Below are 55,991 nucleotides of genomic sequence, written 5' to 3' on the forward strand. Positions count from 1 at the left end.
AGTCGTTCCAACGTCCCCTGGTAGGGCGAGTGATAAAGGCGCTCGAACAAACGCCCGACGATACGACAGCCGTGCAGTTCTGAAAAGTGCATGCCATCGTCGAGTAGCCTGGCCAGCGATTGGAGTGACGGGTCTTCTTCGGCCAATTCGCGTAGATAGTCGCCGCCGATGCGCAGCCCGGCCATGCGCGCACGGCTGCCGGCAGGCATCTGGTCCATGGCTTCCATGCTTTCGCTCAAGCCCAGCACATGAGGCGCGCCGAGCGTGTATTCATTTAGCCGACCGTCTACCCGATGCTGCCATTGCCCACCCAGTACCTGCACGATGCACATGCTGTCGGGCAGCACCTTGTGGATGCGTAACGGTTCAGGGAACTGCAAATCGCAGTCGAAATACTGCAGGTGTGACCGCACCGTCTGCGCGCGGTAATGGCCGATCGCGCTGCCCATGACCTGCCGCGCGCTGGCATCGAATACACCGGCCTGGTCCAGGGCCTCCGGGTGATCGAAGCAGAAGTGGGTGTCCATATAGGGGTTGCGGCGATGCATTGGCAAAAGCGTCCGTCAGAGCTGGTGGGCAGCGTTGCATGATATCGACATCGGGCGGCCCGATCAGTTGTTGTGAGTCACGGCCTTATTGTTGTGCGCCACGGCCGGACCGCTTGGCAGGCGCCGCAGCTTTGATTTCAATGGTTGGCTTTGAACTGTCGAGGAAGCCATAAATGTTGATGTATCGCAAGTGGGCAGCGCTGCTGGGCTTGGTTCTGGCCGTGATCGCGGGAGTCGCCCATGCTGACAACCGCCCGGAAGTCGCGGAAAAAGTGCTGGCCTATACCGGCGAAAGCGGCGTGAAAGTCTGGACCCTGCGCATCGGCGCGCGCGGTGACAATCAGGCGCTGGTGCAAGTAGAGGGCGTGGACCATGACTGGAACATGAAGATCCAGAAGATGGCCGTGGAAAAGACCAGCAAAGACACCCGCTATTCCACCACCGTGGACGGCCAAAAATTCGTGGTGCTGGTGCTGCAACAAGGTTGGGGCGAGCTATACCTGCCTGGCGAATCGCAGGCGCTGAACGTCGGCTATGACGAGTTCCTGTCCAGCCAAGGCAATGCACAGGCTTTTTTGACCGATTATTTGCAGGCCAACTGAGCCATGGGCCGATTCGCGCGGTGGTCGTGGCCGCTGACGATGTGGCTGCTGCCGCTGGTACTGATGGGCTGGGCCAGTGTGCAAAGCGGGCGCGTCGATGACGTGCTGCGCCAAGCACAGAGTATCGGCAGCGACTACGCCTGGCTCCGCGTGCGTCAGGTGCTGGCTGGGTTGGCCTACTGGCTGGCCCTTGCCGCGTTGGTGGCCGGGCCTGCGACATGGCTCAAGCTGAGGCTGGATGCTTGGCGCGCGCTGAAGTCCAGGGATTTTCTCTACGACCGCCTATTCCTCTGCTGGCACGCCTTGGGGCATTGGCTGGTGGCGTATACCGGATTGTTGATGGGCGCGTTGGCCCTGAGCCTGTTGTATGAACTGAACTGGGGCTGGAGCCACTTCAAGACCGGTGGCTGGTCCATGCTGCTGGTGGCGGTGCCGCTGGTTGCCGTGCTGTGGGCGGGATGCTTGTTGATCGGGCGTCTGCGCCAGCAATGGGATGCCATGGGCAGCCCGTCCTCGACGCTTCTGGGGCAAAGGATCGGGCGTGACAAGGCCCCGGCCTTGTGGGCATGGATTGAACAACTGGCCACAGCCACCTGCGCGCCGGTACCCGACCATATAGTGGTGGGCATCGACCAATCGTTTTTCGTCACCAGCGTCGATGTGGTCCTGCAACCGGCCTGCGACTTGCTCTGCGGGCGTACCCTTTACCTGCCGCTGACCTACCTCTCGACCCTGAGCCAGGCCGAGACCGCGTCGATCATCGGTCATGAGCTGGGCCATTTCAGCCGCCGCGACACCGAGCGGGGCAGCGAGATAAGTGCGCAGTTCAGCCTGATGTGCCTGCACTTTGCGTTTATCCGTACTGAGGATGCCGACCCGGCCTGGATCGAGCGCCCGGCGATCTGGATGACGCAACGTTTCCTGCATTACTTTCAACTGGCGGTGCATCACTGGGGCCGCGCTCAGGAATTGGTCGCGGATCGGGTGGGTGGCAACATCGGCGGTGAGCGCCTGTTCTGCCAGGCGCTGTTACGGGTGATCGCGTTGGACGGTGAAATCAACACGCTGCTCGCCGAGCGTCACTCCAACCTGATCCAGGCCTTGGCCGACCACCTGAGCCACACGCCGCTGCGCTTGAACGAGGCGGCACTGGACTACGCCATCGCGCACCCTTTCGATACACACCCGCCGACGGCATTACGGCTCCAGCAACTGGGCGTAACCCTGGATCAGACGCTGCTGGCCGAGGCCACCCGTGTGCCCACCGAACACGACCGGCACTGGTTCAGCCAACTCACCCGTACGGCGTCGCCGGCTGCCACGCAGTCCGAATCACCGCCAATACCAACCGTCCAAGGAGAATGACCCATGACCCAACCCTTCGATCCGCTATCGGATCTCGCCAGCACACTCAGCCAAGAATATGCCGACTCCCGCGACGCCCAGCGCGAGCGTGCGATCGCCGAACTCGAGCAAGTTATCCAGCGCGTACCCGAGCAGACCGAATTCACCAACTCGCGCCGGTACAAGGTGCGCGGCCCGCTGTTTTTTCTGATTGCCCTGGGTTTGCTGGGGCTCGCCTTGAATCGCGGGGGCACCGGCCTGACCGTCTGTGCGGCGGTGATAGCGGTGGTGTGTGGATTGATCACTTGGCAGCACCGCAACGCCGGGCAACACGCGTTTATGCGCTTGACCCGCCGCCAGCTGTTTGCGGACACCCTGAGCGCACCCTTGGATCTGGTGGACATTGTCGACGTCTCCGTCAGTGAGGAAGGCTGGCTGACGGTGCAGAAACTGATGTTGCGTCCCGATGCGCCCCTGCCTGTTCATCGCTCCGCGCGACAGCTGTTCGGCAACCAGGCCCTGGCCCTGAAAAAGCCCCAGCCGCAGATCCGCATCCAATCTGCCGGCCTGATGCATGAGGGCGTTACCCTGGATTGCGACCAGATCGCAGACATCCTCAACGCCTATTGCAAAGCAGCCCACGCACAACAACATCTCGATGCGCTGCGCCAGTAAAAAACGGGGTCAGACCACGATGGAAAATCGGCTTTTACTTGTTCAAAGGCGTCGCCTGATGATACGAAGCACTTTCATATTCCTTTTGGCTGCAGGCATTGGCTGCGTGCACGCTGCCGAGAAGGTCCCGTTGGCGCGCGAAATCAAGGACTGGATTATCGGCTGCGATAACACACGAACATGCACGGCCATCAGTGCCGTGCAGCAGCGCGATGACACTGGCTTTTCAACCTTCAGCGTACGAGTCACACGTGAAGCCGGCCCTCAGGGCGCCTTGCATGTCGGGGTGTTCAGCTATACAAAACCCCGCGGCCAGCCAACACTTGATGACAAACCGCTGAAGTCTCAATTTGAGCCTGGCGAACTGAAAGAAGGCGATACCCCCGAGGTGTTTGCGCTGAACGGTAAGTCTGCCCAAGCCCTGATCACCGAGTTGCGCGACGGGAACTACCTGGTGCTGCCGCTCGAGGAGGGCAAGTCGTACGCATCGCTAAGCGGGATGAGTGCGGCGCTGTTGCTGATGGACTCGGTTCAGGGCCGGGTCGGCACCCAGGGCGCACTGATCGCCAAGGGGCCGGCGCCCGCTAGCAGCGTGCCGCAAGCCTCTGCCGCTGCGATAGCGCCCAGTTGGCAGGCACCTGCCGCGCTCACTCTGGACAAAGCAAAAGAGATCACGGATGCCGTGGTGGTTGCCACGCGTAGGGCATGGCAAGAAGATCTAGATGAAGGAGCCGCGCCAAAAACCAAAGCGTACGCATTGAGTTCAGATCAAGCGCTAGTGATCATCGAAACCGGCTGTGGGGCCTACAACTGTTTCTACAATATTTACCAAGCGCCTCTGGACCACCCGGAGCAGGCGCGTGCAGCGCTGATCGCCGAAGTGCCAAACCTGCCGGAAAGAGACCCCCAGGGCTTCGTAGAGTTTGATCCGGCCACGGGTGAACTTAGCAGTCAGGTAAGGGCGATGAGTATGGGTAATTGTGGCACTGCGCTGCGTTGGCGTTACGATGGTAAGGGTTTCACGCTGACGCATGCGGCTGAAATGATCCCGTGCATGGGGCTGGATCAGCTGTATTGGCCTGTGCTGTGGCGTACCCAAGCAAGCAGCTGATACTGTCGGATATCCCACCATGCTGACGTTCCTGATTGATCCGTGCAGTGACACATTAGTTGCTTTGGACTGATCAGGCCGTCGAAAGAGCAATCGCTTTTTCTAAAACGGCTTGTAACATTTTCTCCGGTGATTGTGCCTTGTTGAAGACGCTCGATGACAATTCATCAGAGTCTTTTTCAGTCGATTGCCTGAGAAGGGCGAGCGGCCCCGATTGTTCTAACTGCTCTTGGTAAAGACTTTTTATACTGTCCCTGAAGCCATCAGGGTATGCCGCTTTCTCGACCGCTGGAAGATCATCGAAATAGTCCATGATGCCTTTGAATATTTCACTGTTGTCACCGCCGTTCGTTATATTGGCGTATAACTTGGAAAAATAGGTTTCATCCTGCTTACTAAGCTCCCCATAGGCGGCATATCGTTCTGCATCCGTATAGGTTCCTGACTCATCATAAACAATATCGCTTAGCCCGTTTCGGGCCATACCTTCAAATGGGTTTGGAAGTTTTTCCGGGGGGAGTTTAGAAAGCCCAATTGCATAATCCAGTGACTGCTGACCTAGCGCCAAACGGGCAGGGTCGTCTGTTTTGGGAAGTAGATCCTCATTATTAAAATTCCCGCCAGCAATCCGCTGCCCGAAACTGTACATATCGCTCTGACCTTTTGCATATTGTCCTTTTAAATCCCTAGTGGACATAGAGGCTTGTTTATCATCAGCGCTACTTAATGCGTACAGTGCCCGTGCAGAATCGGAGATTGTGACGGTCTCCGTCGTCTTGAGGGCGGCATCCCCTGAAGGTAAATTTGCAGGGTTGGACGAAGCAAGCTTCTCTTGTGTCGAAACCTTTGCCTGTGTGCTCGCTTGATACGATTTAATCGAAATATCCATGGTGATACTCCATACGCTGGCGATACATCGAGAGCTATCTCCAGCTAGGGTGCCTATACAAATGTCGGATTATTTGATTTCAAATTCGACAGTGTAGTTATAGGGAGGCGCCGATTGAATTGCTGTGATATTGGCATTGCAAGTAGCCTTATCGGAACCAGTGCTAGTGCCCATTTTAGTCCAGCTAGGGGTTTTAGTCGTTGGATTGACTTGGTGGCTTGCTGCAAAACGACATTTCTTACTACCTGACGTATAGACGAACCGCATTCCTGAAACCGTATCCGCGACACTGGTCAGGGCAAATGTTGTCGTTGCAGACGGCAGAATCGTACTGGGGGAGGGGGCTACACTCCCTGAAAAGTACTCGAAAGTGTAGGCGGCTGGACCGGTCGTAGAGTTCTTCACCTTCACGGTGACGATTATGCCTGCCTGGGCAGATGCAATCATAGAGACGAATAAAGTTGCTGCCCCGAACAGTTTAGCGAATCTCATAAATATCCCTTTAATTTGATAATCACTATGACTCTTGTCCTTGCGCGTTGTCTTGTGTAGAACAGACAGCAAGACTCAACCTCTATAGCGGCAGGTAACCAGAATTCTTTAAGCCAAGGGTTGTTGTTTTTGACACATCGGATGAATAACCATTTCACAACCTGCAGAAACTAACACATATCCAGCCTGCAACCCTTCAATTTCAATAACTTGCGCAGTGGTCCTGATTGCCGCTACCGGCTATCACCACAGTGGCGAGGAACTGCGCAGCGAGAGTCTTTACCACTGCCGCTAACCCTGCCACCAAACCTTCCGCTTCACCCCAAAGGCGGTTCAGCACTATGAACAGCTTCTGTTGAGCGGTGGCCAGTGCCTGGTCGCGTTGTAGCGCTTGAACCCGGCTGGCCAAGCTGAAAACGAGCCTGTTGAAAAGTCAGAGCTTTGCGTACGTCGAGGCGCATCATATCCAGCTAGCAAGCTGGGCCAATCGCCGGAACATTCTGACGAACATAATAATTATCGAATTCACTGCTTTCGATGAATTGGAAGCCATGGCGGGTATAAAAGCGATTGGAAGCGCTTTCTTTGAGAGCGCCCACTTTAATAGGAAGCGCAGCTGCATCCGCCTCTTTGAAAATCTGCGTGAGAACAGCAGACCCTACCCCTGATCCCTGCGCGCTCGGCCTTACATACAAGTGGTCTAGCAAGAGTTCATTGTGGTGATGTTTGACCACTACGAAACCCACCCTCTCTCCAGCCGCCTCGATGTAGCGTGTGTTGCGAGCTTCAAAGCCGCTAAGAAACCGCTCCCGCGCACGGACCGGATCAAACCGCCCAACACGCTCCAGACTCTCGCGCATGGCCTCAATTCGAATGGCTACAAGATTATCCAAGTCGCTCTGTTGAGCGGGGATCAAAATGATGGGGGAATTTTGGTTGGGTGCGACGGGCATATGGTGTGCTCCAACTACCATCCTGGGGGCCCAGTATAGAGAGCCTGATACTGATGAAGCGACCCGCATGGTATGTTCACGGCATAAATGGAGTAACGGCCCCCCCAGGAAGGAAATTGCAATGCCAGTAGACACCCACCCAATCCGCATTCTCTCGCAACGCCTTAGCATTGAGCCCTTCTGCGAGCGGGACGCTGCTGAGTCCTTCCCTTGTATCACTGCGTCTCTGACGCGCTACATGTCTTGGGAGCCGCCTGCCTCGCTAGAAGAGTACGCGCAAGTCTGGCGGCAATGGCTGCCTGCGATAGCGGATGGCAGCGACATCGTGTTCACGGTCAGGGAGCTGGTGAATGCCCGTTTTACCGGATTGGTCGGGCTGCACCATACTGGCAGTGAAACACCGGAGTTGGGTATCTGGATCCGTGAAGATAAACATGGGTTGGGGTTTGGTGGTGAAGCGGTGCGGGCGGTTGTTCAGTGGGCTAGCCAGTGGGTGGCGGCAGAGAGCTTCATCTATCCTGTTGCGACGCAGAACCATGCTAGTCGACGTATTGCCGAAGCTTTGGGGGGAGTGGTCATCGAGAGGCGGATGGCGGAGAAATATGATTCGGTTGTGTACCGGATACCGGGGGTTTAACTCTGGGAATCAGGTTTGCGATTGCTGCCCTTCACGAGCGGCAGAAATCGGCCAAATGCAGCCATCCGGGATGATTGCTGAGATAATCGAGCATCCTTCACTCCCCTGGTAGGCCTAAAGCTATGAGGAAAGTGAAGGAGTCAAGACCGCAGAACTCACGAGGATTCAACGAGGCAAGGTTTTCGTGCATAGAACAACCGGGCCATGATGCTGGTGTGTGCGACCGCAAACGGTCTTCTATGTGCGTGATGCATCTCGCTCAATATACTTCCTGACTGACCTTAGCGTCTAGCTCTTTAGAAAAGTCGAATTCGCCCCATTTGGTGAACCAATATTCGCTATACTTTTGAATTCTTAGCAGGTTGTTTGCAGGCACGCCGTACAACTGTGAAACTCTAATCTTGGTCTCGTTACTCACGAAGGGGCATGCGATAAGATCTAACGCTAAATGAATCATTTCAGAGTCACCGACCAATGAGTCCTGCTTCAGCCTAAATTTCTCCAATATATGTTTTTCCAAAGCGTTTCTAAGCAATGAATAACGAGTTTTATTTTCTATATAAAAAAGAAGAGTTATTATGGAGAAATAATTCAAGCTGGATTTCGCTTGATAATGTCCGTCTAAAAGTTCAAAGCCGAAGCTATGGCCAAGCACTTTTTCATCTATACGATAGTTTTTACCAAGCTGGCGCATTAAAACCAGAAGATACATGACCTCAATTTTCGCGCTTTTGCCATCTGAATTATGATCCATAACACTCCGGCATCTTTCGTATATCACTTGCGAGATTGATGCTTCATAGCTGAGCCCTATGTTCTCAAACTTATAAAAAGAAAGAACGCGCTGACATATTCGACAAAGCTTAATCGTTGTATTGACTTTTGGCGATACTGCATAGATAAAAAATACAAAACCTAGAAGGGCTTCCATTGATTTTGAAAAACTTTTATCGACACCGCTAACTTTCTCTATTTTTTTGTAAGATTCAATCAAAGAGCCAATTTTTCGCTCGACTACTGAAAGAGAATAATTAAGAATTTCGCCATAGTTGACTCCAGAGGTTGCAAGAATGGACTTAAAGTCAGTTATAAGTGAAGACCTTCCAATATAAATCTGACCCCTTGGAAATGTTTCACCTTCCTTAACTTCTGAAGCGACCTCATAAGCTAGCGCACGATCAAAAAGATCAGAGATACGCTTTTTTGCGATAGATATCGGCGTGATTATAGGGCGCCCTAGGGTTTCCTCCTTCCCCTTATTTAATGATAACTTATATAGTTTTAAGCTTTCCTGGAGTGTCATTTTTATCTGGTGACAGACTTCATCACTGTTGTAAAAGACGAAGTAATCATCTACGTAGCGATAAATCTTAAAGTCTGAGTTATGTACATATCCCTTTTCAAGCAATTTGCCTGCGATATCAATATCAACTGCCTGGAGGATTATTTCAGCGAAAATTCTTGAAACCTCCGGGCCGATTAGTATTCCATTCGTTTCGTTATGGTTCAACTTTTGCATCAATGAGTCAAACTTACCCGCAAATGACCCTAATATAGCTTTAAGATTCTGCTTTGCAAAATCTTTTCCGTATATCGCCCATGCTAGCGAGTGAGTATATATGCTATCAAAACACCCTGAAACATCAAATTTAGTAAGGGTTCTGAAATCGCGCTCGCTAAGGAGGTGCTCTCTCGACTCGTAAAATTTGAAAACATTACTGAATCGTTCATATACAAAAAAAGATTTTAAATTCTCATAATTTTCGCCATCTACTTCTACCAAAGTGTCAGATTTATCCTGCCGCTCAATTTGCGAGCGAAAGTCAATATACGTACACCCAGCAACTCGCCTTGGTGATCGAAGGCTGAATTCACTTCGACCAGTATAATAAATCATCAGATCTTTAAATTGGTCATAGAAATCTACCACCAGCAACTGACCCTTTGGATGCATTAGCGACAACTGGCGCAACTGATCCTGCTTATGCGTAGTCGAGAAAATGAAAGGAACAGTATGGACAAGGTCTGATTTGTCTAGTTCTATTATGGATACAGGTCTGCCGTTATCGGTTGCATGTCGAACAGCCGTAGTAGGTTGAACACCTAGAACCATTTTTACAAGGTTGTCTAGCACTTCATCCCTGTAGCGCCATGAAATTCTGTTTCCGTTAAACTTTATATAGTGCTCACATAGGAATCTATAAAAATATCTATTCGAAAAAACTATCGGAACTTCATATGGAAGCACGTCAGACAATACTACCCGCTCTACAGGAAAGTTTATGGATAATGCTTTTTTTCTAGACATGCTTCCAACCTCGCGAAAGTTCTGAAAGCTGCTTGGAATCAAAATTTCTAAATAGTTTTTCTTTGAAACCTTTTTCAAAAGATAGCTTCGAGAGCTTTCTCGTCAATGATGGACTAACTACGCCTTTGATTTTATTGCGAAAGTAGTGATCTAACCCGGAAAGCTGACTAGTATCAGTTATATACTTATTGCTGAAGTAAACACCGATGAATGCGTTGCTTTTCCTATTGAATAAGCGCATATTTCCGGTTAGGAAGAGGCACCTAAGCACCAACTCCTCTTCAGACTTCTTTGGAATGAATGTAAACTTTGAGTCGTAATCTGAGAAAGCTCTGTCGATACGCGATCTATATTTATTGATTTTTCTTTGGCTCAGTTGCACGCCGGAAGAGCTACTAGATACGTCAAATGTATATCCCAGGTAATCAAATTTACCTTTGAACTCTTCTAGCAAATCAATGGGTTTCGTTTTGTCGTTGAATTTAAGCCCCTTTCCATGAAGTATCTCGCTGAGAGTCTCTAAGTATTTCGCTGCAAGCTCCTTTCGCTGGGGGGCATACATAAGCACCATGTCATCAACGTATCTGGCGTAATAAAATAAGTTATCCTGTCGTCTAATTTCAGTGTCAATACTCGACAGATATATCTCAGATAGATAAGCACTTATTCCTATGCCGCGCGGCAATCCGTTTTCGTCCCCAGAAACGACGACGTAATCTTTCATAAGTCGCGTTAAAATCCTTTTAATCAGTACCGATAGCTCTGGAGCCTGGTGAATTCCATCAAGCAATTCCTTGTGTCTGACTGACTCATAAAACGACTCGACATCCGACCTTATTATATATTTGGGCACGCCATCTAAAGCTAATGACTTTATTTGACTAACTAGTATATCGCGTGGCGGCATGCGGATCTCGTACAGGACCTTCAGTGCTCTCTGAACAAATCTAATTGCAAGAACCTGCTCTAAACTATTTCCGACTCCGTAAACTTTTTTTCCTCCAACCAGAGCAGGAAGGAGAGCTACATTTATTCTGAATTCTTTTCCACTAATTATCCTAGAGACCCTTTCAAGCTCAAAGTCAACTAAACGTCCGTGCTGAATTTTGCGCTTATCTATAACCATGGTCAGGCGCGACATACGCTTCTCATAGAACGCTGGCGTAATTTTTCCAGTGCGGAATCGGTACCTCGAAAATGATTTAAGTTTGTTCAGTTCGTAGAGTTTGACTCTTATATCGAAGGCAGCAGGAATATATCGTTCTTCAAGATCCCCTCCTTTCTCCCTATCGCCTTTAAGCAAATCATTAAGATTTTTTATTGAAAAAGACTGATCCATAGGCAAGATGACCCTTCCATAAGTTATTCTCACTAACTGTTTATTTCGATATGCTCACTAACGGACTGTACCCGATTTGCGAGTCACAATACCGGTTTTAAGAAAGATTTAGCTAGGCAGCACTCGTTAGAGAAGCTCACCCTCCTCATGCTAAATTTTGAACGAGTCCGCGATTGGTTGAAGAGTCTCTGACTTTCTAGTAATCCGATGGGGCGCTTTTGGCCGAAAGTAGTCGCCGCTCTCGTCATCGCAGAGGGCTTTGTGCCTGGGCTGAATCCACCAAGGCCATCAAGCGCCAACTCGCCGAGTCGTTGTACGTGGCTTATGACGACGCGGCGAGTTATCGAGCTATTGAATTGAAGGGTTAACCATCAGCCTGGGCAGGGCACTTCGCGGTCGAGCAGTCTGGCAGTGAGGAGTACGCCCAGTTCGCTCAGTTGGTGAATAGCCAAGGCGATGTCGCGGTGTTTGCCGTTGAGGTCTTCGGACAGGTCGAGCACCAGGGTGCTGACGCTGGTGAAGGTTTCGTAGCTGTTGGTGATGAGGCTTTCGTTGCTGGCGTTGGGGGCAACGTTGAAGAGGGCACTTGAATCTGCTTTTGACATGAGTAGACATCCTGAGTGATGCCACCACCTTTCCGCTACTAAACAGTGGGTGGCAGCTGTACGCAGGTTAGTAGACCGGTGGATATCTAAAGCCGGCGCGCCCGAAGGCGCCCTACGCACAGCCACCATCAAGCACAGACGCACTGTCTGACTGATGAAACTCATGCACTAATAGATACCCAAACTCAGGCTACTAAACCCGATCACTGAACAATTCAGCGACCGAGCCACCTTAGAGACGGCCACCCCAGCGCACAAGCCGGCGGATTCTGACGCACGCGTAGGCAATGGAGCAAGCCGTGGCGAGGGAATCGGATTTTGCCTTCAGGCGCTGCGTTATCGTTTGGGTTTTTCGCGAGCAAGCTCGCTCCTACAGGAGTGGGTCAAGCGTGGGTTGTTATCAAGGTGCGGGTAGCTGGACAATAGATGCCGACGAGCCAACAACGAAGCACCAGGCGTGCGAACGTATGGTTCGCTCAGCTGGGCTCTACAAACTGCAAAATTACTGATCGGAAAAAAAGACCAATGCTAGGGAAAGTCAGCAGTAAATATCTCGTCTGGGCTGCAGTCGCACTTTGCGCGACGCTTCTGTCCGGGTGCGCGGCGTCACGCTACGACGGCAAGCACGCGCCGGACCCGAGTAAGGCGATCATCGTGGGTTCGATTGGTGAGAGCTTTCCGATGATGCAGGCCCATGGACTGGTGGTTGAAATCGACCAACAGGGAGCACCCGGCACCGCAATACGGCTGACGACCTTGGGCAATGAAGATGATCAGCCGTCACCCTCTGTGCTGGGCCATTACTTCATGTATGAAGTGCCGCCGGGTGAGTATGAGTACACGCAGTGGCATTACGTGTATTACGCGGGTAAGTCGATGGCGCGCCCTGTGCCTGCGGTTTTCTCGGTGAAGGCCGGGGAAACCCTCTATATCGGCGATCTGCGCGCCGATGCCCTGCGTTTTTGCTTGTCCAACGTGAACAATGCCGAGGACACGGTGCAGGCGCTCAAGCGCAAGTACCCGATGCTCAAGGACCGCAACATCGTGAATCTGACGCCGAAGAGTGGTTTTGCGCCTTGGCCGAGTTCTGATGCCACTGACTTCGGTAAAGGGCTGTGCACGATCTGAACCCGGTAACGGTGACAGTCATCAAACCCGACGCCCATTGATTCACGTTCAAGGAATTCATGCATGAAGCGCTCTACGCTACTCTGGGTCGGCCTGTTCGCAGCCCTGGCCTCACTGACCGGCTGCATCAGCGGTCCGGACCTAAAAGGCCAACCGTTCTTCACATCACCGGCAGAGCCCCGTGCGGATGAGGCCACGGTGTATTTCTATCGCACGGCGGCCAGCATCGGTGACGGGGTGGCCCCGACCATTCAGGTCGATGGCCGCGCTGTCGGCAGCTTGCCTTCCGGTAGTTTTTTCAAGGCCGGCATGCCCGCCGGCAAGCACAGCATCGCCTCCACCTCGCCACCGATCATCAGCGGTATGGTGAACAAGCGTTTCGATATCAACGTCGAGAATGGAAAGGTGTATTACATCGCCGACCAACTCAGCATCTCCGTCTACAAGGACGGGCAGACCTTGGGTGAAGTCGACGAGGGTAGTTTCGGTGGAACAATGTTTTACTCGCGCTACGCGCTTGTGCCTGCCGAGGAAGCGCTGCGTTCTATCAAGTGGTGCCAGGAGCTGCCGGCAACCGCACGGTAACCGGGCGTCCCACTTCATCAGAAGCCAACTTGCCGACAGAAAGCAACCCCACAATACCGCAGCACTGTGGGGTTGCTATGCCAGCGCTTACACCGTGCCGAAACGCACCTCCACCGTCAGGCTGCCCCTGTTATCGCTCAGGCCAGCCCCGTAGCGCCCGGTCAGGTCGTCATTGATGCACAGTTGCAACTCCCCCTGCTGGCCACGCGGCAATTGCGCCTGGTTGCCGACCAGGAACGGCGCGCCGCTGTTGCCGATACGCCCGATCAACGCGCCTTCCGCTTGACCGGGCAAGGTATAGCCGGGCTTGGCGGTCAACCTTGAGTTGCCCGCCGCGCCGACCATCCCGGTGCCCGGGTTGGCCGTCCACTGCCCACCGGTGCACACCGCCAGTTGCCAGCTATGCCCGTTGACCTGCACGCCGGTGCCTTGCCAGGCCTGGTTGGCCTGCACCTGCACAGTACGCTTGAGCAGGTCGCTGGCGACCACGTCGGCGGCCTGGAAGGTCAGCGCGGTGATGGTCAAGGTCGGGTTGGCAGTGCCGGTGGTGGGGAACACGCCGTCGCCGACCAGGAACAGGTTGGGGTGGTCCCAGCTGCGCTGGTCCTTGTCTACCACTGACTTGGTGCGGTCCGAGCCCATGCGGTAGGTGCCCATCAGGTGGCCAGCGCCGAAGAACGCGTAGTTCTGGCCGTCGTACTTGAACACCGTTTGCGAGCCGGGCTTGAGTTCAGGGTTCAGGTCGGTCAGCTCGGTGGCGCCCATCAGCTTGGTGATGATATGCGTGGCGGCCAGGCGCGCCTGCTTGAAACCCTCCTTGGTGTAGTCGGATAGTTCGTAGGTGATCTGTGGCCTGATCAGGCCCAAACCGTCGGTGAACCCCTCGGCCCTCTCTACCCGGCACAGCGCTTTGTCGGGGTCTTTCTCGACCTGCTCGATCAAGAAGCCCAAGCGGAATTGGCGGGTCAGCACGCTGTTGAGCTGCTGCACCAGCGCCACGCCGGACAACGCCTGGTTATTGGGGTTGGCGCCGCCATGGTTGGTGCCGTCGATGAAATCGCAGACCGAGGTGTAGGGGTCGTTTACCGACCAGTTCCAACCCTCGTTGCCGATCTCGATACGCCAGGCGGCACGCTGGCTGCGGAACGGGCCATCGCGCATGTCCTCGATCCCCGAGCTGGACAACGGCCCGCGGAACGGGAACAGCGGCTTGCCTTCGGGCATCAGGCCCCAGGCCAGGTACACCGGGTGATCGGCCAACGCCTGGCCGACCTGGCCGCTGCTGTTGGCGACCCCTTTGGCGCTGTGCGGGCCGATGGAGTTGAGCAGCAGCTTCGGCGTTTCGATCGCGTGGGCGGCGATCACGTAGCGCTTGCCCTGGGCCGTGCCGTTCTGGTGCGTGCCGTTGTTCTGGTACTGGATGAAATCGATACCCGTGACCCCGTTGGCATCGACCTGCACCTGGCTCGCCACGGCCTGGTAGAGGATACGCACATTGCCGGTATCCAGTGCCTTGGCCATGGTCACGGTGGCATCGTACTTGGCCTGGATCGGGCAGATCGGCGTGCAGCTGGTGTTGCCGGCGCACACCCGGCGGCCGTTGTCGCTCTGCGAGTTGCGCCCGGCCGGGGTTTGCCGCACTTTGAGGGTGATGCCCTGGTACTGGGTGCCATCGATGGCTTTGCCCAGGCCCTGGTCGACCAACGACGGCGGGATGCCGTGCATGCTGTATTGATAGCCCTGGGGGAAGGTCACGCCCAGGTAGGTCTGCGACGCGACATCGGCGGAGACGCCTATCTCTTGCTCGGCGCGGCAGTAGGCGGTTTGCAGGTCGTCGTAGCTGATCGGCCAGTCGACCCCGACGTTGTACGCAGTGCGCATGCGAAAGTCGTTGGGCAGCAGGCGCAGGGCCGTGCCCATCCAGTGCCACATGGTGCCGCCGCCTACCCGCTCGTAGGTGCTGGCGAACAGGTGCGGCCCCTTTTGTACCAGGTAGCTCTTCTGCACCTTGTCCGGGTCGTCGCTGCCGGCAGTGATCAAGTCCTGAATAGTCGCCCGCGGGGCGAACTGTTTGGCCGGGGTCTGCTCGGTCTGCTCCGGTGGGTATGGCGACTCGGGCGACTTGAACACGGCAGTGTAGAAACGCTCCAGGTACTCGCTGCGGTTAGGCGGGATCGCCGGGCCCGACTCGAGCACCAGCACTTTCAAGCCGGCCAGGCCCAACTGATAGGCCATGACGCTGCCGGCCATGCCGGCGCCCACGACGATCACATCGGCGGTTTCGATGTTCTGGGTGTGTAGAGTGCTCATGGTTGCTGCCCTTCCTTGGCGTCGACACCGGTGAATTGCTTGAGGGTCGGTGGCTGCTCGGCCCAGTAGCCGAAGTGGTACTGGCTGTAGCCCATGGGGTGGGATTGGGCGATTTTCCACGCCCAGCTTTCCTTGTAGGCCTGGTCGGAGACCACGCGGGTGTCACCCGTGCGGGCGGTGCCTTGGTTATAAGGCTGGTACCAGCTGCCAAGCAGCCACAGCTTCATGATCGAGCGGGCGCCCTGGGCGATCTGCGGGTCCGAGTTGCCGAGCACCGCGCTGGCGATTTGCGCAGGCGGTTGGTTCTTGATGCTGGCGTACAGCCCCAGCAGGTTGCTGAACGCAGCAGTGCCCATGCCTTGCTGGGCAGTGGCGAAGAACAGCGGCGGCAGTTTGATCGGGTCGGGGGAAGGCGCCAGCAGTTTGGCTGACAGGCCAGTGAGCACAGCGGACAGGTCGATGAAGTCTTGCAGGTTCGGGTCGCTCATGGCATCACTCCTTGGCACCGGTGGATTGGGCACGTTCAAGCAGGAAGGTGAAATCGGCGAAGCTGGTGCGCGGGGACTGGGTCACCCGGGTGGTCGCGTTGTTGTGGCACTCCATGCAACTGGACGAGGCCTGGGGTGTGGTGCCCTGGTTGTAGGTTTCCAGGGTCGCGTTGGCCAGGAAGGACGGGGCAGGTGTGCCCAGCGGGTTGGTTGGCGACGGCAGTTGGCAGTCATCGGCGGGGGCGGTCGGCCACTGGGTGCTGATCAGCTGGTAGTTGGCCCACACCGTGCCTTTCAGCGCGCCTTGCCACTGCGCGTTGAGCTGGTGGGTTGCGGCGGTGAGCGGTATTTCCCGCACGATCTGCGACGGCGTGGCTTTCTTCGACGGGTCCCACGGCCGCGCTGGCGGCTCGTTCACCGGGCGGTCGCTGGCCTGGGCGTCGTAGAACAGGTAGGGGCCCTTGCGCTCGTTCATCGGCGAGGTCTTTTCCGGCACGTTGCGCACGTGCTCGAAGCTCGACCACACCCACTGCGGCGCATCTTTGGTCTTGTGCACAATGTGCAGGCCCACCAGCCCGACTTTCTGCGCACTGCACGACTCGGGGATCACCGCGCCCGTGTTCGGGTCGGTGTTGCCCGGGGTGTAGACCAAGGCGTCGACGGCGTGGAATTCCTGCGGGTTGTCGTTGCCGCCGAGCACCTTCCAGGCCGACTTGACCATGATCGCGCCGACCTGCTGGGTCTCCTTCGTGCCGCAGGAGAAGGCAATGCGGTTGTCGGCCTTGCTCAGGAACGCTTGCTGGCCTTCCTTGCTGTAGAGACCCTTGTTGACGATGTCGTCGAACATCGGCTGGTTGACCATGATCGCGTTGCGCGTGTAGGTGCCGTTCTGGTCCACCAGCGGGCCGGTCTTGAACGGCTGGATGAATTCGTCGAGCACACCGGCGACCTTGCCCATCTGTTGCAGTACGGGCAGGTCACCCTTGCCTTGGCAGGCGGCGGGCGGCGGCGTGTGCTGGTCCCAGGCGAGCGGCTTCTGGCCTTGGGGCAGGAAAATCGCGTAGCTCTCCTTCCACGACTCCCAAACCGTCTGCCCCGGCGCGCCGATTTTCACCGAGGTGTCGGCGCTGCCGTCGGCCTTTGCGGGCCAGTTCAGGGCGACGAAGGTCTGCCACGAAAGCACGTCGAACTCGTGTTGCAGGTTGTCCAGGGTGAAGGGAGGGTTGGCAGTGACGTCGAAGGGGATCGCAGGGGACAGCACTGGCGGGCCGGCCGCATCGGCCATGGCGAGCGCGCTGGTGAAGCTTGCACCCAGGCACGCCAACCGTTTCAAGGTTATTTTCATTATCGTCTCCTCAGCAGATAAAGCGTCGGGACGACGAGGCGTACTGGCCCTTCATGGACCGAATGTTCAGCGTTATCCCTTACGCTAGGCTGAAGGCTAGCCGTTGCGTCAATACCCTCAGAAATATCCGACTAAAGGTAGGGATAAGCAGGATCGCCGCACGGCGTGGCTTGGGGTTTTCGCGAGCAAGCTCGCTCCTACAGGCGTGACATGTTGGAGTGGTATGGTTGCGCCAGACTATGGAGGACTGAACATGACATTGACTGTCGACACCTTGCTCGAATTGGCCATGGCTAACCCGCTCAATGCCCAAATCACGGCGCGCCTGCCGGACCTTGGGGTACAGCAGTGCCTGCTCACGGCGGGTTGCCTGTTCCAGGCGGTGTGGAATCATCAGGCGAATCTGCCGGCTGATCAGGGCGTGAAGGACTACGATGTTTTTTACTTCGACACAGACCTGTCCTACGAGGCGGAGGACGCGGTGATTCGTGCGGCGCAGGCGCTGTTCCAGGACCTGGGGGTGAATGTGGAGGTCAGGAATCAGGCGCGGGTGCACCTTTGGTACCCTGAGCGATTCGGCCGACCCTATCCGCAATTGCACTCGGCCACGCAGGGGGTTGATCGTTACCTGGTGGCGGGCACTTGCATCGCGTTGGATATCACCACCGGCGAGGTGTATGCACCCTATGGGCTAGAGGATGTGGAGCAGGGTGTGCTGCGCATCAACCCACTGCATCCCGAGCCGCAGCTGTTTTTGCACAAGGCCAGAAGTTATCAGGCGCGCTGGCCTTGGCTCAGGATCGTCGAGCCAGGCTTAGCCGAGTAAGCCGCCGAGCATGCCGCAACCTATCACCACCAGCCAGGGCGGCAGCTTCCAGACCATCAGCGCGACCAATGCGAGCACGGCCAGGGCAAAGTCATACCCGTTGAAAATCGCGCTGGTCCACACCGGCCGGTACAGCGCCGCCAGCAACAGCCCAACCACCGCCGCATTCACCCCGGCCAGTGCCGCCTGGGTGCGCGGGCTTGTGCGCAGGCTGGCCCAGAAGGGCAAGGCGCCGCAGATCAGCAGGAACGAAGGGGCGAAGATCGCCAGCAGGGCGATCACGCCGCCGAGCCAACCGCTGGGGGCGTGGGTCATCGAGGCGCCGAGGAAGGCGGCGAAGGTGAACAGCGGGCCGGGCACGGCTTGGGTGGCGCCGTAGCCGGCGAGGAATACGTCATTGCTCACCCACTGCGGCGGCACCACTTCAGCTTGCAGCAGCGGCAGCACCACGTGGCCGCCGCCGAACACCAGGGCGCCGGTGCGGTAGAAGGCGTCCACCAGGGCGAGGACTGGATTGGGCAGCCCTTCGGCCAGGATCGGCAAGCTCACCAATAGCACCACGAACAGCGCCAGCCATATGGCCCCGGCGCGGCGGCTGATGGCGATGGGCAGGCTGTCGGGCTCGGTATTGGGTTGGGGCTTGAACAGCAGCAGGCCGGCCACGCCTGCGGCGGCGATTACCCCGACCTGGCTCCAGGCGGATGGCGCCAGCAGCACGATGCATGCGGCGATCAGCATCAGCGTGAGCTTCACGGCACCTCGGCATAGGTTGCGCGCCATGCCCCACACGGCCTGGGCGACGACGGCCACGGCGACGACCTTGAGGCCATGCAAGGCGCCACCGGGGATGGCGGTGCCGTAGTGCGAGAGGCCGACGGCAAAGAGAATCAGGGCGATGGCCGACGGCAAGGTAAACCCGGCCCAGGCCGCTGCGGCGCCGCCGTAGCCTGCGCGGGACAAGCCCAGGGCAATGCCGACCTGGCTGCTGGCCGGGCCGGGGAGGAACTGGCACAAGGCGACCAGTTCGGCATAGCTGCGCTCGCTCAACCACTGCCGCCGAGTGACGAACGCCTCGCGGAAATAGCCCAGGTGCGCAATCGGCCCGCCGAAGGAGGTCAAGCCCAGGCGCAGGAAGATCAGGAACACCGACCAGGGGCTGTCAGGGCGATCGGTAGGTGAGTTGGCCAAGGTCGGGTGCTCTGCTGGTGGGGTAGGCGTAGCCGGTATTTTGCAGACCATACCCAATTTTCATGACGTGCAGAAGAGACGGCGTTTTTGACCTATTCATTGAATTTATCGGTGGTGGCTTGAGTCATTGAAGCATAGCGTTGCTTTCATCCACCCGACCTCAAGGACTGACCATGACCTTCTTTATCTTCCTCCTGGCCTGCGCCGCCGCCGCCAGTACCGGTGTGATCTTCAAGCCCGGCGCCTGGTACGAATCCCTGGTCAAGCCCAGCTTTACTCCGCCTAACTGGCTGTTTCCGGTGGCATGGACAATCATCTATCTGCTGCTGGCCTGGGCCGGTTACCGCTTGAGCCTGATCCCCGGCAGCCAAATGGTGCTGGCGCTGTGGGCGGCGCAGATTGCCCTGAATACCTTGTGGACACCGGTGTTCTTCGGCGCCCACCGACTGCTGGCCGGGATGGTGATTATCGTGCTGCTGTGGCTCACCGTGGCGGCGATGGTGGTGCTGGCCGTGCGCCTGGACCTGATCACCGGTTTGATCCTGTTCCCTTACCTCGCCTGGTTGTGTGTAGCCGCGGCGTTGAACTTCTCGATCTTGCGGAACAACCGCTGATGACGTACCAGCATTGGCCGGCCAGCGAGCCGGAACTGGCCCAGATGCGCCGCTTCAATCAGAAGCTTGGGTGGATGCCGCGCTTTAAAATCCGCAACCGCGTCACGCCGCGTCTGATCCAGGCGCTGTTGCGCGCCAGTCAAACGCTGAAGAAGGCGCCCGTGGCAGAACGCAAAAAGGTGGGCTCGGTGCCGGTGCGCATCCTGCGGCCCAGCGGCAAGCCCAAAGGCGTAGTGCTGGATATCCACGGTGGCGGCTGGGTGATCGGCAATGCGCAGATGGATGACGACCTCAACCTCGGCATGGTCAACGCCTGCGGCGTGGCGGTGGTGTCGGTGGATTATCGGCTGGCGGTGGACACGCCGATAGAAGGGCTGCTGGAAGACTGCCTGGTCGCTGCACGCTGGCTTCTGGGGGATTGCCCGGAGTTTGCCGACCTGCCGGTGTTCGTCGTCGGCGAGTCGGCCGGCGGGCACTTGGCGGCGGCCACGTTGCTGGCGCTCAAGCAATGGCCCGAGTTGCTCGAACGGGTAAGCGGCGCGGTGTTGTATTACGGAGTCTACGACTTGACCGGCACGCCGAGCGTGCGCACGGCAGGGCCGGATACCTTGTTGCTGGACGGGCCGGGCATGGTCGAGGCGCTACGCATGCTGACGCCGGGCATCACCGACGAGGCGCGCCGGCAGTCGCCGTTGTCGCCGTTGTACGGGGACTTCGCGGGGTTGCCGCCAGCGCTGATGTTTGTGGGCGAGTTGGACCCGCTCAAAGACGACACGCTGCTGATCGCCGAGCGCTGGGGCGGGGCAGAAGCGCATCTGCTGCCGGAGGCGGCCCATGGTTTCATCCATTTTCCGGTGGCGATGGCAGACAACGTGTTGGCGTACAGCCGCAAATGGATAACGCAGCACCTGCAACAAGTGGGAACTAAAAAGCTGATCGCTGAGTCAGGTTAATCAGTTGCGCCTTCTCTCCTTACAAGGATTTCCGCATGCGTGCCTATACCCTGAACTACCTGTTCAATGATGAACCTCGCACTCACAGCTTCGACCTCAAGCAGCTTGAATTGCCCAAGCATGAGGCGGCGATGCATTTGCTGGCATTGCATTTCGGCGATGCGGAAAACGGCCTGATCATGCCTGCCGCGGATGCAGCGCCGGAGGAGGTCCTGGAGCAGGCGCAGGTGGTGGGGATCACCCGGATCGAGGTGGTATGAGGCCGAAAATCCAGGTCGTCACCCTGGCTGATCTGCCCGAAGTCCTCAGCTTCGCGTTGCAGGCACGTGATGAACTGTTCCCAAAGCTCAGCGCAACCGGGATACCGGATGACCTGGCGCAGTTCGAAACTATTTACCTGCAGGGCGACGGGCAGTTTCTGATTGCTCGTGCCGAAGGCCAGATCGTTGCGGCGGTGGGTTACCTGCCGTACGACGGCCGCTTTGCACAGTTGAACTACCAGGGCTGCAAGACAGTGGAGGTGGTGCGCCTGTACGTACATCCGGCATTTCGTCGCTGCGGCCTGGCGGGTGAGCTATACCGTTCCCTGGAAGCGCTGGCGCGGGCGGACGGGGTGGAGGTGGTTTACCTGCATACCCACCCGTTTCTCCCCGGGGCGATTGATTTCTGGATCCGGCAAGGATTCGAGGTGGTGAATGTGGAAGCTGACCCGGTATGGCAGACCACCCATATGCACCGGTCTCTGTAGATCAAATGTGGGAAGGGCGGTACGCCGCCGCCGGCCTGACTGACACGCCTCGGTCAAATGTGGGAGGGGGCTTGCCCCCGATGGCGGTGGGTCAGCCCCAGGTGTATTCACTGACACTCCCTCATCGGGGGCAAGCCCCCTCCCACATTTGTCCCAGGTGTGTCAGGTAGGGCGTTGCTGCGGTCTGGCGGGTGAGCTATACCGTTCCCTGGAAGCGCTGGCGCGGGCGGACGGGGTGGAGGTGGTTTACCTGCATACCCACCCGTTTCTCCCCGGGGCGATTGATTTCTGGATCCGGCAAGGATTCGAGGTGGTGGATGTGGAAGCTGACCCGGTATGGCAGACCACCCATATGCACCGGTCTCTGTAGATCAAATGTGGCAGGGGCGATGCGACGATTACGGGTACGCCGCCGCCGGCCTGACTGACACGCCTCGGTCAAATGTGGGAGGGGGCTTGCCCCCGATGGCGGTGGGTCAGCCCCAGGTGTATTCACTGACACTCCCTCATCGGGGGCAAGCCCCCTCCCACATTTGTCCCAGGTGTGTCAGGTAGGGCGTCGCTGCGGTCTGGCGGGTGAGCTATACCGATCGCTGGAAGCGCGGGCGCGGGCGGACGGGGTGGAAGTGGTTTACCTGCATACCCACCCGTTTCTGCCCGGGGCGATTGATTTCTGGATCCGGCAAGGATTCGAGGTGGTGAATGCGGAAGCTGACCCGGTATGGCAGACCACCCATATGCACCGGTCTCTGTAGATCAAATGTGGCAGGGGCGATGCGACGATCACGGGTACGCCGCTGGCGGCATAACTGACACACCTCGGTCAAATGTGGGAGGGGGCTTGCCCCCGATGGTGGTGGGTCAGCCCCAGGTGTATTCACTGACACTCCCTCATCGGGAGCAAGCCCCCTCCCACATTTGTCCCAGGTGTGTCAGGTAGGGCGTCGCTGCGGTCTGGCGGGTGAGCTATACCGATCGCTGGAAGCGCGGGCGCGGGCGGACGGGGTGGAAGTGGTTTACCTGCATACCCACCCGTTTCTGCCCGGGGCGATTGATTTCTGGATCCGGCAAGGATTCGAGGTGGTGGATGTGGAAGCTGACCCGGTATGGCAGACCACCCATATGCACCGGTCTCTGTAGATCAAATGTGGCAGGGGCGATGCGACGATTACGGGTACGCCGCCGCCGGCCTGACTGACACGCCTCGGTCAAATGTGGGAGGGGGCTTGCCCCCGATGGTGGTGGGTCAGCCCCAGGTGTATTCACTGACACTCCCTCATCGGGGGCAAGCCCCCTCCAACATTTTTGACCGAGGTGTTTCAGGTCAGGTAGGGCGCAGGCGCAGGATTTGCGCGCCGTCGAACGGGTCTGTGAGGTAATGCCCCTGCACCCCGAATGTCTCTTGCAGGCGCTCTGGCGTCAGCACCTCCAACGGCGTACCCAGCGCCACCAATCGTCCGCGATCCAGCACGGCCAGGCGATTACAGGTCAGCGCCTGGTTCAGGTCATGCAGGGCAATCAAGGTGGTCACCGGCAAGCCTTGCACGCCTTTCAAGATCGCCAGTTGATGCTGGATATCCAGGTGATTGGTTGGCTCATCCAGCAACAGAATCCGCGGTCGTTGCGCCAGGGCTCGGGCGATGTGCACGCGTTGGCGTTCGCCGCCGGAGAGGCTGCGCCAGGCACGGTGGCTCAGGTGGGTGGCGTCTACGTCGTGCAGGGCCTGGCGGACGATGGCGTCGTCTTCGCTAGACCACGGGCTCAGCGCCGACAGCCATGGCGTGCGGCCCAGGGCCACGGCGTCGAACACGCGGATGGCATCGTCAGTGTCAGCCTGCTGTTCCACCACCGCCAGCTGTTGCGCGATGGCGCGGCGCGACAGCTCACCCAGGCGCTTGGCACCCAGGCGTACTTCACCACTGGCCGGGGCGCGCAAGCCGGCGAGCAATTTGAGCAGGGTGGATTTGCCCGAGCCGTTGGGCCCGACGATGCCGAGGGTTTCCCCTTGCTGCACGTCCAGGTGAACATCGCGCAGCAACTCAGCGTCTCGCACCTTGAAACCCAGGCCGGTGCAACTGAGCACACTCATCGCGCGTTCCTGCGGCCAATCAGGATCAGCGCAAACACCGGTGCGCCCACCAACGCCGTGACCACACCGACGGGAATCACCTGGCCCTTGATCAAGGTGCGCGACAGCACATCGGCCGCAATCAAGAACAACGCGCCGCCAAGAGCGCTCGCCGGCAGCAACCGCGAATGCCCGGTGCCCAGCAGCAGGCGCACCGCATGGGGAATCACCAGGCCGACAAAACCGATGGAGCCAACGATGGACACCATCACCGCCGTCACCAGCGCAGCGCAGGCCACCAGCACAAATTGCACGCGGCGCACCGGAATGCCCAGGGACGCCGCCGAGTCGCTGCCGAAGGTAAAGGCATCCAATGCGCGGCGATGCCACAGGCACACCGTCAGCCCAACGATCGCCACCGGCACCGCCAGCCACACCGACGGCCAGCGCACACCGCTGAGGTTGCCCAGCAGCCAGAACATAATGCCGCGGGCTTGCTCGGAGCTGGCCGACTTGGTGATTAGGAACGCGGTCAAGGCATTGAACAATTGCGAGCCGGCGATGCCCGCAAGGATGATTTGCCCGGTGCCGCTGGACGAGCCACTGGCCCGCGCCAGCAGGATCACCAGCGCAAACGCTGCCATTGCCCCTACAAATGCCCCCGCCGACAGCGACACCAGCCCGCCGCCCACACCAATCAAGGCGACCAGGACCGCGCCGGTCGACGCGCCGGCACTGATGCCGAGCAAGTAAGGATCAGCCAGCGGGTTACGCAGCAACGATTGCAGGATCACGCCACAGGTCGCCAACCCCGCACCGCAGGCAGCGGCCACCAGGGCGCGGGTCAGGCGATAGTTCCACACCACGCCTTCATCGATGGGGTCGAGCACGAAGCCCGCGGCCCACAGCTTGTTGGCGAGCACCTGGAGCACCACCTGTGGCGAGATGGCGGTCTCGCCGATGGCCACGCCGGCGAGCAGGGCGAGCAACAGCAGTGTGAGGGCGAGCAGGGTCCGTATCATTTCGGCAGGTCGTAGCCGTCGATGGCGGCGGCCAGTTGTTCCAGGCCATCGAAGGTGCGCAGGCTGGCCTGCAGCGCCAGGGCATCGAGGATGATGATGCGGTTGTTTTTCACCGCGTCCATGTTGCGGGTCACCGGGTCGTTGCGCAGGAAGGCGAGTTTCTTCTCGTGGTCGTCGGCGGGGTAGCGGCGCCGATCCATGCGTGCGATCACCAGGAACGTCGGGTTGGCCTTGGCAATGGTTTCCCAGCCGACGGCGGGCCATTCTTCATCGGACTGCACCACATTGCGCAGGCCGAGGGTTTGCAACATGAACTGCGGAATACCCTTGTGCCCGGCCACGTACGGATCGCTGGCCATTTCGGCGCTGGAGAACCACACCAGCGCGCTGGCTTGCTTCAAGCCTTTGCCTTGCGCGGTGGCGATGGACTTGGCCAGGCGCGCCTGTAGTTCGTCGTTGAGCTGCTGGCCGCGATCCTGGACGTCGAAAATCTGCGCCAGTTGGCGGATGCTTTTATAAATCGTGTCGATGCGGAACGGCTCCAGACGCGTGCCGTCGGCACCCACCAGGTTGTCCTTGCCTTCGCAGTCCGAGGGCAGCAGGTAGGTGGGGATCTGCAGTTCATGGAATTGCTCGCGGGTGCCGACCACGCCTTGTGGCCCCACCACCCATTCCAGCTCGGCGGCCACCAGTTGCGGGCGCTTGGCGATCACCGCTTCGAAGCTCGGCTCGTTGTTGGCCAGGCGCTCGATGGTGGCGTCCTGTGCCTTGTACTGCGCCAACACGTTGTTGAACCACAGCGAAGTGCCAACCACTTTATCGCCCACGCCCAAGGCGTAGAGCATCTCGGTGGCGGCCTGGCCGATGGTTACGCTGCGTGCAGGCGCGTGCTGGAAGGTCAGGGTACTGCCGCAGTTTTCCAGGGTCAGCGGGTAATGGGTGGGCGTGGCCTGGGCCATTGCACAGGCACCCAAGCCTGCGATCAGGGCGGTAACGCGTGGCAGCATGGGGTGATCTCCGAGTGCAGCAGGGGCGGTACGGCTCGGAAATACAGCCTCGAACGCTGCCGATCGGGCAGGCAAGGATGTCCTTCCCGGACACCCCGCCGGTTAGTGGTTTTGCTGGGCCGGCAGGTCTCCTGACTGATGCGTCGTCGCCTCGCTCCCGCCTTCCCGGACAGGGTCCAGTGGCAGTGGGGAGCAGGCTCGGCACCTACAGTTGCGGGGGCAGTTTCGATTGACGTCGCGGGCGGCGTTTCGAATTCCCTATTAGTCCCATACGGGAACCGGCGGCGGTATGGTAGTCGATCAGGCCCTGTAGGAGCGAGCTTGCTCGCGAAGGTCGCTAACGATAACGCGGGGAACCTGATGCTCCGCGGCGCTCTCAGGTGCTTCGCGAGCAAGCTCGCTCCTACAATGGGCCGCTCTCAGAGTCGTATGTCTTGGGGGCCGCGGATCAGCGCTTCAATCCGCGTACCTGTCGCACGTTCTTCATTGCTGAACCCGTCATAGTCGGCCAGGTTGGCGAAGCGGATGCCGGTCAGTTGCTCGATCTGGATCACGCTGCGCTGGTAGGTGCGAAGCTGGCCGAACACCAGGTCGAGCTGCCCCAGCTCACGGCTTTGGTCGATCATGTAGGCGCTGGCGGAGGGTTTGCCGTCGTCGCTGAGGTAAGCCACGACTTTCCAGAACGCCTTGGGGATTTTCACCCCACGATAAAGTCGGTCGTCATCGGCGAATACCGGGCCGGTAAACACCGTGGCCCGGGCTTTCCAGCGTTGGGTGTTGTCAAGAATGTAGTCTTCGAGTTCCAGCCAGGTCTTCTGGTTGAAGCCGCTCATTTGCGGCGAGCAGTTGGTGAAGTGGAAGGTGTCGAAGTTGGCGGTGTTGGCCTCGTCGCCCCAGTTGGGGTCCTGGCGCCGCACCAGGTGGCCGCGGTCCAGGCCATTGCTGGCGTAAAGGTCTTCACCTACCTGCGCATCCAGGGGCAGGCGACCATCGTAGGCCCAAGTGTCGTTGCTGCGCGTGATGTCCACGTGCTTTGAGCCGTCGATATTCACCCCCACGTAGAGCGCCAGTCGTCGGGAACGCGACATAGTGATGGAGAAATGCGTGTAGTCCAGGCGCTTGGGTTGCACGTCGCTCGACAGTGGCTCGCCGACCGTGGGCCATGGCACCACGAAGTCGCTGAGGAAATCATGGGCATAGCCAGCGCGGTTTTTGAGGTCCTTGGCCGCGGTGACGCGCGGTGTCGCGGTTCTGGCTTCCAGCAGGGTGGGGCTGAGCGCGACCAATGGGCGCAGGTCGGAAAGCCTGGGGCGGTGGGAAAGGTCGATTTTGGCTGTGCGGGCGGGCATGGGCATGTTCCTTATGGGCCTCGGATAAACACCACTGCAACACAAACTCATGACAATTTGGCCCAGGTGGCGAACACAGGGCTATCCTGAAACCGCTACCGGACGTTCATCACACGCCAAAAAGGAGCCAGCTTATGTGTGTTCGCCAGCCGCGCAACCCGATTTTCTGTCTGATCCCACCCTATATGCTCGACCAGATCGCCCGCCACGGGGATAAAGCCCAACGGGAAGTCGCATTACGCACTCGGGCCAAGGACAGCACGTTCCGCTCGTTGCGCATGGTCGCGGTACCCGCCAAGGGCCCAGCCCGCATGGCGTTGGCCATGGGCGCCGAGAAACAGCGCTCGATCTACAGCGCTGAAAACACCGACAGCCTGCCTGGCAAGCTGATCCGCGGCGAAGGGCAACCGGCCAGTGGCGATGCCGCAGTGGACGAAGCCTATGAAGGCTTGGGCGCGACCTTCGATTTTTTCGACCAGGTATTCGACCGCAATTCCATCGACGATGCCGGCATGGCCCTGGACGCCACGGTGCACTTCGGCCAGGACTATAACAACGCGTTCTGGAATTCGACCCAGATGGTCTTCGGCGACGGTGACCAGCAGTTATTCAATCGCTTCACCGTGGCGCTCGACGTGATTGGCCATGAGTTGGCCCATGGCGTTACCGAGGATGAGGCCAAGCTGATGTACTTCAACCAGTCCGGCGCGTTGAACGAGTCGCTGTCCGACGTGTTCGGTTCACTGATCAAGCAGTATGCGTTGAAGCAAACCGCCGAGGAGGCTGATTGGTTGATCGGCAAAGGGTTGTTCACCAAGAAGATCAAGGGCACCGCTCTGCGCTCGATGAAAGCCCCAGGCACTGCGTTTGATGACAAGCTGCTGGGCAAGGACCCGCAGCCGGGTCACATGGATGATTTTGTACAGACATACGAGGACAATGGCGGGGTGCATATCAATTCCGGCATTCCCAACCACGCGTTCTATCAGGTGGCAACCAAGATTGGCGGGTTCGCCTGGGAGCGTGCAGGGCGCATCTGGTATGACGCACTGCGGGATGCGCGGCTGCGACCGAACTCGGGGTTCCTGCGTTTTGCGCGTATTACCTATGATGTGGCCGGGCGTCTTTACGGCGCGAACAAGGATGAACAGAAAGCGGTCAAGGAGGGGTGGAAAGCCGTGGGCATCAATGTTTGACCAGCCGCTTGGGCGGCGAGGAACAGCCATGCGAATCTCAATCAAGGAAAGCGGTGGGCCGGCGTTTTTTCCGGGGCTGGCCAAGCCGCGTACGGTAGAGCTGGAGAAGCTACCCGAGCCGGACCAGCAGGAATTGCGGCAACTGATCGAAGCTTCGGATTTTTTTCAGTTGCCACAAAGCACCGTGCCCGAAGCCGGTAACCCCGACCGAGTGCACTACACCCTGACAGTGGCGGAGGGCGAGCGTGAGCACACGGTCTGTGTGCTCGCGCCGGTGAAGTCGCAGGCGTTGGAAGGGTTGGTGCAATGCGTGCGACGGCACATCCGCAGTTGATGCACGACTGGGGTTGCTGCGCAGCCAGCGCAGTCGCCCCTGTCTGGCTATTTGCGATCCAGCCACACTGTCTGCGCATTGCAGAACTCGCGTACGCCGAAGTGCGACAGCTCGCGGCCGAACCCGCTTTTCTTCACACCGCCAAACGCCACCCGAGGGTCTGACACGCTGAACGCGTTGACGAATATCCCGCCGGTGTCCAGTTGCTCGGCAATATCGCGGGCCTTGGCTGAGTCGGTGGTGAAGATGCTGGCGGTGAGGCCAAACTCGCTGTCATTGGCCAGGGCCACAGCATGCTCGGCATCGCGGGCGGTAATGATCGACGCCACGGGTCCGAACAACTCCTGCTTGAACGAGGTCATCTGATCGGTGACGCCGGCCAGCACGGTCGGTTCATAGTAATTGCCCGCGCCTGGGACTTTGTTGCCGCCCAGCAGCAGGGTCGCGCCTTCTTCCAGGGTCGCCTGGACCTGGCCGTGCAGTTCGTCGCGCAGGTCGAAGCGGGCCATGGGGCCGATATAGGTAGTGTTCAATGTCGGGTCGCCCATCACCAGGGCGCGGCTGGCCTCAAGGAATTTGGCGGTGAAGGCTTCTACCACCCCAGCTTCAATGATCAGGCGCTTGGCGGCGGCGCAGACTTGGCCGCTGTTCTGGAAACGGCCGATCACGGCGGCTTGCACAGCAGCGTCGAGGTCAGCGTCGTTGAGCACGATAAACGGATCGGAGCCGCCCAGTTCCAGCACGCATTTCTTCAGCGCGGCGCCGGCCTGGGAGCCAATGGCGATACCGGCGCGCACGCTGCCGGTGAGGGTCACGGCGGCGATACGTGGGTCAGCGATGGCGCTGGACACGCCGTCCTGGGTCACGTTGATCACTTCGAATACGCCTTCAGCGAAACCGGCTGTGCGCAACGCTTGCTGGATCAGGTAGGCGCTGCCCATCACGTTCGGCGCGTGTTTGAGCACGTAAGTGTTGCCGGCGAGCAAGGTCGGCACGGCGCCGCGCAGCACCTGCCAGACCGGGAAGTTCCACGGCATCACCGCGAGGATCGGGCCCAGCGGGCGGTATTCGATCCGGGCGCTGCCGTTGTCTACCAGGGTCGGCTCAGGGGCGAGCATGGCCGGGCCATGAGCGGCGTACCACTCGCTGAGTTGGGCGCATTTTTCGATCTCGGCGCGGGCCTGGGCGATGGGCTTGCCCATTTCCAGGGTGATCATTTGCGCCATGGCTTCGGCTTGCCCGCGCAAGGCGGCGGCCAGGGCCAGCAGCAATTCTGCGCGTTGGCTGACCGGCTGGCGGCGCCAAGTGCGGAACGCGCTGGCCGAACGGGTGAGGGCGGCGTCCAACTGTGCCGCGGTTTCATAGGCATAGCTGGCGACTGTTTCGCCGTTGGCGGGGTTGATCGACAAGGCGTGGGTCTGGTGGGTCATTGCGTTCATGGCACCGTCCGGCTGAATAAGTGGAATGGGGCCAGCGTACGGGGCTGTATCTTTTCTGGAAACTGAATAATATTAAGCAATACATTCACGATTGGAGAATGAAGTGGATCTGGTGCAGCTGGAAATTTTCAAGGCCGTTGCCGAGCAAGGCAGTATCAGCGCTGCCGCGCAGCTGATTCATCGGGTGCCGTCAAACCTCACCACGCGCATCAAGCAATTGGAACAGGACCTGGGCGTGGAGTTGTTTATCCGCGAGAAAAGCCGTTTGCGCCTGTCCCCGGCCGGTTGGAATTTCCTCGGTTATACGCGGCGTATTCTCGACCTGGTGCAAGAGGCCCGCGCTACGGTGGCGGGGGAGGAGCCTCAAGGGGCGTTTGCCCTGGGCTCCCTGGAGAGCACGGCGGCGGTGCGCATCCCCGCCTTGCTGGCGGCGTATAACCAGCAGTACACCAAGGTCGAGCTGGACCTGAGCACGGGACCGTCAGGTACCATGATTGAAGGCGTGTTGTCCGGGCGGCTGACTGCGGCTTTCGTTGACGGACCGGTGCTGCATTCCACCCTGGAAGGCGTGGCGGTGTTCGAAGAGGAGATGGTGGTGATTGCGCCGCTGCATCACGCGCCGATCACCCGTGGCCTGGATGTGAATGGCGAAAACATCTATACGTTTCGCTCCAACTGTTCGTACCGGCACCACTTCGAGCGCTGGTTCTCACAGGATGGCGCGATGCCGGGCAAGATCTTCGAGATCGAGTCCTACCACGGCATGCTTGCCTGCGTCAGCGCCGGGGCCGGGCTGGCGCTGATGCCGCGCAGCATGCTTGAGAGTATGCCGGGGTGTGCGGCGGTGAGTGTGTGGCCGTTGACGGACAGCTTCCGCTTACTGAATACCTGGCTGATCTGGCGCCGGGGCACTGTGTCACAGAGCCTGAACAGTTTCGTAAAACTGCTGGAAGAACGCGGCCTGGCAGCCGCCTGAGTTCAATGTGGGAGGGGGCTTGCTCCCGATAGCGATGTTTCAGCTAACGAATACTTGGCTGAAAGAATGCAATCGGGAGCAAGCCCCCTCCCACATTTTGTTCTTCATCAGCCGCCAAATTGGAAGGTGCCCATGGCCAATTTGGCCATGATCGCCGTCGCACCCAGTTGCACCAGCCACAACGCCAAACCACCGAGGAACACCCCCAGCGCCACTTGCAGCACCAGGCTCTTCTGGCGTTTGGCTTGCGGTGCACGTGGGGCGTAATCGTGCAATTCGTCGCGGTCGGCACGCAGATCCAGGTCATCGTTTCTCATAGGGCTCTCACAGCAAAGGGGCGGTCAAGGTTCAGTCTAGGGGCTGGGCACAAAAAAGGGGAAGCCATGGCTTCCCCTTCTGTGCAACGCCAGCAGGTTTACAGCACCTGAACGATTGCTTGTGTGACCGCACCAATGTTCGACTGGTTCAGCGCCGCCACACAGATACGCCCGGTATCCAGTGCGTAGATGCCAAACTCGGTGCGCAGGCGGGTGACTTGCTCAACGGTCAGGCCGGAGTAGGAGAACATCCCACGCTGACGACCGACGAAGCTGAAATCATGACCTGGAGCCGCCTTGGCCAGCTCAGCCACCATCTGTTCGCGCATGCCGCGGATGCGCAAGCGCATTTCAGCCAGTTCGGCTTCCCACTGGGCACGCAGTTCAGGGTTGTTCAGCACAGCTGCAACGATGGCCGCGCCGTGGGTCGGCGGGTTGGAGTAGTTGGTGCGGATCACGCGCTTGACCTGGGACAGGATGCGCGCGCTTTCTTCCTTGGACTCGCTGACAATCGACAGCGCGCCCACGCGCTCGCCGTACAGGGAGAACGACTTGGAGAACGAGCTGGACACAAAGAAAGTCAGGCCCGATTCAGCGAACAGACGTACGGCAGCGGCGTCTTCGTGGATGCCATCGCCAAAGCCCTGATAGGCCATGTCGAGGAACGGCACCAGGTTCTTGGCCTTGACCACCTCCAGCACGTTTTGCCAGTCGGCCGGGCTCAGGTCGACGCCGGTCGGGTTATGGCAGCAGGCGTGCAGCACCACGATGGATTGCGGGGGCAAAGCGTTGAGGTCTTCGAGCAGGCCGGCACGGTTGACGTCGTGGGTGGCAGCGTCGTAGTAGCGGTAGGTCTGCACCGGGAAACCAGCTTTTTCGAACAGCGCCTGGTGGTTTTCCCAGCTCGGGTCGCTGATGGCGACCACGGCATTGGGCAGCAATTGCTTGAGGAAGTCAGCGCCGATTTTCAGCGCGCCAGTGCCGCCTACCGCTTGGGCGGTAATCACGCGGCCAGCGCTCAGCAGGGGGGATTCAGCGCCAAACAACAGTTTTTGCACGGCCTGGTCGTAGGCCACGATGCCGTCGATCGGCAAGTAGCCTCGGGCAGCGTGTTGCGCCACGCGAATGGCTTCCGCTTCGGCAACGGCACGCAAGAGTGGAATTTTCCCCTCCTCGTTGCAGTAAACGCCCACGCCAAGGTTGACCTTGGTGGTTCGTGTGTCGGCGTTGAATGCTTCGTTGAGGCCCAGGATTGGATCGCGTGGTGCCATTTCGACAGCGGAAAACAGGCTCATTTTTGCGGCAGCTCTATGGGGGAAGGGAGGGACGTGTCGCGCTCCAGCCGAATGCACTAGAGCGGTGCACAAACGGGGAGCTAGTATAGAGGCCATCACGGCTGAGGGCGACAACCGAAACGGCTTTTCGGCGATGTTTTTCGGTTTATTTGTTGACCGTTAGTCTTATTGCAACATTGAAGGGAAAGGTCTTGTAGGAGGATAGCCTTGAAACCCATCACATTCGTCACCACTTCTACAGCTATCATGGTTTTTTCCTGCAACCTGCGATGATTAATCGCGGGTTGCTGAGCTATTTCGTCCCTGGCGGTGTTGAGTCTGGGGTGACTACACGAGGTACGTTATGTCGGATTTCCAGCTCGTCACCCGTTTTGAACCCGCCGGCGATCAGCCGGAAGCCATTCGCCTGATGGTCGAAGGCATCGAGGCCGGCCTGTCCCATCAGACGCTGCTCGGGGTGACCGGTTCAGGCAAGACCTTCAGCATCGCCAACGTGATCGCCCAGATCAACCGCCCGACCCTGGTGCTGGCGCCGAACAAGACCCTGGCCGCGCAGCTGTATGGCGAGTTCAAGGCGTTCTTCCCGAACAACGCGGTGGAGTACTTCGTTTCCTACTACGACTACTACCAGCCCGAAGCCTACGTGCCGTCCTCCGATACCTTTATCGAGAAGGATGCATCGATCAACGACCATATCGAACAGATGCGGCTGTCGGCGACCAAGGCCTTGCTGGAGCGCAAGGACGCGATCATCGTCACCACGGTGTCGTGCATCTACGGCCTGGGCAGCCCGGAAACCTATCTGAAGATGGTGCTGCACGTCGACCGCGGCGACAAACTCGACCAGCGCGAACTGCTGCGGCGCCTGGCGAGCCTGCAATACACCCGCAACGACATGGACTTCGCCCGCGCCACCTTCCGGGTGCGCGGCGATGTGATCGATATCTACCCGGCGGAATCCGACCTGGAAGCGATTCGCATCGAGCTGTTCGACGATGAAGTCGAAAGCCTGTCGGCCTTCGACCCGTTGACCGGCGAAGTGATCCGCAAGTTGCCACGCTTCACTTTCTACCCGAAAAGCCACTACGTGACCCCGCGGGAAACCCTGATGGGCGCCATCGAGGGTATCAAGGTCGAGCTGGCCGAGCGCCTGGAATACCTGCGTTCCAACAACAAGCTGGTGGAAGCCCAGCGCCTGGAGCAGCGCACCCGCTTCGACCTGGAGATGATCCTGGAGCTGGGCTACTGCAACGGCATCGAAAACTACTCGCGCTACCTTTCGGGTCGCGAGTCCGGTGCGCCGCCGCCAACCCTCTACGATTACCTGCCGGCGGACGCCTTGCTGGTGATCGACGAGTCCCACGTCAGCGTGCCGCAGGTGGGCGCCATGTATAAGGGCGACCGTTCGCGTAAAGAGACCCTGGTGGAATACGGTTTCCGCCTGCCGTCGGCACTGGACAACCGACCGATGCGCTTCGATGAATGGGAGGCCATCAGCCCGCAGACCATCTTTGTGTCCGCCACGCCCGGTAACTATGAAGCCGAGCATGCCGGCCGCGTAATCGAGCAGCTGGTGCGTCCGACTGGCCTGGTGGACCCGGAAATCGAAATCCGCCCGGCGCTGACCCAGGTCGATGACTTGCTCTCGGAGATCAACAAGCGTGTCGCCCTGGAAGAGCGCGTACTGGTCACCACCCTGACCAAGCGCATGTCCGAAGACTTGACCGACTACCTGGCCGACCATGGCGTGCGCGTGCGCTATCTGCACTCGGACATCGACACCGTGGAGCGCGTGGAAATCATCCGCGACCTGCGCCTGGGTACCTTCGATGTGCTGGTGGGCATCAACCTGCTGCGCGAAGGCCTGGACATGCCGGAAGTGTCGCTGGTGGCGATTCTCGATGCGGACAAGGAGGGCTTCCTGCGCTCAGAACGCTCGCTGATCCAGACCATCGGCCGTGCGGCGCGTAACCTCAATGGCCGGGCGATTCTGTACGCGGACCGCATCACTGGCTCCATGGAGCGGGCGATTGGCGAAACCCAGCGGCGTCGCGACAAGCAGATCGCGTTCAACCTGGAAAACGGCATCATCCCCAAAGGCGTGTTCAAGGACGTTGCCGACATCATGGAAGGCGCCACCGTGCCCGGCTCGCGCAGCAAGAAGCGCAAGGGCATGGCCAAGGCCGCCGAAGAAAGCGCCAAGTACGAGAACGAACTGCGTTCGCCGAGTGAAATCACCAAGCGCATTCGACAACTGGAAGAGAAGATGTACCAGTTGGCGCGGGATCTTGAGTTCGAGGCGGCGGCACAGACGCGCGATGAGATTGGCAAGTTGCGTGAGCGCCTGCTGACGGTCTGATTTGCGCTGGCTTTACTGGCCTCATCGGGCATAGGTATCTACACAACTTCGTAGCAGCAGACCGTAACCACGATGCGCAGCGAGCCGCTCCTGATCTTGATCTGCTTTTGATTTTGATCTCAGGCGCCCCGTTAAACCACGCTGGCCGGAATTCGACAGGGATTTGGGGGGTAAACCGGCAGGGATGCCGGTTTAGCCGCCCCGCGCCATGGATGGCGCGTGGCGGCGGCCCCCCAAATCCATGGCGGATTACGGGCACACCGAGCCTGGGCGAGGTGCCGAGTGGTGGGGCAAGAGCGTTTGGTTACTTTGCGCTTTTCAAAGTGACCCGCTGTAAAAGCGGAACCAATAGTGGCCGTTGCCCAAATAACGGATATGTACTCGGTCTGATCCAACATTCTGGTCGGCTGTCAGGCCGCCATCGGGGGCAAGCCCCCTCCCACATTTGGATCGCGGTGCATCAGTTAGATAGCTATAAGCTCCCTTGCCAGAGAAGCAGTGGTGTACCAAAGTTGTGTAGATACCTATGCTCATCGGGGGCAAGCCCCCTCCCACATGTTGATTTGTGAATACAGTCAAATGTGGGAGGGGGCTTGCCCCCGATGGCCGCGCCGCGGTTTTCCAGAAATCCCCCAGGCTGTTACCATTCGCCCCTTGCTTCAATTTTCAGTTTTATCGCCCATTCGAGACCTGCCATGACCACCGTCCGCACGCGCATTGCGCCATCGCCTACTGGGGATCCCCACGTCGGTACTGCCTACATCGCCTTGTTCAACTACTGCTTTGCCAAGCAGCACGGCGGTGAATTCATCCTGCGGATCGAAGATACCGACCAACTGCGTTCCACCCGTGAGTCGGAGCGGCAGATTTTCGACGCCCTGCGCTGGTTGGGTATTACCTGGGCCGAAGGCCCGGACGTCGGCGGCCCCCACGGCCCGTACCGCCAGAGCGAGCGCAGCGACATCTACAAGCAGTACACCCAGCAACTGGTCGACATGGGCCATGCCTTCCCGTGCTTCTGCACCGCAGAAGAGCTGGACCAGATGCGCGCCGAGCAACAAGCCCGTGGCGAAACCCCACGCTACGATGGCCGTGCGTTGTTGCTGTCCAAGGAAGAAGTGGCTGCACGCCTGGCGGCTGGCGAACCTCACGTGATACGCATGAAAGTGCCGAGCGAGGGCGTGTGCGTGGTACCGGACATGCTGCGCGGCGACGTCGAGATCCCGTGGGATCGCATGGACATGCAGGTGCTGATGAAGACCGACGGCCTGCCGACGTACTTCCTGGCCAACGTGGTCGACGATCACCTGATGGGCATTACCCACGTATTGCGTGGCGAAGAGTGGCTGCCCTCGGCGCCGAAGCTGATCCTGCTCTACGAGTACTTTGGCTGGGAACAACCGCAGCTGTGCTACATGCCGCTGCTGCGTAACCCGGACAAGAGCAAGCTGTCCAAGCGCAAGAACCCGACCTCGGTAACCTTCTATGAGCGCATGGGCTTCATGCCTGAGGCGATGCTCAACTATCTGGGCCGCATGGGCTGGTCCATGCCGGACGAGCGTGAGAAGTTCTCGCTGCAGGAAATGGTCGACAACTTCGACCTGTCCCGCGTTTCCCTGGGCGGGCCGATCTTCGATATCGAGAAGCTGTCGTGGCTCAATGGCCAGTGGCTGCGTGACCTGCCGGTGGAAGAGTTCGCCAGCCGTGTGCAGCAGTGGGCGTTGAACCCTGAGTACATGATGAAGATCGCGCCATTGGTGCAGGGCAGGGTAGAGACCTTCAGCCAGGTCGCACCGTTGGCCAGTTTCTTCTTCGCCGGGGGCGTGAACCCGGATGCCAAGTTGTTTGAGTCGAAGAAGCTTTCGGCTGACCAGGTTCGCCAACTGATGCAGTTGATCCTGTGGAAGCTCGAAAGCCTGCGCCAGTGGGAGAAGGACGCCATCACCGCGACGATCCAGGCGGTAGTGGAATCCCTGGAGTTGAAACTGCGCGACGCCATGCCCCTGATGTTTGCCGCGATCACCGGGCAGGCCAGTTCGGTGTCGGTGCTCGATGCGATGGAAATCCTTGGGCCGGACCTGACCCGTTTCCGTCTTCGCCAAGCCCTTGATTTGCTTGGTGGTGTGTCGAAGAAAGAAAACAAGGAATGGGAAAAACTGCTGGGCGCCATCGCGTAATCAGGCCGCTGCAGCGACAAAACCCCGGTTTTCCGGGGTTTTGTCGGTAAGTGATTGTTATCCCGGCAAAAAATTTTGGAAAATGTTGAAAATAAATTTGACACCTTTCCAAACCGCCATTAAGATTCGCCCCGTCCTCACCGATGAGGGGCTATAGCTCAGCTGGGAGAGCGCTTGCATGGCATGCAAGAGGTCAACGGTTCGATCCCGTTTAGCTCCACCAATCTACAGGTTCAAGGTCTGGCCACACCGGCCTTGAATCGATCAGGTCTCAGCCCTGATCAGTTGTACAGAAGGTTTTGTCCCCTTCGTCTAGTGGCCTAGGACACCGCCCTTTCACGGCGGTAACAGGGGTTCGAGTCCCCTAGGGGACGCCAGTTTCAACAAGCAGCTCGCAAGGTCTGCTGCGCCGCGAGGCGAAAAATCCGGGGCTATAGCTCAGCTGGGAGAGCGCTTGCATGGCATGCAAGAGGTCAACGGTTCGATCCCGTTTAGCTCCACCAATTTACAGGTTCAAGGTTTGGCCACACCGGCCTTGAATCGATCAGGTCTCAGCCCTGATCAATGTACAGAAGGTTTGTGTCCCCTTCGTCTAGTGGCCTAGGACACCGCCCTTTCACGGCGGTAACAGGGGTTCGAGTCCCCTAGGGGACGCCACGATTACCCGCTTTGCGGGATTTTTAAGGGTCATTCAATTATTGAATGGCCCTTTTGTTTGTCTGGCGTTTGGCCAATCCTCTCCCCAATCCCATTCCTGTGTACTGACCAATGGTCATGCCGGTCGCTTGCCAAATATTATTATGGTAATAATATTCAACCCATGAGAGACGGAGGCAAGTATGAGCGATAAAAAAGCCCAGACCCGCGAGCGTATTTTGCAGGCTGCCAGCGCGGCGTTGATCCAGCGTGGCCCGGCTGAGCCGAGCGTGGGCGAAGTCATGGGGGCGGCGGGGCTGACGGTCGGTGGTTTCTATGCGCACTTTGAAAGCAAGGACGCCTTGATGCTCGAGGCGTTCACCCAGCTGTTGGCCAAGCGTCGCGCGTCCATTGACGACATGGACTCCCAACTGACCGGTGAAGAACGCAGGGCGCTGGTGGCGGCGTTTTATCTGTCGCGCAAGCATCGCGACTCCACCACCCAGGCTTGCCCGATCCCGGCGACGGTGGGCGAGATGAGCCGCCTGCCCGATGAATTCCGGCAGGCGCTGAATGAGCACTGCGAGCTGATGGCTGCACAGCTGGCGGCCAGCCCTGAGGACACTGACAAAGCCCTGGCGGACATGGCGCTGATGATCGGCGGCCTGGCCTTGGCGCGTGCCCTTGGCCCGGGCGAGTTGTCTGACCGGGTGCTGCGCGCTGCCAAGTCGGCCGTACGTTAGAAGAGGGCTGGATGATGGGCACGTTAACCTGGACTCGTCGCTTCAACGGCACCCTGGGGCATCTGGCGCCGCAAACCGTGGCCAACAGGATGCGACGTGTGTTCATGACGCCGCGTGACCTGCCGCCACGAGCCTGGGAGTTGCCGCTGTTGGCGCAATCGGAGCGCATTACTTTGCGCTTTGGCTTGTCCGCCCTGCGCTGGGGCCAGGGCCCTGCTGTGCTGTTGATGCACGGCTGGGAAGGTCGGCCCACCCAGTTCGCCAGCCTGATCACTGCGTTGGTGGATAACGGTTATTCAGTGATTGCCCTCGATGGTCCAGCCCATGGCCGTTCGCCGGGGCGTGAAGCCCATGTGCTGCTGTTTGCCCGCGCCATGCTCGAGGCCGCTGCCGAGTTGCCGCCGCTGCATGCGGTAATCGGCCATTCCATGGGCGGCGCCAGTGCGATGCTGGCGGTGCAGCTGGGGCTGCGTACCGAGGCGTTGGTGAGTATTGCCGCACCGTCGCGTTTTCTGGATGTGCTGCGCGGCTTCACCCACATGGTCGGTTTGCCGTCGCGGGCGCGGGCGGCGTTTATCCGGGAGGTGGAACTGACGTTCGGTATGCCGCTCAAGCACCTCGATGTGGCTCACTACCAGATGAATATTCCCGGCCTGATCGTGCATGCCGAAGACGACACCTTCGTGCCGGTCAAGGCGGCGCAAGCCATCCATGACGCGTGGTTCGACAGCCGCCTGCTGCGTATAGAGGCAGGTGGGCATCAGAAAGTGCTGGCCGACCCAAGGGTGATCGATGCGGTACTCGTGCTGTTGGCTGGCCGCCTACAGGAACGGCAAATCGCCTGATACACTGCCCCGCCGACATTAATCGACTGGAGCAAGGCATGGGCTGGGACCTGGCAACGCCGTTTATCATCGATCTGCAGGTCGCGCCTGAGGACATCGACGGCCTCGGGCACGCCAATAACGCAGTGTACGTGTCCTGGCTGGAGCGTTGTGCCTGGCGCCATTCCCAGCGCCTGGGGCTGGACCTCACCGAATACCGGCGCCTGGATCGTGCCATGGCCGTGGTGCGCCACGAGATCGATTACCTGGCGGCCGGCTATGAAGCGGATGAGCTGCAACTGGCCACCTGGATCGTCGATTGGGACCAGCGCCTGAAAATGACCCGTCGTTTCCAGCTGGTACGCCCCCGTGATGGCGCAACCCTGCTGCGTGCGCAAACCACCTTTGTGTGCATCGAGCTGTCCAGCGGCAAGCCCAAGCGTATGCCCGCCGAGTTTATTGAAGGTTATGGCCCCGCCCTGACCGGGGGTTAACGGTTACCGCAGGAAACCCAGTAAACTGCGCCACGATTTTTGTTGAGTGTTTTCCATGCAAATTGCCTTGGCGCCCATGGAGGGGTTGGTCGACAACATCCTGCGGGATGTGTTGACCCGCGTGGGCGGTATTGACTGGTGCGTGACCGAGTTCATCCGCGTCAACGACCGCCTGCTCACCCCTGCCTATTTCCATAAGCTCGCTCCGGAACTGCTGCACGGTGCCCATACGGCGGCAGGTGTACCGCTGCGTGTGCAACTGCTCGGCTCCGACCCGGTATGCCTGGCAGAAAATGCCGCCCTGGCCTGCGAGTTGGGCTCTGAAGTCATCGACTTGAACTTCGGTTGCCCGGCCAAGACCGTGAACAAATCCCGTGGTGGTGCGGTGCTGCTCAAGGAGCCGGAACTGCTCAACCAGATTGTCGAACACGTGCGCCGCGCCGTGCCTGCCCATATTCCGGTCACCGCCAAGATGCGCCTGGGCTTCGACAGCCCGGACGGGGCGTTGGTGTGCGCCACGGCCCTGGCCGAGGGCGGTGCTGCGCATATCGTGGTGCATGCGCGTACCAAAGCCGATGGTTACAAGCCGCCGGCCCATTGGGAGTGGATCCCGCGGGTGCAGGAGGTGGTCAAGGTGCCGGTGTTTGCCAACGGCGATATCTGGAGCGTCGAAGACTGGAAGCGTTGTCGCGAAATCAGTGGTGCCGAAGACATCATGCTGGGCCGTGGCTTGGTGGCGCGCCCTGACTTGGCGCGGCAGATCGTAGCCGCGAAGGCGGGCGAGGACGTGGTCGAAATGACCTGGGCGCAGATGCAGCCGATGCTGCAGGAATTCTGGCGCCAATCGGTGGCACAACTGACTGAAAAGCAGGCGCCCGGCCGCTTGAAGCAATGGCTGGCGATGCTGACACGCAATTACCCGGAGGCGGTGGAACTGTTCACGGCCCTGCGCCGTGAGACGCAATTGGAGCAGGTCAGTCGCCTATTGGGCATGCAGCACCCAGTCCCGTTGGATTGAACCAATTAAGTAAGTTTTACATGTACCTGACAGGGCTCTATTGGAGCCCTTTCTTTCGTGTGCGCTAAATACCATAAAAACGCAGCTGGAAGTTGCTTGAATATTATCGACTGTTTACATTTCAGCAGTTTATTAACGTATGTAAGGCTCGAAGTTAGTCAGCAGCGGCCTGGCGCAAGGACTTCAAGGGCACAGGCGAGGAGGGACACCCTTCAGTGCCTGTTGATGTCTTTATATGAGAAACGATTTCGGGAACTCGAAAGGCGGATTCTCCACGAATAGATGGACTGGGTGACACTGTTGTTCCAGTTCATAAAAATCAATCAATACCCGCACTGGAGCAGGGGCGGACGAGCGCCCCGAGACTGTGTATGAGCGGGCTTGGTTAAAATTTTAAGAAAAGCAGGCACCTTCGGGAACTCTGTATCCGTGGGATGCCTGTGTGTGGAGAAGTATATGTCTATCCATTCAATTAACAATATTGCGCGTATTGTAGATTTCAATAAGTTCGGTGGTCTGGCTGAGGCGAGTAATAAGTCAAGCCCAGCGCTATGGTCTGCCAGTGAGGGTATTAAGCGCGATGTAAGCGTTCCTCTCAGCGCGGTGTCGGAAAGTAAAACCGAAACTGACAAGTTGCCGGAAGTTCTTACTGCGTTGCGTTCAATTTCTTTTCAGTTACAAGAGTTGATATCCGATGGAAGAGATAGACGGGGCCGGGCACGCCCTGATGCACCTGCTCCTTCCGTAAAAGTTACCCCGCAGGTGACACCAGAACCTGTCGCCCCCAAGCCAGGTGCTGCATTGGAAATATCGGGGCTTTCCAGCAAGCGAAATGGCGCCAAGCCTGACAACATCTGGAGCGGGTTTCGCCAGGGCCCGGATGGCAACTGTGTGACGGTATCGGCCATCAAGGCGGCGATGTATCGATTTGGCCAGAGCCCCACGGATATTTTCAAGGAAGTGACCAAAACCAGTGGCGGCTACCAGGTGGTCATGCGGGATGACTTCAAGCTCACCCTGACCGACCGGGAGTTCGCCGAAGGAGCGCGAGGTGCGCGGTTTGTCGGCGCGGACAAGGGGATGCTCAAGGATGCGCAGTTTCTGTTCGCGGTCAGTGCCAAGCGTGCGCAGATGGAAAACAACGATCGTACGGCGGGCCGAAGCTTCCAGGCGGCGATCCGCAGTTTGAATAATGGCGAGGACGAGACCGGGCCGGGGGAAGGTTTCATGCGGCTGGGGTTGAAGAAGCATATGAAAAAGGTTTCTGTACGCGACCTTGCTAACGGGCAACTGGGTATGTGTAACCGGGCCATGCATTCGGTGGCGGTCATCAATGGCCGCGAAGAATTATGGGGGCGCCAAGGTTCGGCCCCTACGCGAGGTCAGGCCGTTGCGCTGATGTGATCGCTACTCCAGCAGTCGCCTGAACCCCTCTATCGGTAACGGCCGGCTGTGCAAATAACCCTGGAATAAATGGCAGCCCAGCTGTTGCAGGAACGCCAGTTGTTCCGGGGTTTCCACGCCCTCGGCAATCACCTCCAGGTTCAAGCTGCGCGCCATGGCCACAATGGCACGGATAATTTCCGCATCATTCGGGTCGTGAGTCGCATCGCGTACGAACGACTGATCGATTTTCAATGCATCCACCGGCAGGCGCTTGAGGTAGGTCAGGGATGAGTAGCCGGTGCCGAAATCATCCATTGCGAAGCTCACGCCTAGCTTTTTCAGGCGGCGCATCTTCGCCACGGTATCGTCAAGGTTCTGGATGACAATGCCTTCGGTGATCTCCAGTTTCAGCAGGCTGAAGGGTAGTTGGTGCTGTTCGAGGCTGCGTTCCACCCGCTCCACAAAATCATTTTGGCGAAACTGCCGCGGGCTGATGTTCACGCACAGGCTGAAATTGAGCGGGTCTACCAGGCCGTCGGCAATCAATTGTGCGAAGGCGCCGCAGGCTTCATCGAGAATCCAGGTGCCGACTTCCAGAATCAGGCCACTGTCTTCCAAAACCTTGATAAATTCCGTTGGCGACTGCGCCCCCAGTTGCGGATGCTGCCAGCGCACCAGGGCCTCGGCACCGACAATCCTGTTGCCGCGCGCGTCTACTTGAGGCTGGTAATGCACGCTGAACTCGCCGCGTGACAAAGCCAGGCGCAGGTCGGTTTCCATACGCAGGCGCTCGCTGGCGGTTTTTTGCATGCTGTTGTGGAACATCTGTGTGGTATTGCGCCCTGAATCCTTGGCGCGGTACAGGGCGATGTCGGCACGCTTGAGCAGGTCGGCCGGTGTGCTGCCATGGTCGGGAATCAGCGCCACGCCGATGCTCGGCGTGACCTGCAGCCGATGGCCGTCGAGGAACATCGGTTCCGAAAGTAACTCGCGAAGAGTGTCGGCCAATGCTTGCACCTGGCTGCTGACGGCCTGGCGCGAACCCTCCAGGCCGCTGAGCAGCACCACGAACTCATCGCCGCCCAGGCGTGCCACGGTGTCTTCCATGCGTACGCTGGCTTCCAGGCGTGCGGTGACAATTTTTAGTACGGTGTCGCCCACCGGATGGCCGAGGGAGTCGTTGATGTGCTTGAAGTGGTCGAGGTCAAGAAACAGCAGGGCGCCGCGCAAATTGTGGCGTTTGAGCAAGGCGATCTGCTGGCTCAGGCGATCCATCAGCAGCGCACGGTTGGGCAGGTTGGTGAGCGGGTCGTGGTACGCCAGGTGACGGATCTGCGCCTGGGCGTTTTTCAACAGGCTGACGTCCCGTGCGGTCAGCAGCAGGCATGGGGTTTCATTCAAGGTGATCGGCTCAACCGAAACCTCTACCGCCAACACCTCGCCACGTTTGTTGTGCCAGAGCATTTCCAGATGATGAATGCGGCCCTTGATCTGCAGCTCGGCCAGCAGGGCGGCGCGCTGGTTTTCATCGGCCCAGATGCCGATCTGGTAGAGGGTCAGGCCGATCACTTCCTCGGTGCGGTAACCGGTCAGGCGGCAAAAACCATCATTGACCTCCACATAACGGCCGCTGTCGCGTTCGGTGATGGAAATCGCGTCGGGGCTGGAGTGGAATGCCTTGGCGAATTTCTCTTCACTGGCCTTGAGCGCGGCTTCCGAGCGTTGCTGCTGGGTGATATCGCGCAGCGTGGTGACGATGCACGACTGGTCGCTTACCTTGATCAAGCGGCTGGAAATCACGCAGGTCAGGCTTTGGCCGTCCTTGTGATGCACTACGACGGCTACGTTGCTCAGGGCCTGTTCGCGAATCACCTGCTCGATGCGTTGCAGGCGCTTGCTGGAGTCGTCCCACAGGCCGATCTGCTCGGCGCTTCTGTCGATCACTTCGGCGGCGGTAAAGCCAAAGGTCTGGGTGAACGCGGGGTTGATCTCGATAAAGGCGCCGCTCTCCAGGTCGGTCACGCAGATCGGGTCGGGACTGGCCTGGAACAAGCTGGCGAATTTTTCTTCGGAGGCTGTGAGCCGTTGCTCGCGCTCGACCTGGTCGGTGATATCCAGCAACGTGCCGGCCATGCGCAAGGGGTGGCCGGACTCGTCGCGATACAGGCGCGCACGGCTTTCCAGGTAGCGTGGGCTGCCGTCCTCCATCAGCACGCGATAGGTCAACTGATAGTTGCCACCCGGACCTTCGCGCAAGCTGCGGTAGGCGTTGCGCATGCCCTCGCGATCTGCATCGGACATGCCTTCGAAAAACGCATCGAAGGACTCGTGGAACGGTGCCGGGTCCAGGCCGTGTAATTGCGCGGCGCGAGCCGAGCCGTAAAGCATGCCGCTGGGTATGTGCCAATCCCAGGTGCCCAGCTGTGCCGAATCCAGGGCCAGGTCCAGGCGTTCCTGGCTGTCCTTGAGCGCTTGTTCGGCATTTTTGCGCTCAGTGGTGTCCAGGAACGTGCTGATCAGGTAAGCCTCGCCTTCCAGCTCAACCTTTTGGGCGCTGAGCGTGCCGTCGTGGATCTGGCCGTTGCTGGCGCAGAACTGCACCTCCATGGTCATGGGCTCGCCCTTGCGTTGGGTGGCCTTGACCAGCAGTGCGCGTTGTTCAGGATCGCGCCACAAGCCCAGCTCCAGGGTGGTGCGGCCGATGGCGTCGGCCACCGGCCAGCCGAACAGCATTTCGAAGTACTGGTTGGCCTCGCTGATCAAGCCGTCGGCCTGGCGCGTCAGCAGCACCATGTTCGGGCACAAATGAAACAGCGTGGCGAAGCGCTTTTCTGAATGACTGAGGGCGTATTCGCGTTCGCGCTGATGCGTGATCTCACGAATCACTCCGATCATGCGGCGCCGACCCGCTTTATCTGGCGCCAGGCTGCCGCTGATCTCCAGCCAGTGCAGGCTGCCATCGGGCCACTGGATGCGGTGGTGCATGGCGCGCTCGAATGGCTCCCCGGCGAGTACCGCGTGAAAACCGCGTATTACGCGGGTTCGGTCTTCCGGTGCGAGCAGATCGAGATAGTCGAGGTCTTTGGGCAGCGGCTGGCGAGGATCAAAGCCAAATAGCGCCTGGGTGCCCCGGGACCAACTGATTTTTCCCGTATCGATTTCCCAGCACCAGGCACCCAGCCGGGCGGCATTGAGGGCCGCCAGCAACTGCGGAGCGCTGTCCCAGCTTTGTTCCGCCGCTTGAGGGTCCAGGGCGTAGATGCGGGGCAGGGGAGGTATCGGGTCGACGGGATTGCGCATTATCAAAGGGCCTTGGCTCGTTGGGAAAACAGCGCGGTAGTAGTTGGAACCCGGGGCCGCACGGTGTCATGCCGGTAACCCTGGCAGATCGACCTGTGCATCCAATAGGCTCATGAAGGCCCGCGCAGCGTTCGACAGCGTCCTTTCGGTGTGCACGATATAGCCTAGCTGGCGACTGAGCTGTATGCCCGGCAAAGCGATACTTGCCACCTGCTCATCGAGCATGGTGCGCGGCAACACGCTCCAGGCCAGGCCGATGGAGACCATCATCTTGATGGTTTCCAGATAATTGGTGCTCATGGCGATATTCGGCGCAAGGCCCTGGGCCTCGAACAACCGGCTGACAATGTGGTGGGTGAAGGTGTTGCCCCCGGGGAACACCGCCGGGTGCGCGGCGATATCGGCCAGGCTGATGGAGCCGTTGCTGATCAGGCTGTGTTCGGGCGCCACCACGAAATCCAGCGGGTCATCCCAGACCGGCGTGGCGCGCACCAGGTTGTGGGGCTCGGGCGCCAGGGTAATCACTGCCACTTCGGCACGACCGTGGAGGATTTCTTCGTAGGCCACTTCCGAATCGAGAAACTGAATATCCAACGCCACGTTCGGGTATTGCCGGGTGAACGTGCGCAGGATCGGTGGCAGGCGGTGCAGGCCTATATGGTGGCTGGTGGCCAGAGTGAGTCGCCCGCTGACTTCGCCGGTGAGGTTGGTCAGGGCGCGACGGGTGTCGTCCAGCACATTGAGGATCTGATAGGCGCGAGGCAGCAAGGCTCGCCCGGCTTCGGTCAAACCCACTTCACGGCCCAGGCGATCGAACAGACGCACCTTCAGTTGTTGTTCCAGGCCAGCGATGCGTTTGCTGATGGCCGGTTGGGTCAGGTGCAGGCGTTCGCCGGCACCAGAGAAACTGCCGGTTTCAGCGATGGCAATAAAGGCATTGAGGTTGGCCAGGTCCATGGGTGTATTCCAGTTGGTAATCCAAAGCATAAAAAATATGAATTTGAGTTATTTAATGTAGCGCCATACCATCAGCCTCACAAGCCAAAGGGTTATTGAAAAGCCCGGCGTATAGAAGCACCGCTGATGAGGACCGACTGATGGCCGGCAAAACGCTTTACGACAAGCTTTGGGATTCCCATGAAGTGAAACGTCGCGATGATGGATCGTCGCTGATCTATATCGACCGTCACATCATCCATGAAGTGACCTCGCCCCAAGCGTTCGAAGGCCTGCGACTGGCCGGGCGCAAGCCCTGGCGCGTCGACTCGATCATCGCCACTCCGGACCACAACGTGCCGACCACGCCTGAGCGCAAGGGCGGTATCGAAGCCATTGCCGATCAGGTCTCGCGTTTGCAGGTACAGACCCTCGACGACTACTGTGACGAATATGGCATCACCGAATTCAAGATGAATGATGTGCGTCAGGGTATCGTCCACGTCATCGGCCCGGAGCAGGGTGCGACCTTGCCGGGCATGACCGTGGTCTGCGGCGACTCTCATACCTCCACCCACGGTGCATTCGGCGCCCTGGCCCATGGCATCGGCACTTCCGAGGTGGAACATGTGTTCGCCACCCAGTGCCTGGTGGCCAAGAAGATGAAGAACATGCTGGTGCGCGTCGAAGGCACCTTGCCGTTTGGCGTGACCGCCAAGGACATCGTGCTCGCCGTGATCGGCAAGATCGGCACCGCTGGCGGCAACGGCCACGCCATCGAGTTTGCCGGCAGCGCGATTCGCGACCTGTCCATCGAAGGCCGCATGACCATCTGCAACATGTCCATCGAGGCCGGTGCGCGCGTGGGCATGGTGGCGGCGGACGAGAAAACCGTCGAGTACGTCAAAGGCCGCCCATTTGCCCCGCAAGGTGCCGATTGGGATGCCGCCGTGGAAGCCTGGAAGGACCTGGTGTCCGACGCCGATGCGGTGTTCGACACCGTGGTCGAGCTGGACGCCGCGCAGATCAAGCCACAGGTCAGTTGGGGCACTTCGCCGGAAATGGTCTTGGCGGTTGACCAGAACGTGCCGGACCCGGCGAAAGAGGCTGACCTGGTCAAGCGTGGTTCCATCGAGCGCGCCTTGAAGTACATGGGCTTGAAAGCCAACCAGGCGATTACCGACATCCAGCTGGATCGCGTATTCATCGGCTCCTGCACCAACTCGCGGATCGAAGACCTGCGCGCCGCGGCAGTGATCGCCAAGGGGCGCAAGGTCGCCTCGACCATCAAGCAAGCCATCGTGGTTCCAGGTTCCGGTCTGGTCAAAGCCCAGGCTGAAGCCGAAGGCCTGGACAAGATCTTCCTCGAGGCCGGTTTTGAGTGGCGCGAGCCGGGCTGCTCGATGTGCCTGGCGATGAACCCCGACCGCCTGGAGTCGGGCGAGCATTGCGCTTCCACTTCCAACCGTAACTTCGAAGGGCGTCAGGGCGCCGGCGGGCGCACCCACTTGGTCAGCCCGGCCATGGCTGCCGCGGCGGCCGTCAACGGTCGTTTCATCGACGTTCGCGAATTGATCTGAGGAATACCCGATGCGTGCTTTCACTCAACACACTGGCCTTGTCGCCCCTTTGGATCGCGCCAACGTCGATACCGACCAGATCATCCCCAAGCAGTTCTTGAAATCGATCAAGCGCACCGGGTTTGGCCCCAATCTGTTCGATGAGTGGCGCTACCTGGACGTGGGCTATGCCTACCAGGACAACTCCAAGCGCCCGCTGAACAAAGACTTTGTGCTCAACGCCGAGCGTTACCAGGGCGCCAGCGTGTTGCTGGCCCGGGAAAACTTCGGCTGCGGCTCCAGCCGTGAGCACGCGCCGTGGGCCCTGGAGGAATACGGCTTTCGCAGCATTATCGCGCCGAGCTATGCCGACATCTTCTTCAACAACAGCTTCAAGAACGGCTTGTTGCCGATCATTCTGAGCGATGCCGAAGTGGATGAGCTGTTCCAGCAGGTGGAAGCCAATGTGGGCTACCAGCTGACGGTGGACCTGGCCGCGCAGACCGTGACCCGTCCGGATGGCAAGGTGTATCACTTCGAGGTGGATGCGTTCCGTAAGCATTGCCTGATCAACGGCCTGGACGATATCGGCCTGACCTTGCAGGACGGCGATGCGATTGCGGCGTTTGAAGCCAGGCATCGGGCGAGCCAGCCTTGGTTGTTTCGCGATGCATAGATTGATGTAGGCAGGGCCGCCGCTATCGGGAGCAAGCCCCCTCCCACATTTGATCCAGTTCCTCCAGTTGAAATGCGATCAAATGTGGGAGGGGGCTTGCTCCCGATAGGGCCAGAACAAACACCACAAGGTCCATTGAGGAATCCCCCATGACCACCACCGCCCACACCCAAGTCGTGCAAAAGCAATTCGGCGAACAAGCCTCGGCCTACCTGAGCAGTGCGGTGCACGCCCAGGGCACCGAATTCGCGCTGCTCCAGGCCGAGCTGGCCGGGCAGGGCGCTGCACGACTGCTGGACCTGGGCTGCGGTGCCGGTCATGTGAGCTTCCATGTCGCACCCTTGGTCAACGAAGTGGTGGCCTACGACCTGTCCCAGCCGATGCTCGATGTGGTTGCAGCGGCTGCGGTTGAACGCGGCCTGGACAATATCCGTACCGTACACGGCGCCGCCGAACGCCTTCCCTTTGCCGATGGCGAGTTCGACTTCGTGTTCAGCCGCTACTCGGCCCACCATTGGAGCGACCTCGGCCTGGCCCTGCGCGAAGTGCGCCGAGTGCTCAAGCCAGGCGGCGTGGCGGCGTTTGTCGACGTCTTGTCACCGGGCAGCCCATTGCTGGACACTTACCTGCAAACCGTCGAAGTGCTGCGCGACACCAGTCACGTGCGTGACTACTCCGCCGCCGAGTGGATGCAGCAACTCAGCGAGTCCGGTCTGCATGTGCGCAACAGCCGCCGCCAGCGCCTGCGCCTGGAATACACGTCGTGGGTCGAGCGCATGCGCACGCCAGAGCTGTTGCGTGCGGCAATCCTTGAGCTGCAACAGGCGATGGGCCAGGAAGTACGTGATTACTACGAAATACAGGCCGACGGCACCTTCAGCACCGACGTGCTGGTGGTGTTTGCCGAACGCTGATTGATTTTTCCCGACCTGCCCGCGGGCGGGTCGCTTGATGAAATGAGGAACGCATGAGCAAGCAGATTTTGATTCTCCCTGGCGACGGTATTGGCCCGGAAATCATGGCCGAAGCGGTCAAGGTCCTGGAATTGGCCAACAGCAAGTACCGCCTGGGCTTCGAGCTGAGCCACGACGTGATCGGCGGCGCTGCCATCGACAAGCATGGCGTGCCCCTGGCTGACGAAACCCTGGACCGCGCCCGTGCGGCCGACGCCGTGCTGCTCGGCGCCGTGGGCGGGCCGAAATGGGACAAGATCGACCGTGACATCCGCCCCGAGCGCGGCTTGCTGAAAATCCGTGCGCAACTGGGCCTGTTCGGCAACCTGCGCCCGGCGATCCTCTATCCGCAGCTGGCCGACGCCTCGAGCCTCAAGCCGGAAGTGGTGGCAGGCCTGGATATCCTCATCGTGCGTGAGCTGACCGGCGGTATCTATTTCGGCTCGCCACGAGGTGTGCGTGAGTTGGAAAATGGCGAACGCCAGGCCTACGACACCCTGCCATACAGCGAGAGCGAAATTCGCCGTATTGCCCGGGTCGGTTTCGACATGGCTCGCGTGCGTGGCAAGAAGGTCTGTTCGGTGGATAAGGCCAACGTACTGGCCTCCAGCCAACTGTGGCGCGAAATCGTCGAGGAGGTCGCCAAGGACTACCCGGACGTCGAACTGAGCCACATGTACGTCGACAACGCCGCCATGCAACTGGTGCGCGCGCCCAAGCAATTCGACGTGATCGTCACCGACAACCTGTTCGGCGACATCCTGTCCGACCAGGCCTCGATGCTCACCGGTTCCATCGGCATGCTGCCGTCGGCGTCCCTGGACACCAACAACAAGGGCATGTACGAGCCGTGCCACGGTTCGGCGCCGGATATCGCAGGCCAGGGCATTGCCAACCCGTTGGCGACCATTTTGTCGGTATCGATGATGCTGCGTTACAGCTTCAACCTGAGTGAAGCAGCGGACGCGATCGAGAAAGCCGTCAGCCTGGTGCTGGACCGGGGCCTGCGTACCGGTGACATCTGGTCACAGGGTTGCACCAAGGTGGGTACGCAAGAAATGGGCGACGCAGTAGTCGCCGCGCTGCGGAATCTGTAATCTCTCGGGCCCGCTTGCAGTTGTTGCTGCAAGGCGGCCCACTTTTTAACAAGGTGTAGTTGCGATGAAACGTGTAGGTCTGATCGGTTGGCGCGGTATGGTCGGTTCCGTGCTCATGCAGCGGATGCTGGAAGAGCAGGATTTCGATCTTATTGAGCCGGTGTTTTTCACCACTTCGAACGTAGGTGGCCAAGGGCCGTCCGTGGGCAAGGATATCGCCCCGCTCAAGGATGCCTACAGCATTGAAGAGTTGAAGACCCTCGACGTGATCCTGACCTGCCAGGGTGGCGACTACACCAGCGAAGTCTTCCCCAAGCTGCGCGAAGCCGGCTGGCAGGGCTATTGGATCGATGCCGCCTCGAGCCTGCGCATGCAGGACGACGCAGTAATTATCCTGGACCCGGTCAACCGCAAGGTCATCGACCAGCAACTGGATGCCGGCACCAAGAACTACGTCGGCGGCAACTGCACCGTCAGCCTGATGCTGATGGGCCTGGGAGGCTTGTTCGAGGCCGGTTTGGTCGAGTGGATGAGCGCCATGACCTATCAGGCGGCCTCCGGTGCCGGCGCGCAGAATATGCGCGAGCTGATCAAGCAGATGGGCGCGACCCACGCAGCGGTCGCCGATCAACTGGCCGACCCGGCCAGCGCGATCCTCGACATCGACCGCCGTGTGGCCGAAGCCATGCGCAGCGATGCTTACCCGACCGAGAACTTCGGTGTGCCATTGGCCGGCAGCCTGATCCCGTGGATCGACAAGGAACTGCCCAACGGCCAGAGCCGCGAAGAGTGGAAGGCCCAGGCCGAGACCAACAAGATCCTCGGTCGCTTCAAGAACCCGATCCCGGTGGACGGTATCTGCGTGCGCATCGGCGCCATGCGTTGCCACAGCCAGGCGCTGACCATCAAGCTGAACAAAGACGTGCCGATCGCCGATATCGAAGGGCTGATCAGCCAGCACAACCCTTGGGTCAAGCTGGTGCCGAACAACCGCGATATCAGCATGCAGGAGCTGAGCCCGACCAAGGTCACCGGCACCCTGAATGTGCCGGTGGGCCGCTTGCGCAAGCTGAATATGGGCAGCCAGTTCCTTGGCGCGTTCACCGTCGGCGACCAACTGCTGTGGGGCGCGGCTGAGCCGTTGCGTCGTATGTTGCGGATCCTGCTGGAGCGTTGATCGCTTAAGGTAGTAAGAGAAACCCGCGTTCTGGTGACAGGCGCGGGTTTTTTGTTGATCTTTCGGGCCCAATCGGGGGCAAGCCCCCTCCCACATTTGAATGCGTTCACACTCAACATGTGGGAGGGGGCTTGCCCCCGATTGAGCCATCAGCCACACCACAAGGCCCAGGCTAATTGCCTCACCCCCAACCACCCGGTAAAGTGCCGCTCCCCCGTAACGCCCGAGGCAACCCTCATGACCCAGACCTTTGAAATCGCCGTGATCGGCGCCACCGGCACCGTGGGTGAAACCCTGGTGCAGATCCTTGAAGAGCTGAATTTCCCGGTGGGCACCTTGTATTTGCTGGCGGGCAGTAACTCGGCGGGGGCTTCGGTGCCGTTTCGTGGCAAGAACGTGCGGGTCAAGGAGGTCGACGAGTTCGATTTCAGCAAGGCGCAGTTGGCCTTCTTTGCGGCAGGCCCGGCGGTGACCCTGAGCTTCGCCCCGCGCGCCACGGCCGCCGGTTGTTCGGTGATCGACTTGTCCGGCGCACTGCCGGCCGAGCAGGCGCCGCAAGTCGTACCGCAGGCTAACGCCCATGTGCTGGAGGGTTTGAAAAAGCCGTTCCAGCTCGGCAGCCCAAGCCCTTGCGCCACTTACCTTGCGGCGGTGCTGGCGCCGCTGCGTGGCTTGGTGGACATCCAGCGCGTCAGTGTCACCGCCAACCTGGCGGTCTCCGCCCAGGGCCGCGAAGCCGTCAGCGAGTTGGCTCGCCAGACTGCCGAGCTGTTGAACGTGCGTCCGCTGGAGCCGAAGTTCTTCGACCGGCAAATGGCTTTCAATCTGTTGGCACAAGTCGGTACCCCAGATGCCCAGGGTCATACAGAGCTGGAAAAACGCCTCGTACATGAGTTGCGTGCCGTGCTGGAAACACCTTTGCTAAAGATTTCCGCAACCTGCGTTCAAGCCCCGGTGTTTTTTGGCGATAGCCTGACTGTGTCGTTGCAATTGGCCGCGCCGGTCGATCTGGTCGCGGTGAACCGCGCCCTCGAGGCGGCGCCGGCTATCGAGCTGGTCGAGGAGGGCGATTATCCAACGGCTGTAGGCGACGCCGTCGGCCAGGACGTTGTATACGTAGGACGAGTTCGCGCAGGTGTCGACGACCCCGCGGAACTAAATCTGTGGCTGACGTCAGATAACGTACGCAAGGGCTCGGCCCTGAACGCCGTGGAATTGGCGCAGTTGTTGATAAAAGGCCTTGTGTAAAAGATACTTGGCGGCAATTTGTAGATTGATTCTAGCCAGGCGCTATGCTTGGCCCCAAGTGGAACACAAGCGCGTCGGTAACCTATCGGCTCGCCATGCCTTATGGCAGCGGTTACCAACCTTCTCGCAGGGCGGGGAGTGTTCAAACAAAGGATGAGGCTATGGTTCAAGTTCGCAAACTGGTGTTAGCAATAGCGGCCGCCTCGGCGCTGACCTCCGGTATGGCGCAGGCGCTGCAACTTGGGGAGATGACCCTCAAGTCGAAGTTGAACCAGCCGCTGTCGGTGGAAATCGAATTGCGCGACGTCGGCGGCCTCACGGCGTCCGAGATCGCGCCGAGCCTGGCTTCGGCCCAGGCTTTCGTGGATGCGGGTGTCGACCGCCAGGCGTTTCTCGATGACCTGACGTTCACCCCGGTGATCAACCCCGAAGGTCGCAGCGTCGTGCGGGTGACCTCCAGCAAGCCGCTGCCCGATTCCTATGTGCGTTTCCTGATGCAGGTGCAATGGCCCAACGGCCGCCTGATGCGTGACTACAGCGTGCTGCTCGACCCGGCCAGGTTCGACCAGCCGGCCCCGACTGCCAGCGCGCCGGCCAGCACTGCGCCCGTGGTCAGCCAGCCCGCCCAGCACACCACCACTTCCCACGACACCTTGTGGGAAATTGCAGCGAAGAATCGCAATGGTGCCTCGATCCAGCAGACGATGCTGGCCATTCAGGCGCTCAATCCTGATGCCTTTGTCGACGGCAATATCAACCGCCTGAAAACCGGCCGGGTCCTGCGCCTGCCGGATGCCACACAAAGCACTGCGCTGGCGCAACCGCAAGCGATCGCCGAAGTAAGCGCGCAGAACGCCGCCTGGCGCCAAGGCCGCCGTACCCCTCAAGGCCAAGTGGCTGGCAAGGCGCAACTGGATGCGACCAAACGCACCCAGGCCGGCAATGCGCCGTCGAGCACCACAGCCCAGGACAACTTGAGCCTGGTCTCGGCCGAGTCCGCCAAGAAAGGCGTGAAGGGCCAGGCCGCTGACAGCCGTGCCCTGAGCGACAAACTGGCGATGACCCAGGAAGAGCTGGACACCACGCGCCGTGACAACGAAGAGCTGAAAAGCCGCGCCGCCGACTTGCAGAGCCAGTTGGACAAGCTGCAAAAGCTGATTCAACTGAAGAATGACCAGCTCGCCCGCTTGCAGGCTGAAAAAGGTGAGCCGGCGACGGCGGCCATGCCTGCGCAGCTGGCCGGCGAGCCCGAGGCAGCGCCGGCAACACCTGCGGCACCCGTTGCGGCTCCGGCTCCGGCCCCTGAACCTGCCCCTGCTGAGCCGGTCAAGCCGGCTGCAGCGCCTGCCAGCACCGAAGGCAAGTTCAACGACCTGCTGACCAACCCGATTGTGCTTGGCATCCTTGGCGGCGCAGCCATCCTGGTGGTACTGCTGCTCTTGCTGCTGTGGGCGCGTCATCGCAATGCCCGCCGCGAAGAAGAAAAACACCTGCGCATGGCCCGGGCGTTGGCCGAAGAGCCTGAGTTTGCCCCCAATATTGACCAAGACCTGCCGCCCGACAGTTTCGAAGGCCTTGAAGTGCCGCCGCCGAGCGTCAAGCTGGCGGCCGCGCCAGCGCCTGCCCCGGTGGTTGAGCCCGTTGTCGTGCCGACTGTCGCCTCTGTGCTCGCACCGCTGGCTGTGGCCGTGGCCCAGGAGAACTCCAGCGATGCCCTGGCGCAAGCCCAGTCCCATATCGACCGTGGTCACCTGAACCAGGCGGCTGATGTGCTCGAGCAAGCCATCAAGCATGAGCCCAAGCGTAGCGACCTGCGCCTGAAGCTGATGGAAGTCTACGGCCTGCAGAACGACAAGGACGGTTTCGTCACCCAGGAACGCCAATTGGTGGCCAACGGTGAGAACCATGCCCAAGTCGAGCAGCTGAAGGCGCGCTTCCCGGCCATGGCCGTGTTGGCGGCGGGTGTCAGTGCCGCAGTGGCTGCGGCCGCGCTGGATGCGCAATACGTCAAGGACCTGCTCGACGATAAGCCGGCTCCGACGCCGCAGGCGGATGCAGCTGCGTTCGACACCGATTTCGACCTGAGCCTGGATGATCTGGAAGCCGCTTCGCCAGCCGAGATCGCGCAAGACCAGCAAACCTTTGAAGCGCTGTTGCAGCAACAGACCGCAGCCAAGCCTGATGCGCAGGACCTGTCGGACTTCGACCTGGACCTGCAGCTGGAGCCGCCGGCGTCGCAGTCCGATGACGACTTCCTCTCGGGGCTCGAAGGGCAGGTGGCGGATGTGCTGCCGGTAGATCCCCCCACCCTGACACCCGCCGCACTGGACGAATTCGAACTGCCGGAAGACTTCGATCTTTCTCTGGCTGATGAACCGAGCGCCACCGCAGCCAAGCCCGACGCCTTTTCGTCGGAGCTCGATGATGTCAACGCTGAACTGGACCGCTTGTCCCAGAGCCTGGAACATCCGCCCATCGAGCCTTCCTTCACCGCAGAAGATGCGGCGTTGGGCGGTGATGAGCCGGAATTCGACTTCCTCTCGGGCACCAATGAGGTCGCCACCAAGCTGGACCTGGCCCAGGCGTACATCGACATGGGTGATGCGGACGGTGCCAAGGATATCCTGTCTGAAGTGTTGACCGAGGGTGATGAAGGTCAGCGTAGCGAAGCCAAGGAAATGCTCGGCCGCATCTGAAGCCAGGCGCTGTAACAGTGT

General features: G+C 59.5%; 49 protein-coding genes, 4 tRNA genes, 4 pseudogenes and 1 riboswitch (1 of these 58 only partly in view). Of the genes and pseudogenes, 37 read left to right on the forward strand and 20 right to left on the reverse strand.

Going from position 1 to position 55,991, the window contains the following annotated elements; all coding sequences use genetic code 11:
* On the reverse strand, positions 1-548 hold the 5' portion of the coding sequence (locus tag BLU48_RS05100; protein ID WP_057024603.1) for a helix-turn-helix transcriptional regulator. The gene continues 400 nt to the left of window position 1, outside the view; 548 of the gene's 948 nt are visible here — the first part of the coding sequence; it begins with the start codon at positions 546-548; the stop codon falls past the left edge of the window.
* Positions 549-721: 173 nt separating this feature from the next.
* On the opposite strand from BLU48_RS05100, the gene BLU48_RS05105 reads away from it, so the two are divergent.
* From BLU48_RS05105 to BLU48_RS05120, 4 genes are read left to right on the forward strand one after another with little or no spacing between them, the layout of a single operon-like run.
* A complete protein-coding gene (locus BLU48_RS05105; RefSeq protein ID WP_046071938.1) occupies positions 722-1,150 on the forward strand; it encodes a hypothetical protein in 429 nt (142 codons plus the stop codon).
* 3 nt (positions 1,151-1,153) lie between these two features.
* The gene (locus BLU48_RS05110) at positions 1,154-2,515 is read left to right on the forward strand and encodes a M48 family metallopeptidase (protein ID WP_057024604.1); all 1,362 of its coding nucleotides are present in this window, start codon (positions 1,154-1,156) and stop codon (positions 2,513-2,515) included.
* Positions 2,516-2,518: 3 nt separating this feature from the next.
* Complete coding sequence (locus tag BLU48_RS05115; protein ID WP_046071939.1) at positions 2,519-3,169, forward strand: hypothetical protein; 651 nt, start codon at positions 2,519-2,521, stop codon at positions 3,167-3,169.
* Positions 3,170-3,227: 58 nt separating this feature from the next.
* The gene (locus tag BLU48_RS05120; protein ID WP_057024605.1) at positions 3,228-4,280 is read left to right on the forward strand and encodes a DUF1176 domain-containing protein; all 1,053 of its coding nucleotides are present in this window, start codon (positions 3,228-3,230) and stop codon (positions 4,278-4,280) included.
* Positions 4,281-4,353: 73 nt separating this feature from the next.
* Here BLU48_RS05120 and BLU48_RS05125 read toward each other — a convergent pair whose 3' ends face one another.
* From BLU48_RS05125 to BLU48_RS05140, 3 genes are all read right to left on the reverse strand, one after another.
* Complete coding sequence (locus tag BLU48_RS05125) at positions 4,354-5,169, reverse strand: hypothetical protein (RefSeq protein WP_057024606.1); 816 nt, start codon at positions 5,167-5,169, stop codon at positions 4,354-4,356.
* 69 nt (positions 5,170-5,238) lie between these two features.
* On the reverse strand, positions 5,239-5,733 hold the full coding sequence (locus tag BLU48_RS05130; RefSeq protein ID WP_231989013.1) for a hypothetical protein: 495 nt from the start codon (positions 5,731-5,733) through the stop codon (positions 5,239-5,241).
* A gap of 398 nt (positions 5,734-6,131) precedes the next feature.
* Entirely contained in the window at positions 6,132-6,614 is a 483-nt protein-coding gene (locus tag BLU48_RS05140; protein ID WP_057024607.1) for a GNAT family N-acetyltransferase, read from the reverse strand.
* A 121-nt stretch (positions 6,615-6,735) separates the two neighbouring features.
* Here BLU48_RS05140 and BLU48_RS05145 point away from each other — a divergent pair, with 121 nt between their 5' ends.
* Positions 6,736-7,251: a GNAT family N-acetyltransferase gene (locus BLU48_RS05145; protein ID WP_057024608.1), complete on the forward strand. Its 516-nt coding sequence runs from the start codon at positions 6,736-6,738 to the stop codon at positions 7,249-7,251.
* Between the two features lie 259 nt (positions 7,252-7,510).
* Here BLU48_RS05145 and drt3b read toward each other — a convergent pair whose 3' ends face one another.
* From drt3b to BLU48_RS05165, 3 genes are all read right to left on the reverse strand, one after another.
* Complete coding sequence (gene drt3b / locus BLU48_RS05150) at positions 7,511-9,559, reverse strand: antiviral reverse transcriptase Drt3b (RefSeq protein WP_057024609.1); 2,049 nt, start codon at positions 9,557-9,559, stop codon at positions 7,511-7,513.
* Positions 9,552-10,898 carry an antiviral reverse transcriptase Drt3a gene (gene drt3a, locus BLU48_RS05155; protein WP_057024610.1) on the reverse strand — a complete coding sequence of 449 codons (1,347 nt, stop codon included), beginning with the start codon at positions 10,896-10,898 and terminating at the stop codon, positions 9,552-9,554. The genes drt3b and drt3a overlap by 8 nt, the downstream gene beginning before the upstream one ends.
* Positions 10,899-11,269: 371 nt before the next feature.
* Positions 11,270-11,503, reverse strand: coding sequence for a DUF6124 family protein (locus BLU48_RS05165; RefSeq protein WP_057024611.1), 234 nt, complete (start codon positions 11,501-11,503; stop codon positions 11,270-11,272).
* A 426-nt stretch (positions 11,504-11,929) separates the two neighbouring features.
* On the opposite strand from BLU48_RS05165, the gene BLU48_RS05170 reads away from it, so the two are divergent.
* The gene (locus tag BLU48_RS05170) at positions 11,930-12,631 is read left to right on the forward strand and encodes a hypothetical protein (RefSeq protein WP_231989014.1); all 702 of its coding nucleotides are present in this window, start codon (positions 11,930-11,932) and stop codon (positions 12,629-12,631) included.
* A gap of 63 nt (positions 12,632-12,694) precedes the next feature.
* Entirely contained in the window at positions 12,695-13,216 is a 522-nt protein-coding gene (locus BLU48_RS05175) for a DUF2846 domain-containing protein (RefSeq protein ID WP_057024613.1), read from the forward strand.
* A gap of 87 nt (positions 13,217-13,303) precedes the next feature.
* On the opposite strand, the gene BLU48_RS05180 is transcribed toward BLU48_RS05175, so the two are convergent.
* The 3 genes from BLU48_RS05180 to BLU48_RS05190 are packed head-to-tail and all read right to left on the reverse strand — an operon-like array spanning position 13,304 to position 17,359.
* Complete coding sequence (locus BLU48_RS05180) at positions 13,304-15,526, reverse strand: GMC oxidoreductase (RefSeq protein WP_057024614.1); 2,223 nt, start codon at positions 15,524-15,526, stop codon at positions 13,304-13,306.
* A complete protein-coding gene (locus tag BLU48_RS05185; protein WP_057024615.1) occupies positions 15,523-16,014 on the reverse strand; it encodes a sorbitol dehydrogenase in 492 nt (163 codons plus the stop codon). Before BLU48_RS05185 ends, BLU48_RS05180 begins: the two co-directional genes overlap by 4 nt.
* Before the next feature lie 4 nt (positions 16,015-16,018).
* The gene (locus BLU48_RS05190) at positions 16,019-17,359 is read right to left on the reverse strand and encodes a hypothetical protein (RefSeq protein WP_057024616.1); all 1,341 of its coding nucleotides are present in this window, start codon (positions 17,357-17,359) and stop codon (positions 16,019-16,021) included.
* A 253-nt stretch (positions 17,360-17,612) separates the two neighbouring features.
* On the opposite strand from BLU48_RS05190, the gene BLU48_RS05195 reads away from it, so the two are divergent.
* Complete coding sequence (locus tag BLU48_RS05195; RefSeq protein ID WP_057024617.1) at positions 17,613-18,185, forward strand: nucleotidyltransferase family protein; 573 nt, start codon at positions 17,613-17,615, stop codon at positions 18,183-18,185.
* Here BLU48_RS05195 and chrA read toward each other — a convergent pair.
* Entirely contained in the window at positions 18,174-19,373 is a 1,200-nt protein-coding gene (gene chrA / locus BLU48_RS05200; protein WP_057024684.1) for a chromate efflux transporter, read from the reverse strand. The genes BLU48_RS05195 and chrA overlap by 12 nt on opposite strands.
* Before the next feature lie 173 nt (positions 19,374-19,546).
* Here chrA and tspO point away from each other — a divergent pair, with 173 nt between their 5' ends.
* The 7 genes and pseudogenes from tspO to BLU48_RS05235 all read left to right on the forward strand — a co-directional run.
* A complete protein-coding gene (gene tspO, locus BLU48_RS05205) occupies positions 19,547-19,987 on the forward strand; it encodes a tryptophan-rich sensory protein TspO (RefSeq protein ID WP_043047529.1) in 441 nt (146 codons plus the stop codon).
* Entirely contained in the window at positions 19,987-20,940 is a 954-nt protein-coding gene (locus tag BLU48_RS05210; protein ID WP_057024618.1) for an alpha/beta hydrolase, read from the forward strand. Before tspO ends, BLU48_RS05210 begins: the two co-directional genes overlap by 1 nt.
* A 35-nt stretch (positions 20,941-20,975) precedes the next feature.
* Positions 20,976-21,200 carry a hypothetical protein gene (locus BLU48_RS05215; RefSeq protein WP_057024619.1) on the forward strand — a complete coding sequence of 75 codons (225 nt, stop codon included), beginning with the start codon at positions 20,976-20,978 and terminating at the stop codon, positions 21,198-21,200.
* Entirely contained in the window at positions 21,197-21,688 is a 492-nt protein-coding gene (locus BLU48_RS05220) for a GNAT family N-acetyltransferase (RefSeq protein WP_083348190.1), read from the forward strand. Before BLU48_RS05215 ends, BLU48_RS05220 begins: the two co-directional genes overlap by 4 nt.
* A 172-nt stretch (positions 21,689-21,860) precedes the next feature.
* A pseudogene (locus BLU48_RS05225) lies at positions 21,861-22,058 on the forward strand (GNAT family N-acetyltransferase); the annotation flags it as partial.
* A gap of 187 nt (positions 22,059-22,245) precedes the next feature.
* A pseudogene (locus BLU48_RS05230) lies at positions 22,246-22,443 on the forward strand (GNAT family N-acetyltransferase); the annotation flags it as partial.
* A gap of 187 nt (positions 22,444-22,630) precedes the next feature.
* Positions 22,631-22,828 (forward strand): annotated as a pseudogene (locus BLU48_RS05235) (GNAT family N-acetyltransferase); the annotation flags it as partial.
* 184 nt (positions 22,829-23,012) lie between these two features.
* Here the strand turns inward: BLU48_RS05235 and BLU48_RS05240 are convergent.
* The 3 genes from BLU48_RS05240 to BLU48_RS05250 are packed head-to-tail and all read right to left on the reverse strand — an operon-like array spanning position 23,013 to position 25,785.
* Positions 23,013-23,777: an ABC transporter ATP-binding protein gene (locus BLU48_RS05240; RefSeq protein WP_057024621.1), complete on the reverse strand. Its 765-nt coding sequence runs from the start codon at positions 23,775-23,777 to the stop codon at positions 23,013-23,015.
* Positions 23,774-24,778 carry a FecCD family ABC transporter permease gene (locus BLU48_RS05245; protein ID WP_057024622.1) on the reverse strand — a complete coding sequence of 335 codons (1,005 nt, stop codon included), beginning with the start codon at positions 24,776-24,778 and terminating at the stop codon, positions 23,774-23,776. Before BLU48_RS05245 ends, BLU48_RS05240 begins: the two co-directional genes overlap by 4 nt.
* Entirely contained in the window at positions 24,775-25,785 is a 1,011-nt protein-coding gene (locus BLU48_RS05250) for an ABC transporter substrate-binding protein (RefSeq protein WP_057024623.1), read from the reverse strand. Before BLU48_RS05250 ends, BLU48_RS05245 begins: the two co-directional genes overlap by 4 nt.
* Positions 25,786-25,889: 104 nt before the next feature.
* A riboswitch (cobalamin riboswitch) is annotated at positions 25,890-26,083 on the reverse strand.
* A 23-nt stretch (positions 26,084-26,106) separates the two neighbouring features.
* Here BLU48_RS05250 and BLU48_RS32190 point away from each other — a divergent pair.
* Positions 26,107-26,196 (forward strand): annotated as a pseudogene (locus BLU48_RS32190) (outer membrane lipoprotein carrier protein LolA); the annotation flags it as partial.
* Positions 26,197-26,204: 8 nt separating this feature from the next.
* Here the strand turns inward: BLU48_RS32190 and BLU48_RS05260 are convergent.
* Complete coding sequence (locus BLU48_RS05260; protein ID WP_057024624.1) at positions 26,205-27,134, reverse strand: DNA/RNA non-specific endonuclease; 930 nt, start codon at positions 27,132-27,134, stop codon at positions 26,205-26,207.
* 134 nt (positions 27,135-27,268) lie between these two features.
* Here BLU48_RS05260 and BLU48_RS05265 point away from each other — a divergent pair, with 134 nt between their 5' ends.
* Together BLU48_RS05265 and BLU48_RS05270 are read left to right on the forward strand one after the other, a co-directional pair.
* Positions 27,269-28,330, forward strand: a complete 1,062-nt coding sequence (locus tag BLU48_RS05265) for a M4 family metallopeptidase (protein ID WP_057024625.1) — start codon at positions 27,269-27,271, stop codon at positions 28,328-28,330.
* Positions 28,331-28,358: 28 nt separating this feature from the next.
* Entirely contained in the window at positions 28,359-28,664 is a 306-nt protein-coding gene (locus BLU48_RS05270; RefSeq protein WP_057024626.1) for a protealysin inhibitor emfourin, read from the forward strand.
* A 47-nt stretch (positions 28,665-28,711) separates the two neighbouring features.
* On the opposite strand, the gene BLU48_RS05275 is transcribed toward BLU48_RS05270, so the two are convergent.
* On the reverse strand, positions 28,712-30,103 hold the full coding sequence (locus BLU48_RS05275) for an aldehyde dehydrogenase family protein (protein ID WP_056846727.1): 1,392 nt from the start codon (positions 30,101-30,103) through the stop codon (positions 28,712-28,714).
* Positions 30,104-30,206: 103 nt separating this feature from the next.
* Here BLU48_RS05275 and ptrR point away from each other — a divergent pair, with 103 nt between their 5' ends.
* Positions 30,207-31,079 carry a putrescine utilization regulator PtrR gene (gene ptrR / locus BLU48_RS05280; protein ID WP_057024627.1) on the forward strand — a complete coding sequence of 291 codons (873 nt, stop codon included), beginning with the start codon at positions 30,207-30,209 and terminating at the stop codon, positions 31,077-31,079.
* 107 nt (positions 31,080-31,186) lie between these two features.
* Here the strand turns inward: ptrR and BLU48_RS05285 are convergent, their stop codons facing one another.
* Both BLU48_RS05285 and BLU48_RS05290 read right to left on the reverse strand, forming a co-directional pair.
* A complete protein-coding gene (locus BLU48_RS05285; RefSeq protein ID WP_043047518.1) occupies positions 31,187-31,396 on the reverse strand; it encodes a hypothetical protein in 210 nt (69 codons plus the stop codon).
* 98 nt (positions 31,397-31,494) lie between these two features.
* A complete protein-coding gene (locus tag BLU48_RS05290) occupies positions 31,495-32,691 on the reverse strand; it encodes an amino acid aminotransferase (RefSeq protein WP_043047517.1) in 1,197 nt (398 codons plus the stop codon).
* A gap of 343 nt (positions 32,692-33,034) precedes the next feature.
* Between BLU48_RS05290 and uvrB the strand changes: the two genes are divergently transcribed.
* The 11 genes from uvrB to BLU48_RS32195 all read left to right on the forward strand — a co-directional run bounded on the left by uvrB (position 33,035) and on the right by BLU48_RS32195 (position 42,346).
* Positions 33,035-35,050, forward strand: a complete 2,016-nt coding sequence (uvrB, locus tag BLU48_RS05295) for an excinuclease ABC subunit UvrB (RefSeq protein WP_057024628.1) — start codon at positions 33,035-33,037, stop codon at positions 35,048-35,050.
* A gap of 695 nt (positions 35,051-35,745) precedes the next feature.
* On the forward strand, positions 35,746-37,227 hold the full coding sequence (gltX, locus tag BLU48_RS05300; protein ID WP_057024629.1) for a glutamate--tRNA ligase: 1,482 nt from the start codon (positions 35,746-35,748) through the stop codon (positions 37,225-37,227).
* A gap of 147 nt (positions 37,228-37,374) precedes the next feature.
* A tRNA-Ala gene (locus BLU48_RS05305) sits at positions 37,375-37,450 on the forward strand.
* A gap of 78 nt (positions 37,451-37,528) precedes the next feature.
* Positions 37,529-37,604: transfer RNA gene (locus BLU48_RS05310), tRNA-Glu, on the forward strand.
* Between the two features lie 50 nt (positions 37,605-37,654).
* Positions 37,655-37,730: transfer RNA gene (locus BLU48_RS05315), tRNA-Ala, on the forward strand.
* A 78-nt stretch (positions 37,731-37,808) separates the two neighbouring features.
* Positions 37,809-37,884, forward strand: a tRNA-Glu gene (locus BLU48_RS05320).
* 182 nt (positions 37,885-38,066) lie between these two features.
* Positions 38,067-38,606 (forward strand): TetR/AcrR family transcriptional regulator, encoded by a 540-nt coding sequence (locus tag BLU48_RS05325; protein WP_046068946.1) that lies wholly within the window; start codon positions 38,067-38,069, stop codon positions 38,604-38,606.
* Positions 38,607-38,620: 14 nt separating this feature from the next.
* Complete coding sequence (locus BLU48_RS05330; RefSeq protein ID WP_057024685.1) at positions 38,621-39,451, forward strand: alpha/beta hydrolase; 831 nt, start codon at positions 38,621-38,623, stop codon at positions 39,449-39,451.
* Positions 39,452-39,489: 38 nt separating this feature from the next.
* Positions 39,490-39,924, forward strand: coding sequence for an acyl-CoA thioesterase (locus BLU48_RS05335; RefSeq protein WP_057024630.1), 435 nt, complete (start codon positions 39,490-39,492; stop codon positions 39,922-39,924).
* A gap of 55 nt (positions 39,925-39,979) precedes the next feature.
* Positions 39,980-40,942: a tRNA dihydrouridine synthase gene (locus tag BLU48_RS05340; RefSeq protein ID WP_057024631.1), complete on the forward strand. Its 963-nt coding sequence runs from the start codon at positions 39,980-39,982 to the stop codon at positions 40,940-40,942.
* Positions 40,943-41,398: 456 nt separating this feature from the next.
* Positions 41,399-42,346 carry a hypothetical protein gene (locus BLU48_RS32195; RefSeq protein ID WP_231989015.1) on the forward strand — a complete coding sequence of 316 codons (948 nt, stop codon included), beginning with the start codon at positions 41,399-41,401 and terminating at the stop codon, positions 42,344-42,346.
* A 3-nt stretch (positions 42,347-42,349) separates the two neighbouring features.
* Here BLU48_RS32195 and BLU48_RS05350 read toward each other — a convergent pair whose 3' ends face one another.
* Together BLU48_RS05350 and BLU48_RS05355 are read right to left on the reverse strand one after the other, a co-directional pair.
* Positions 42,350-45,628, reverse strand: a complete 3,279-nt coding sequence (locus tag BLU48_RS05350) for a sensor domain-containing protein (protein WP_057024632.1) — start codon at positions 45,626-45,628, stop codon at positions 42,350-42,352.
* Between the two features lie 66 nt (positions 45,629-45,694).
* Positions 45,695-46,585 (reverse strand): LysR family transcriptional regulator, encoded by an 891-nt coding sequence (locus tag BLU48_RS05355; RefSeq protein WP_057024633.1) that lies wholly within the window; start codon positions 46,583-46,585, stop codon positions 45,695-45,697.
* A gap of 140 nt (positions 46,586-46,725) precedes the next feature.
* On the opposite strand from BLU48_RS05355, the gene leuC reads away from it, so the two are divergent.
* The 7 genes from leuC (at position 46,726) to BLU48_RS05390 (ending at position 55,970) form a co-directional block, all read left to right on the forward strand.
* A complete protein-coding gene (gene leuC, locus BLU48_RS05360) occupies positions 46,726-48,144 on the forward strand; it encodes a 3-isopropylmalate dehydratase large subunit (protein WP_046068941.1) in 1,419 nt (472 codons plus the stop codon).
* A 10-nt stretch (positions 48,145-48,154) separates the two neighbouring features.
* On the forward strand, positions 48,155-48,799 hold the full coding sequence (leuD, locus tag BLU48_RS05365) for a 3-isopropylmalate dehydratase small subunit (protein WP_005789771.1): 645 nt from the start codon (positions 48,155-48,157) through the stop codon (positions 48,797-48,799).
* A 149-nt stretch (positions 48,800-48,948) separates the two neighbouring features.
* On the forward strand, positions 48,949-49,713 hold the full coding sequence (locus BLU48_RS05370; RefSeq protein WP_057024634.1) for a class I SAM-dependent methyltransferase: 765 nt from the start codon (positions 48,949-48,951) through the stop codon (positions 49,711-49,713).
* A 53-nt stretch (positions 49,714-49,766) separates the two neighbouring features.
* Entirely contained in the window at positions 49,767-50,849 is a 1,083-nt protein-coding gene (leuB, locus tag BLU48_RS05375) for a 3-isopropylmalate dehydrogenase (RefSeq protein ID WP_057024635.1), read from the forward strand.
* A gap of 64 nt (positions 50,850-50,913) precedes the next feature.
* Positions 50,914-52,026 (forward strand): aspartate-semialdehyde dehydrogenase, encoded by a 1,113-nt coding sequence (gene asd, locus BLU48_RS05380; protein ID WP_005789767.1) that lies wholly within the window; start codon positions 50,914-50,916, stop codon positions 52,024-52,026.
* A 237-nt stretch (positions 52,027-52,263) separates the two neighbouring features.
* Entirely contained in the window at positions 52,264-53,274 is a 1,011-nt protein-coding gene (locus BLU48_RS05385) for an aspartate-semialdehyde dehydrogenase (RefSeq protein ID WP_057024636.1), read from the forward strand.
* 161 nt (positions 53,275-53,435) lie between these two features.
* Positions 53,436-55,970, forward strand: a complete 2,535-nt coding sequence (locus tag BLU48_RS05390) for a FimV/HubP family polar landmark protein (RefSeq protein WP_057024637.1) — start codon at positions 53,436-53,438, stop codon at positions 55,968-55,970.
* Positions 55,971-55,991 lie beyond the last annotated feature (21 nt).

The organism is Pseudomonas synxantha (genome assembly GCF_900105675.1).
GTDB lineage: Bacteria > Pseudomonadota > Gammaproteobacteria > Pseudomonadales > Pseudomonadaceae > Aquipseudomonas > Aquipseudomonas synxantha.

Excerpts from the sequence above, each read along its gene's own strand:
- BLU48_RS05105 (WP_046071938.1), top strand. The coding sequence starts at position 722 with ATGTTGATGTATCGCAAGTGGGCAGCGCTGCTGGGCTTGGTTCTGGCC.
- BLU48_RS05110 (WP_057024604.1), top strand. The coding sequence starts at position 1,154 with ATGGGCCGATTCGCGCGGTGGTCGTGGCCGCTGACGATGTGGCTGCTG.
- BLU48_RS05115 (WP_046071939.1), top strand. The coding sequence starts at position 2,519 with ATGACCCAACCCTTCGATCCGCTATCGGATCTCGCCAGCACACTCAGC.
- BLU48_RS05120 (WP_057024605.1), top strand. The coding sequence starts at position 3,228 with ATGATACGAAGCACTTTCATATTCCTTTTGGCTGCAGGCATTGGCTGC.
- BLU48_RS05125 (WP_057024606.1), bottom strand. The coding sequence starts at position 5,169 with ATGGATATTTCGATTAAATCGTATCAAGCGAGCACACAGGCAAAGGTT.
- BLU48_RS05140 (WP_057024607.1), bottom strand. The coding sequence starts at position 6,614 with ATGCCCGTCGCACCCAACCAAAATTCCCCCATCATTTTGATCCCCGCT.
- BLU48_RS05145 (WP_057024608.1), top strand. The coding sequence starts at position 6,736 with ATGCCAGTAGACACCCACCCAATCCGCATTCTCTCGCAACGCCTTAGC.
- drt3b (WP_057024609.1), bottom strand. The coding sequence starts at position 9,559 with ATGTCTAGAAAAAAAGCATTATCCATAAACTTTCCTGTAGAGCGGGTA.
- drt3a (WP_057024610.1), bottom strand. The coding sequence starts at position 10,898 with ATGGATCAGTCTTTTTCAATAAAAAATCTTAATGATTTGCTTAAAGGC.
- BLU48_RS05165 (WP_057024611.1), bottom strand. The coding sequence starts at position 11,503 with ATGTCAAAAGCAGATTCAAGTGCCCTCTTCAACGTTGCCCCCAACGCC.
- BLU48_RS05170 (WP_231989014.1), top strand. The coding sequence starts at position 11,930 with ATGCCGACGAGCCAACAACGAAGCACCAGGCGTGCGAACGTATGGTTC.
- BLU48_RS05175 (WP_057024613.1), top strand. The coding sequence starts at position 12,695 with ATGAAGCGCTCTACGCTACTCTGGGTCGGCCTGTTCGCAGCCCTGGCC.
- BLU48_RS05180 (WP_057024614.1), bottom strand. The coding sequence starts at position 15,526 with ATGAGCACTCTACACACCCAGAACATCGAAACCGCCGATGTGATCGTC.
- BLU48_RS05185 (WP_057024615.1), bottom strand. The coding sequence starts at position 16,014 with ATGAGCGACCCGAACCTGCAAGACTTCATCGACCTGTCCGCTGTGCTC.
- BLU48_RS05190 (WP_057024616.1), bottom strand. The coding sequence starts at position 17,359 with ATGAAAATAACCTTGAAACGGTTGGCGTGCCTGGGTGCAAGCTTCACC.
- BLU48_RS05195 (WP_057024617.1), top strand. The coding sequence starts at position 17,613 with ATGACATTGACTGTCGACACCTTGCTCGAATTGGCCATGGCTAACCCG.
- tspO (WP_043047529.1), top strand. The coding sequence starts at position 19,547 with ATGACCTTCTTTATCTTCCTCCTGGCCTGCGCCGCCGCCGCCAGTACC.
- BLU48_RS05210 (WP_057024618.1), top strand. The coding sequence starts at position 19,987 with ATGACGTACCAGCATTGGCCGGCCAGCGAGCCGGAACTGGCCCAGATG.
- BLU48_RS05215 (WP_057024619.1), top strand. The coding sequence starts at position 20,976 with ATGCGTGCCTATACCCTGAACTACCTGTTCAATGATGAACCTCGCACT.
- BLU48_RS05220 (WP_083348190.1), top strand. The coding sequence starts at position 21,197 with ATGAGGCCGAAAATCCAGGTCGTCACCCTGGCTGATCTGCCCGAAGTC.
- BLU48_RS05240 (WP_057024621.1), bottom strand. The coding sequence starts at position 23,777 with ATGAGTGTGCTCAGTTGCACCGGCCTGGGTTTCAAGGTGCGAGACGCT.
- BLU48_RS05245 (WP_057024622.1), bottom strand. The coding sequence starts at position 24,778 with ATGATACGGACCCTGCTCGCCCTCACACTGCTGTTGCTCGCCCTGCTC.
- BLU48_RS05250 (WP_057024623.1), bottom strand. The coding sequence starts at position 25,785 with ATGCTGCCACGCGTTACCGCCCTGATCGCAGGCTTGGGTGCCTGTGCA.
- BLU48_RS05260 (WP_057024624.1), bottom strand. The coding sequence starts at position 27,134 with ATGCCCGCCCGCACAGCCAAAATCGACCTTTCCCACCGCCCCAGGCTT.
- BLU48_RS05265 (WP_057024625.1), top strand. The coding sequence starts at position 27,269 with ATGTGTGTTCGCCAGCCGCGCAACCCGATTTTCTGTCTGATCCCACCC.
- BLU48_RS05270 (WP_057024626.1), top strand. The coding sequence starts at position 28,359 with ATGCGAATCTCAATCAAGGAAAGCGGTGGGCCGGCGTTTTTTCCGGGG.
- BLU48_RS05275 (WP_056846727.1), bottom strand. The coding sequence starts at position 30,103 with ATGAACGCAATGACCCACCAGACCCACGCCTTGTCGATCAACCCCGCC.
- BLU48_RS05285 (WP_043047518.1), bottom strand. The coding sequence starts at position 31,396 with ATGAGAAACGATGACCTGGATCTGCGTGCCGACCGCGACGAATTGCAC.
- BLU48_RS05290 (WP_043047517.1), bottom strand. The coding sequence starts at position 32,691 with ATGAGCCTGTTTTCCGCTGTCGAAATGGCACCACGCGATCCAATCCTG.
- uvrB (WP_057024628.1), top strand. The coding sequence starts at position 33,035 with ATGTCGGATTTCCAGCTCGTCACCCGTTTTGAACCCGCCGGCGATCAG.
- gltX (WP_057024629.1), top strand. The coding sequence starts at position 35,746 with ATGACCACCGTCCGCACGCGCATTGCGCCATCGCCTACTGGGGATCCC.
- BLU48_RS05325 (WP_046068946.1), top strand. The coding sequence starts at position 38,067 with ATGAGCGATAAAAAAGCCCAGACCCGCGAGCGTATTTTGCAGGCTGCC.
- BLU48_RS05330 (WP_057024685.1), top strand. The coding sequence starts at position 38,621 with ATGGGCACGTTAACCTGGACTCGTCGCTTCAACGGCACCCTGGGGCAT.
- BLU48_RS05335 (WP_057024630.1), top strand. The coding sequence starts at position 39,490 with ATGGGCTGGGACCTGGCAACGCCGTTTATCATCGATCTGCAGGTCGCG.
- BLU48_RS05340 (WP_057024631.1), top strand. The coding sequence starts at position 39,980 with ATGCAAATTGCCTTGGCGCCCATGGAGGGGTTGGTCGACAACATCCTG.
- BLU48_RS32195 (WP_231989015.1), top strand. The coding sequence starts at position 41,399 with ATGTCTATCCATTCAATTAACAATATTGCGCGTATTGTAGATTTCAAT.
- BLU48_RS05350 (WP_057024632.1), bottom strand. The coding sequence starts at position 45,628 with ATGCGCAATCCCGTCGACCCGATACCTCCCCTGCCCCGCATCTACGCC.
- BLU48_RS05355 (WP_057024633.1), bottom strand. The coding sequence starts at position 46,585 with ATGGACCTGGCCAACCTCAATGCCTTTATTGCCATCGCTGAAACCGGC.
- leuC (WP_046068941.1), top strand. The coding sequence starts at position 46,726 with ATGGCCGGCAAAACGCTTTACGACAAGCTTTGGGATTCCCATGAAGTG.
- leuD (WP_005789771.1), top strand. The coding sequence starts at position 48,155 with ATGCGTGCTTTCACTCAACACACTGGCCTTGTCGCCCCTTTGGATCGC.
- BLU48_RS05370 (WP_057024634.1), top strand. The coding sequence starts at position 48,949 with ATGACCACCACCGCCCACACCCAAGTCGTGCAAAAGCAATTCGGCGAA.
- leuB (WP_057024635.1), top strand. The coding sequence starts at position 49,767 with ATGAGCAAGCAGATTTTGATTCTCCCTGGCGACGGTATTGGCCCGGAA.
- asd (WP_005789767.1), top strand. The coding sequence starts at position 50,914 with ATGAAACGTGTAGGTCTGATCGGTTGGCGCGGTATGGTCGGTTCCGTG.
- BLU48_RS05385 (WP_057024636.1), top strand. The coding sequence starts at position 52,264 with ATGACCCAGACCTTTGAAATCGCCGTGATCGGCGCCACCGGCACCGTG.
- BLU48_RS05390 (WP_057024637.1), top strand. The coding sequence starts at position 53,436 with ATGGTTCAAGTTCGCAAACTGGTGTTAGCAATAGCGGCCGCCTCGGCG.